This is a genomic window from Nonomuraea sp. NPDC049655, from assembly GCF_044465465.1.
In the GTDB taxonomy this organism is placed as follows: domain Bacteria; phylum Actinomycetota; class Actinomycetes; order Streptosporangiales; family Streptosporangiaceae; genus Nonomuraea.
Map to the genome: position 1 here is coordinate 1 of NZ_JBITLS010000009.1, position 56346 is coordinate 56346.

The 56346-nt window shown below is 73.7% G+C and carries 49 protein-coding genes (1 of these 49 only partly in view); 22 read left to right on the forward strand and 27 right to left on the reverse strand.

All coding sequences use genetic code 11. The annotated features are described in order from the left end of the window. Positions 1-222: 222 nt before the first annotated feature. A complete protein-coding gene (locus tag ACIBQ6_RS27650; RefSeq protein ID WP_397215380.1) occupies positions 223-1032 on the forward strand; it encodes an NAD(P)H-binding protein in 810 nt (269 codons plus the stop codon). Between the two features lie 28 nt (positions 1033-1060). Here ACIBQ6_RS27650 and ACIBQ6_RS27655 read toward each other — a convergent pair whose 3' ends face one another. Beyond that, on the reverse strand, positions 1061-1837 hold the full coding sequence (locus tag ACIBQ6_RS27655) for a MerR family transcriptional regulator (RefSeq protein WP_397215382.1): 777 nt from the start codon (positions 1835-1837) through the stop codon (positions 1061-1063). A 242-nt stretch (positions 1838-2079) separates the two neighbouring features. On the opposite strand from ACIBQ6_RS27655, the gene ACIBQ6_RS27660 reads away from it, so the two are divergent. Together ACIBQ6_RS27660 and ACIBQ6_RS27665 are read left to right on the forward strand one after the other, a co-directional pair. Beyond that, positions 2080-3312: a serine hydrolase domain-containing protein gene (locus ACIBQ6_RS27660; RefSeq protein ID WP_397215384.1), complete on the forward strand. Its 1233-nt coding sequence runs from the start codon at positions 2080-2082 to the stop codon at positions 3310-3312. 64 nt (positions 3313-3376) lie between these two features. Further along, complete coding sequence (locus ACIBQ6_RS27665) at positions 3377-3970, forward strand: TetR/AcrR family transcriptional regulator (RefSeq protein ID WP_358295082.1); 594 nt, start codon at positions 3377-3379, stop codon at positions 3968-3970. 30 nt (positions 3971-4000) lie between these two features. Here the strand turns inward: ACIBQ6_RS27665 and ACIBQ6_RS27670 are convergent, their stop codons facing one another. Continuing rightward, a complete protein-coding gene (locus tag ACIBQ6_RS27670; RefSeq protein WP_358295084.1) occupies positions 4001-4777 on the reverse strand; it encodes an alpha/beta hydrolase in 777 nt (258 codons plus the stop codon). 157 nt (positions 4778-4934) lie between these two features. Between ACIBQ6_RS27670 and ACIBQ6_RS27675 the strand changes: the two genes are divergently transcribed. The 3 genes from ACIBQ6_RS27675 (at position 4935) to ACIBQ6_RS27685 (ending at position 6646) form a co-directional block, all read left to right on the forward strand. Beyond that, complete coding sequence (locus ACIBQ6_RS27675; protein WP_397215387.1) at positions 4935-5927, forward strand: prephenate dehydrogenase/arogenate dehydrogenase family protein; 993 nt, start codon at positions 4935-4937, stop codon at positions 5925-5927. A gap of 159 nt (positions 5928-6086) precedes the next feature. Next, on the forward strand, positions 6087-6329 hold the full coding sequence (locus tag ACIBQ6_RS27680) for a phosphopantetheine-binding protein (RefSeq protein WP_397215389.1): 243 nt from the start codon (positions 6087-6089) through the stop codon (positions 6327-6329). A 53-nt stretch (positions 6330-6382) separates the two neighbouring features. Then, positions 6383-6646, forward strand: coding sequence for a phosphopantetheine-binding protein (locus ACIBQ6_RS27685; RefSeq protein WP_352354843.1), 264 nt, complete (start codon positions 6383-6385; stop codon positions 6644-6646). 61 nt (positions 6647-6707) lie between these two features. On the opposite strand, the gene ACIBQ6_RS27690 is transcribed toward ACIBQ6_RS27685, so the two are convergent. Next, positions 6708-7535 (reverse strand): S-methyl-5'-thioadenosine phosphorylase, encoded by an 828-nt coding sequence (locus ACIBQ6_RS27690; protein ID WP_397215391.1) that lies wholly within the window; start codon positions 7533-7535, stop codon positions 6708-6710. A 405-nt stretch (positions 7536-7940) separates the two neighbouring features. On the opposite strand from ACIBQ6_RS27690, the gene metK reads away from it, so the two are divergent. The 4 genes from metK to ACIBQ6_RS27710 all read left to right on the forward strand — a co-directional run bounded on the left by metK (position 7941) and on the right by ACIBQ6_RS27710 (position 11171). Further along, positions 7941-9128 (forward strand): methionine adenosyltransferase, encoded by a 1188-nt coding sequence (metK, locus tag ACIBQ6_RS27695; RefSeq protein WP_358295093.1) that lies wholly within the window; start codon positions 7941-7943, stop codon positions 9126-9128. A gap of 152 nt (positions 9129-9280) precedes the next feature. Then, positions 9281-9928 carry an isochorismatase family protein gene (locus tag ACIBQ6_RS27700; RefSeq protein WP_397215393.1) on the forward strand — a complete coding sequence of 216 codons (648 nt, stop codon included), beginning with the start codon at positions 9281-9283 and terminating at the stop codon, positions 9926-9928. Positions 9929-10074: 146 nt separating this feature from the next. Continuing rightward, positions 10075-10632, forward strand: a complete 558-nt coding sequence (locus ACIBQ6_RS27705; protein ID WP_397215395.1) for a hypothetical protein — start codon at positions 10075-10077, stop codon at positions 10630-10632. Next, on the forward strand, positions 10629-11171 hold the full coding sequence (locus tag ACIBQ6_RS27710) for a hypothetical protein (RefSeq protein ID WP_397215397.1): 543 nt from the start codon (positions 10629-10631) through the stop codon (positions 11169-11171). Before ACIBQ6_RS27705 ends, ACIBQ6_RS27710 begins: the two co-directional genes overlap by 4 nt. Here the strand turns inward: ACIBQ6_RS27710 and ACIBQ6_RS27715 are convergent. From ACIBQ6_RS27715 to ACIBQ6_RS27725, 3 genes are read right to left on the reverse strand one after another with little or no spacing between them, the layout of a single operon-like run. Continuing rightward, positions 11115-11840 carry an alpha/beta hydrolase gene (locus ACIBQ6_RS27715; RefSeq protein WP_358295100.1) on the reverse strand — a complete coding sequence of 242 codons (726 nt, stop codon included), beginning with the start codon at positions 11838-11840 and terminating at the stop codon, positions 11115-11117. The genes ACIBQ6_RS27710 and ACIBQ6_RS27715 overlap by 57 nt on opposite strands. A 17-nt stretch (positions 11841-11857) precedes the next feature. Next, positions 11858-12628, reverse strand: coding sequence for a 4'-phosphopantetheinyl transferase family protein (locus ACIBQ6_RS27720; protein ID WP_397215399.1), 771 nt, complete (start codon positions 12626-12628; stop codon positions 11858-11860). Continuing rightward, a complete protein-coding gene (locus ACIBQ6_RS27725; RefSeq protein WP_357982071.1) occupies positions 12625-12960 on the reverse strand; it encodes a hypothetical protein in 336 nt (111 codons plus the stop codon). The genes ACIBQ6_RS27720 and ACIBQ6_RS27725 overlap by 4 nt, the downstream gene beginning before the upstream one ends. 374 nt (positions 12961-13334) lie before the next feature. Between ACIBQ6_RS27725 and ACIBQ6_RS27730 the strand changes: the two genes are divergently transcribed. Next, on the forward strand, positions 13335-14777 hold the full coding sequence (locus ACIBQ6_RS27730; RefSeq protein WP_397215401.1) for an MFS transporter: 1443 nt from the start codon (positions 13335-13337) through the stop codon (positions 14775-14777). A 9-nt stretch (positions 14778-14786) separates the two neighbouring features. Here the strand turns inward: ACIBQ6_RS27730 and ACIBQ6_RS27735 are convergent, their stop codons facing one another. Continuing rightward, positions 14787-16373: an acyl-CoA carboxylase subunit beta gene (locus ACIBQ6_RS27735; protein WP_397215403.1), complete on the reverse strand. Its 1587-nt coding sequence runs from the start codon at positions 16371-16373 to the stop codon at positions 14787-14789. A gap of 274 nt (positions 16374-16647) precedes the next feature. Here ACIBQ6_RS27735 and ACIBQ6_RS27740 point away from each other — a divergent pair, with 274 nt between their 5' ends. After that, the gene (locus tag ACIBQ6_RS27740) at positions 16648-16818 is read left to right on the forward strand and encodes a hypothetical protein (RefSeq protein ID WP_397215405.1); all 171 of its coding nucleotides are present in this window, start codon (positions 16648-16650) and stop codon (positions 16816-16818) included. 145 nt (positions 16819-16963) lie between these two features. Here ACIBQ6_RS27740 and ACIBQ6_RS27745 read toward each other — a convergent pair whose 3' ends face one another. Together ACIBQ6_RS27745 and ACIBQ6_RS27750 are read right to left on the reverse strand one after the other, a co-directional pair. Next, positions 16964-17950, reverse strand: a complete 987-nt coding sequence (locus ACIBQ6_RS27745; RefSeq protein WP_358295110.1) for a helix-turn-helix transcriptional regulator — start codon at positions 17948-17950, stop codon at positions 16964-16966. A gap of 96 nt (positions 17951-18046) precedes the next feature. Next, a complete protein-coding gene (locus ACIBQ6_RS27750; RefSeq protein ID WP_397215407.1) occupies positions 18047-19123 on the reverse strand; it encodes a hypothetical protein in 1077 nt (358 codons plus the stop codon). Positions 19124-19354: 231 nt separating this feature from the next. Here ACIBQ6_RS27750 and ACIBQ6_RS27755 point away from each other — a divergent pair, with 231 nt between their 5' ends. Then, a complete protein-coding gene (locus tag ACIBQ6_RS27755) occupies positions 19355-20857 on the forward strand; it encodes a benzoate-CoA ligase family protein (RefSeq protein WP_358295114.1) in 1503 nt (500 codons plus the stop codon). A gap of 120 nt (positions 20858-20977) precedes the next feature. On the opposite strand, the gene ACIBQ6_RS27760 is transcribed toward ACIBQ6_RS27755, so the two are convergent. Genes ACIBQ6_RS27760 through ACIBQ6_RS27780 form a run of 5 tightly spaced genes read right to left on the reverse strand, consistent with a single transcriptional unit; the run spans position 20978 to position 25639 of the window. Continuing rightward, positions 20978-21781: a TIGR03084 family metal-binding protein gene (locus tag ACIBQ6_RS27760; protein ID WP_397215409.1), complete on the reverse strand. Its 804-nt coding sequence runs from the start codon at positions 21779-21781 to the stop codon at positions 20978-20980. Between the two features lie 13 nt (positions 21782-21794). Then, positions 21795-22868 (reverse strand): carboxymuconolactone decarboxylase family protein, encoded by a 1074-nt coding sequence (locus ACIBQ6_RS27765; RefSeq protein ID WP_397215411.1) that lies wholly within the window; start codon positions 22866-22868, stop codon positions 21795-21797. A 10-nt stretch (positions 22869-22878) separates the two neighbouring features. Further along, positions 22879-24531 (reverse strand): GMC family oxidoreductase N-terminal domain-containing protein, encoded by a 1653-nt coding sequence (locus ACIBQ6_RS27770; protein WP_397215413.1) that lies wholly within the window; start codon positions 24529-24531, stop codon positions 22879-22881. Then, entirely contained in the window at positions 24528-25088 is a 561-nt protein-coding gene (locus ACIBQ6_RS27775) for a DUF5987 family protein (protein WP_364338548.1), read from the reverse strand. The genes ACIBQ6_RS27770 and ACIBQ6_RS27775 overlap by 4 nt, the downstream gene beginning before the upstream one ends. Positions 25089-25102: 14 nt before the next feature. Next, positions 25103-25639, reverse strand: a complete 537-nt coding sequence (locus tag ACIBQ6_RS27780) for a sigma-70 family RNA polymerase sigma factor (RefSeq protein ID WP_358295124.1) — start codon at positions 25637-25639, stop codon at positions 25103-25105. A 210-nt stretch (positions 25640-25849) separates the two neighbouring features. Here ACIBQ6_RS27780 and ACIBQ6_RS27785 point away from each other — a divergent pair, with 210 nt between their 5' ends. Next, positions 25850-26701 carry a metallophosphoesterase family protein gene (locus tag ACIBQ6_RS27785; RefSeq protein WP_397215416.1) on the forward strand — a complete coding sequence of 284 codons (852 nt, stop codon included), beginning with the start codon at positions 25850-25852 and terminating at the stop codon, positions 26699-26701. A gap of 216 nt (positions 26702-26917) precedes the next feature. Then, on the forward strand, positions 26918-27673 hold the full coding sequence (locus ACIBQ6_RS27790) for an AraC family transcriptional regulator (RefSeq protein ID WP_352366315.1): 756 nt from the start codon (positions 26918-26920) through the stop codon (positions 27671-27673). A 69-nt stretch (positions 27674-27742) separates the two neighbouring features. Here ACIBQ6_RS27790 and ACIBQ6_RS27795 read toward each other — a convergent pair whose 3' ends face one another. From ACIBQ6_RS27795 to ACIBQ6_RS27850, 12 genes are all read right to left on the reverse strand, one after another. Then, on the reverse strand, positions 27743-29113 hold the full coding sequence (locus tag ACIBQ6_RS27795; protein ID WP_358295132.1) for a cytochrome P450: 1371 nt from the start codon (positions 29111-29113) through the stop codon (positions 27743-27745). Beyond that, the gene (locus ACIBQ6_RS27800; protein ID WP_352329447.1) at positions 29110-29649 is read right to left on the reverse strand and encodes a flavin reductase family protein; all 540 of its coding nucleotides are present in this window, start codon (positions 29647-29649) and stop codon (positions 29110-29112) included. Before ACIBQ6_RS27800 ends, ACIBQ6_RS27795 begins: the two co-directional genes overlap by 4 nt. Positions 29650-29671: 22 nt before the next feature. Beyond that, the gene (locus ACIBQ6_RS27805; RefSeq protein ID WP_352329445.1) at positions 29672-30100 is read right to left on the reverse strand and encodes an acyl-CoA thioesterase; all 429 of its coding nucleotides are present in this window, start codon (positions 30098-30100) and stop codon (positions 29672-29674) included. 3 nt (positions 30101-30103) lie between these two features. Beyond that, positions 30104-35854: a type I polyketide synthase gene (locus tag ACIBQ6_RS27810; protein WP_397215419.1), complete on the reverse strand. Its 5751-nt coding sequence runs from the start codon at positions 35852-35854 to the stop codon at positions 30104-30106. Continuing rightward, complete coding sequence (locus ACIBQ6_RS27815) at positions 35851-36822, reverse strand: enediyne biosynthesis protein (protein WP_358295137.1); 972 nt, start codon at positions 36820-36822, stop codon at positions 35851-35853. Before ACIBQ6_RS27815 ends, ACIBQ6_RS27810 begins: the two co-directional genes overlap by 4 nt. 4 nt (positions 36823-36826) lie before the next feature. Further along, entirely contained in the window at positions 36827-38773 is a 1947-nt protein-coding gene (locus ACIBQ6_RS27820) for a CRTAC1 family protein (protein ID WP_358295139.1), read from the reverse strand. Then, a complete protein-coding gene (locus ACIBQ6_RS27825; protein ID WP_358295142.1) occupies positions 38770-39747 on the reverse strand; it encodes a DUF1702 family protein in 978 nt (325 codons plus the stop codon). Before ACIBQ6_RS27825 ends, ACIBQ6_RS27820 begins: the two co-directional genes overlap by 4 nt. Before the next feature lie 143 nt (positions 39748-39890). Beyond that, positions 39891-40883: a DUF1702 family protein gene (locus ACIBQ6_RS27830; protein WP_358295145.1), complete on the reverse strand. Its 993-nt coding sequence runs from the start codon at positions 40881-40883 to the stop codon at positions 39891-39893. A gap of 35 nt (positions 40884-40918) precedes the next feature. Then, positions 40919-41101 (reverse strand): acyl-CoA carboxylase epsilon subunit, encoded by a 183-nt coding sequence (locus ACIBQ6_RS27835; protein ID WP_358295148.1) that lies wholly within the window; start codon positions 41099-41101, stop codon positions 40919-40921. A gap of 158 nt (positions 41102-41259) precedes the next feature. Then, the gene (locus tag ACIBQ6_RS27840; protein WP_358295151.1) at positions 41260-44031 is read right to left on the reverse strand and encodes an AAA family ATPase; all 2772 of its coding nucleotides are present in this window, start codon (positions 44029-44031) and stop codon (positions 41260-41262) included. Positions 44032-44088: 57 nt separating this feature from the next. Continuing rightward, the gene (locus ACIBQ6_RS27845) at positions 44089-45837 is read right to left on the reverse strand and encodes a 2-isopropylmalate synthase (RefSeq protein WP_397215423.1); all 1749 of its coding nucleotides are present in this window, start codon (positions 45835-45837) and stop codon (positions 44089-44091) included. A gap of 18 nt (positions 45838-45855) precedes the next feature. Continuing rightward, the gene (locus tag ACIBQ6_RS27850; RefSeq protein WP_357982008.1) at positions 45856-46182 is read right to left on the reverse strand and encodes a hydroxyisourate hydrolase; all 327 of its coding nucleotides are present in this window, start codon (positions 46180-46182) and stop codon (positions 45856-45858) included. 369 nt (positions 46183-46551) lie between these two features. Here ACIBQ6_RS27850 and ACIBQ6_RS27855 point away from each other — a divergent pair, with 369 nt between their 5' ends. The 4 genes from ACIBQ6_RS27855 (at position 46552) to ACIBQ6_RS27870 (ending at position 52732) form a co-directional block, all read left to right on the forward strand. Then, a complete protein-coding gene (locus ACIBQ6_RS27855; RefSeq protein WP_358295157.1) occupies positions 46552-46746 on the forward strand; it encodes a hypothetical protein in 195 nt (64 codons plus the stop codon). Between the two features lie 216 nt (positions 46747-46962). Further along, positions 46963-50028, forward strand: coding sequence for a BTAD domain-containing putative transcriptional regulator (locus ACIBQ6_RS27860; RefSeq protein ID WP_397215425.1), 3066 nt, complete (start codon positions 46963-46965; stop codon positions 50026-50028). Positions 50029-50101: 73 nt separating this feature from the next. Next, a complete protein-coding gene (locus tag ACIBQ6_RS27865) occupies positions 50102-51160 on the forward strand; it encodes a glucose-1-phosphate thymidylyltransferase (protein WP_364335443.1) in 1059 nt (352 codons plus the stop codon). A gap of 96 nt (positions 51161-51256) precedes the next feature. Further along, positions 51257-52732, forward strand: coding sequence for an MFS transporter (locus tag ACIBQ6_RS27870; RefSeq protein WP_397215895.1), 1476 nt, complete (start codon positions 51257-51259; stop codon positions 52730-52732). A gap of 82 nt (positions 52733-52814) precedes the next feature. On the opposite strand, the gene ACIBQ6_RS27875 is transcribed toward ACIBQ6_RS27870, so the two are convergent. Further along, positions 52815-54023 (reverse strand): acyl-CoA dehydrogenase family protein, encoded by a 1209-nt coding sequence (locus ACIBQ6_RS27875; RefSeq protein ID WP_397215427.1) that lies wholly within the window; start codon positions 54021-54023, stop codon positions 52815-52817. Between the two features lie 174 nt (positions 54024-54197). Between ACIBQ6_RS27875 and ACIBQ6_RS27880 the strand changes: the two genes are divergently transcribed. The 3 genes in view from ACIBQ6_RS27880 to ACIBQ6_RS27890 are tightly spaced (at most 11 nt apart) and all read left to right on the forward strand, a layout consistent with a single transcriptional unit that may run on beyond the window. Beyond that, positions 54198-55373, forward strand: a complete 1176-nt coding sequence (locus ACIBQ6_RS27880; protein ID WP_358295171.1) for an acyl-CoA dehydrogenase family protein — start codon at positions 54198-54200, stop codon at positions 55371-55373. 11 nt (positions 55374-55384) lie between these two features. Next, positions 55385-55786: an SgcJ/EcaC family oxidoreductase gene (locus ACIBQ6_RS27885; RefSeq protein ID WP_358295174.1), complete on the forward strand. Its 402-nt coding sequence runs from the start codon at positions 55385-55387 to the stop codon at positions 55784-55786. Between the two features lies 1 nt (position 55787). Further along, positions 55788-56346, forward strand: partial view of an FAD-dependent oxidoreductase gene (locus tag ACIBQ6_RS27890; protein ID WP_397215897.1) — the beginning only. The gene runs 821 nt beyond the window's last position; 559 of the gene's 1380 nt are visible here — the first part of the coding sequence; the start codon lies at positions 55788-55790; its stop codon lies beyond the right edge, outside the window.

Here is a 56346-nt window from a genome sequence, read left to right on the forward strand (position 1 = left end):
CACCTGGCCCGCATGGAACTGCGCACCGCCCTCGACGTCTGGCTCCAGCGCATCCCCGCCTTCACCCTCGCCGACCCCGACGCCGTCACCTGGGCCGCCAGTCAGGTCCGGGGCCCTCGGACCCTCCCGCTCCGCATCGGCTGACCGTGCCCGCCTAAGTGGACGACCAGCATCCGCTTGGTGTAGAACGGGAAGCCGGCATGCCGTTCAGGGGGTTGCGTGATGATCGTGGTGACGGGCGCGACAGGCACGATCGGGCGTGCGCTGATCGAGGAATTGGGCGGCGCGGCGCGGGCCGTGGTGCGGCGCGCGGAACAGGGTGACGAACTGAGGGCGGAGCTGGGCTGCGACTACGTGGTCGGCGACCTGGAGCGGCCGGAGAGCATCCCGGTCGAGCCGGGTGACAGGCTCTTTCTCAACAGCGCGTTGTGGCCGGGCTTCGCGCGCGCCCACCGGGCGGTCATCGATCACGTGGCTGCCGTGGGGGTCGCCCAGGTGGTGACCGTGTCCGTACGTGGGGTCACGCCGGGCAGCCTGCTCGGGTTCGGCCTGCACGGGCAGGTGGACGAGCACCTCAAGGCCTCCGGAGTGCCGTGGTCGATCCTGGCGCCCGTCGGTTTCATGCAGAATCTCGCGGGCGACGTCGACGGGGAGGGGCGGATCGTCGGCTCGTACGGCAGGGGCAAGGTGGGGTACATCGACGCTCGTGACATCGGGGCGGTGGCTGCCGTGCTGCTGAGGCGTCCCGTCGGGGCCGACGCGGTCTACGAGCTGACCGGCCCGGTGGCGCCCACCCATGACGAGATCGCCGCCGAGCTGACCCGGGCGCTCGGCCGGGACGTGCGTTACGTGGACCTGCCCGTCGAGGAGGCCGCCGCGCACCTGGTGGGCCGCGGCATGCCCGCTCCCGCGGCCCACGACCTGGCCACCCTCATGTCGCAGCTCGGGGACGGGCGCTGGGCGACCACGACCACGACGGTGACCGACCTCCTGGGCCGCCGGCCGCGCTCGCTGCGGGAGTTCCTGGGGTAGCGAAGAGACACCGGCCTCTCCGGGGCCGTCACCGGCGGGGGAGGTCGATGCCGGACGCGCGCAGCTCCGCCTCGACCAGGGCGTTCAGCCGGGCGATGGACGGTTCCCGGTCCTCGCCGTGGTGGTTGACCAGCCCGTAGCGGGCGGCGGCGTCGGACCGGTTCCAGAACCCGGCCGGCGTCGCCCGCATCTCCGGGCCGGTCAGCAGCTTGGCGGCCAGGGCGGAGGCCAGCTCCTCGATGCGCGGGTCGTCCGGGTCCCAGGCCCTCGCCTCCAGGGCGCGTCTGATCAGCTCGACGTGCTCGGGGTCGTCCAGTGAGTGTTCGAGCCGGGTCAGGAGGCTGTCGAAGATCGCCGGCATCAGCGCCTTGGTCAGGACCATGGCCTCCCGCTGGGTGGACACGTAGCCGGGGTCGAAGCCGAGGGCGGCCAGCCGGTCCAGGACGGCGCAGGCCCGGTCGGGCAGCAGGACCCGGTCGCCGTGGGCCAGGCGGTGCAGCGTGTCGCGGCGCGCGGTCAGGTCCTCGATCCGTTCGGTCAGCCGGCGGCGGACGTCGTCCAGGGCGGCGGCGAACGGCTCGGGATCGGCGTCGAGCAGGTCGCCGATCTCGGCCAGCGGCACGCCGGCCGCGGCGAGGGTCCGGACCTGGACCAGCCGGACCAGGTCGGCCGACCGGTAACGCCGGTAGCCGGAACCGTCGCGTTCGGGTTCGGCGACCAGGCCGAGCCGATGGTAGTGCCGCACGGTCTTGACGGTGACGCCGGTGAAGGCCGCCGTCTGACCGATCGTGAGCCCGTCCGTCATCGGCTCGGCGCGGCGGCGGACGGCAGGCGGACGCGCGCCGGTCGCCGGTCGGCGAGCGGCGCGCCCGGGTACGGGTCGCGGGCATTCACAGGGCCGAGAGTAGCGCGCACGGCATGGCGGAGTTGACCTTGACCTTGGGTCAGGGTCCAGGCTCGTCGCACGGCCACCTCGAAGGAGCCGGTGGCCCGTCCGTCACCGCCTTCGAGCCTTGGCGGACGACGACCACCACCGAAAGAGGGATCATGACGGTCGAGAACGACAACGGCTTCTCCGGAGCAGGGCTGCGCCGGCTGCGCGAGGTGCTGGCCCGGCACGTGGAGTCCAAGCGGATCCCCGGGCTGGTCGCCCTGGTCAGCCGGGGCGAGGAGACGCACGTCGAGGCGATCGGGACGATGCGCCACGACGGCGGCGCGCCGATGAGCCGGGACACGATCTTCCGGATGGCGTCCACGTCCAAGCCGGTCACGATGGCGGCGGCGATGGTCCTGCTGGACGAGTGCCGGCTGCGGCTGGACGACCCGGTCGATCCGTGGTTGCCCGAACTGGCCGACCGGCGGGTGCTGCGGCGTCCCGACGGCCCGCTGGAGGACACCGTGCCGGCACTCCGGCCGATCACCGTACGGGACCTGCTGACCTCCACGTTCGGCCTCGGCATGGACTTCACGCTGCTGGACTCCCCGATCAGGGCCGCCACCTTCGAGCGGACCGACTACAGCGTGGCGTCCGGGCCGGCGCCGGACCCGGACGAGTGGATGCGCCGCCTCGGCGAGCTGCCCCTGTCGTACCAGCCGGGGGAGCGGTGGCAGTACGACCTCAGCAACGAGGTGGTCGGCGTGCTCGTCGCCAGGGTCGCCGGCCGCTCCCTGGAGGCGTTCCTGCGCGAACGCGTCCTGGACCCGCTGGGGATGAAGGACACCGCCTTCCACGTGCCCGCCGCGAAGATCGACCGGCTGCCGCCCCTGTACGGGCCCGACCCGGCGACCGGGGAGTTCCTGGTGTGGGACGAGGCGGAGGGCGGCAGAACCGCCCGGCCCCCGGCCTTCCAGGGCGCCGGCGGCGGGCTGGTCTCCACCGTGGACGACTACCACGCCTACTTCCGGATGCTGCTGAACCACGGCGTGCACGACGGCGAACGCATCCTGTCCAGGCCCGCGGTCGAGCTGATGACCACCAACCGCCTCACCCCGGCGCAACAGGCCGCCCGGGACGCCATGTACGGGAACATCGTCCATGTGTCCGCCGGCCAGGGGCTCCAGGGCGGCTGGGGCTTCGGGATGGCGGTGCGCACCCGCCGCGGCGACTACGCCTCCGTCGGCCAGTTCGGCTGGGACGGCGGGACCGGCACCACCGCCTACGCCGACCCGGCCAGACGGCTCACCGGGATCCTGCTCACCCAGGTCGGGATGTCCACCCCGGATTCGATGCGGCTCATCAACGACTTCTGGACCACGCTCTACCAGGCCCTCGACGACTGACCGGCGCGGGCGGGGGCTCCGGTCGATGGTCACGTCCCGGGTGGGCGGGCTGTTTAATGCTGCCATGGGCCGAATCGCCGGCGTCACCGCCGCCGAGACTCGTGAACGGTTGTTGCGCGCCGCCGCGGAGGCGTTCGCCGAACGCGGCTACGACGGCACCCGCGTCGCCGACATCGCCGCCGCCGCCGGGGTGAGCAACGGCGCGCTGTACGCGCACTTCGGCTCCAAGGCCGAGCTGCTGGTGGCGGCGCTGCGCGCGCACGGGCGGCGGGGGCTGGCCGACCTGTTCGCCGCCGACCCCGACCGGCCCGTCCCCGACCTGCTGCTGGAGATCGGACGCTGGCTGCCGCAGCGGCGCGACGCCCGCGGCTACCTCATCGTCGAGGCGCTCGTCGCGGCCCGCCGGGACGAGGAGGTCGCCCGGCCCATGCGCGACTACGTCGGCGAGCGCGCCGGGGCGATGGCCGCGCTGGCCCGCCTCGCCCAGGACCGGGGCGAGCTGGACCCGGCGCTGTCGCCCGCCGCGCTGGCCCACTTCTGCCTGCTGCTGTCCATGGGCAGCGCCCTGGTCACGCCCGACCTGCACGCCGTCGGCGACGAGGAATGGGCCGCCCTGCTCGCCCGGGTCGTCGGCGCGCTCACGCCCGAACCGTCCTGACCGTGCTGCTCGCCCGGGGCGTCGGCGGGCTCACGCCCGAACCGCGTTGCGGCCCGCCGCGGCCTCTATGGCGGCGGTGATCAGGGGCCAGGTGCTCGACAGGGGGTCGATCAGGCTGAAGTGGCCGGCGTCCGACGGCTCGATCAGCACCGCCGACGGCTCGGCCGCCGCCGTCCGGCGGCTCATCGACACCGGCAGCACGCGGTCCCTGACCCCGTGCACGAGCACCAGCGGGCCCCGGTCGTAGGGCAGCAGGCGCGCCGGGTCCACCTCGTCCAGCAGGTCGGCGCGGTCGTGGAGCAGGGCGCGGGCCGCGCCGCCGCCGAGCCCTGCCGTGAACGCCTCGCCCAGGTCGCCGACGGCGGCCAGCCCCACCACGCCGCGGACCGCCGGTTCGGCGTGCCAGCGGGAGCCGGGCGGCAGCCGGTGCCGCAGCGCCGACCAGAGCGCGAGGTGACCGCCCGCGGAATGGCCCACCAGCAGCACCCCGGACGGGCACTGCGCTCCTACGAGGTCGAGCGCGGCGGCCACGTCGTCGAACGTGCCCGGGTGGCCGCCGCCCTCCTGGCCCACCCTGCGGTACTCGGGCAGCCAGACCGTATGGCCGAGCGCGGCCAGGGCGACTGCCATGGGACGGGCGTGCCGCCGGTCGTACTCGGCCATCCAATAGCCGCCGTGCAGCAGGACGAGGGGCGGGCGGCCGGCGCCGTCGTAGACGTCGATCACCTGGTCGGGGTGGCGGTCGCCGTAGCGGAGCACGCGGTCGGGCGGGCGTACCGGTCGGGACAGCAGGTCTTGGTAGGACATGTCGTGATCGTAGGAGCGCGTCCACGGGGTTGACCTGGGGTTGCGCTGGCAGGAACGTGCCGTGGGGCGGCAGCAAGAAGACGGGCCGCGTACCGCCGCCGGGCGCCTCGCGCCGCGACCATGGGGCAGTGACGTCCGAGGGAAGCGAGGTTCGGCCATGTCCCCAATCCGCCGTGTCGTGGTGATCGGCTGTGGGTTGATCGGCACGTCCGTGGCGTGCGCGCTGCGGCGGGCGGGCGTTCGGGTCGAGCTGGCCGACCACGATCCGTGGGCGCTGGCGCAGGCCGCGCGGATGGGCGCGGGCACCGCGCTGCGGGCCGGGGCCGGCCCGGCCGACGTCGTCGTGATCGCCACGCCGCCCTCGTCGGTGGCCGCCGTCCTGCGGGAGGCGCAGGACCGCGGGCTGGGGAGGGTCTACACGGACGTGGCCAGCGCCAAGACGCGGATCCTCGCCGAGGTCGAGCGCGGCGGTTGCGACCTGTCCTGCTACGTGCCCGGCCATCCGATGGCCGGGCGCGAGGTGTCGGGGCCGGGGGCCGCGCGGGCGGGCCTGTTCGAGGGCAGGACGTGGGCGTTGTGCCCCCATCCGGCGCTGTCGCCGCGCGCGCTGCGCACGGTGGCGGCGCTGGCGACCGCGTGCGGGGCCGAGGTGCGGCTGCTCGCGCCGGACGTCCACGACCGGGCCGCCGCGGCGGTGTCGCACCTGCCGCTGGTCCTGTCGGCCGCGCTCGCCGCCCGGTTCGCGACCGGCGCCCAGGACGGGCCCGCCGAACCGCCCCCGGGCGGGGGGACGGGCGCGGAGACGGGCGCGAAGACGGGCACGGAGACGGACTACGAGGTGGACGCGGAGACGGGCTGGGAGGCGGATCGGGATGCGGGCGGGTTGTCGCTGGCCGCCGGGGCGTTGCGGGACGTGACGCGGGTGGCCGGCAGCCCCGCCGGCATGTGGCGGGACATCCTGGCGCACAACGCGACCCCGGTGGCCGACCTGCTGGACGAGCTGACCCGCGACCTGAGCCGCGTCGCCGCCGCCCTGCGCGCAGCCGACGACGGCCCGGTCGCCGAGGTGCTGGCCAGGGGGAACGAGGGGCACGCGCGCATCGTCCGGGCGCTGTCGCGCACGCGGGAGGCGGAACGGGCGGCGTCCTGACCCCGCCGCGCGACCAACGGGCCCGCACGGACGAACGGGCCCGCACGGACGAACGGGCCCGCACGGACGAACGGCCCCGAGTGCGCACGTGAGGACAAACACCCGCCGCCCCCGCGGCTTATGGTCCCCCCAAGGGAGCCTCACGGGAGGACGCGCGACGTGGACCCGGCGGACGTCGACAGGCACGTCACCGACATCTGGAACACCGTGCTCGGCGTCGGCCCGGACGAGGCCGGCGCCACCTTCGGCGAGCTCGGCGGCACGGCGCTCGCCGCGCTGCGGATGGCCGCCCGGATCGAGGACCGGCTCGGGGTGGCCGTCGAACCGGCCCTCCTGCTGTGCGACGGGACGCTCGACGCGCTGCTCGGCCAGGTCAGGGCCAGGGCATCCTCGGAGATGTAGCCGCCGCGGCGCCGTTGCGACAATCACCAGCAGACCTTGAGAAGGGACGGCCCATGACCGGCGGACTCAGCCTCGCCGAGCTTCGCGAGAAGGTCGGCGACATCTGGAACGAGGTGCTCGACGTGCCCGAGGGGCTGGAGGCGGCGACGTTCTCCGACCTGGAAGGGGAGTTCGCGGCCGCGGCGCGGCTGGTCGGGCGGATCAAGGAGGAGCTGGGCATCGCCATCGACGTCGGCGACGTCTTCGACGCGGACCCGAACCTGGAGGCGCTGGTCGAACGCGTCGCCCTGGACGCGCACGTGCCGATGGCGGTGTAGCCCCCGCGATCACACCCGGGTTCCCGCGGGAGCCCGGGTTTCCGCGTGCTCCAAGAAGGGGTCAGGCAGGGAGCGGGCCGAGGTGGTCGGCGTCGGCGGGGAGGGCGGCGTCCTCCAGGGCCCGCGCGCAGCCGCACGTACGGGTGCGCGGCAGCCGGGACACGGTCGCCAGCACCAGCGCCCGCAGCCGGTCCAGCCCCTCGTGGAAGATCGTGAACAGCTCGTCGCGCCGCGCGCCGGAGCCCACGCCGAGCCCGGCGTCCAGGTCCGTCACCAGCGCGACCGGCACGTAGCACAGGGCCAGCTCGCGGGCGAGCGCCGCCTCCGGGCAGGCCGTCATGTCGAGCAGCGACCACCCCTGCGCGGCGTACCACTGCGCCTCGGCCCGGCTGGACAGGCGCGGGCCCTCGACCACCACCGTCGTCCCGCCGTCCACGCAGTCCTGGCCGGTCGCCGCCGCGGCGCCGAGCACCGTCTCACGGCCCACCGGGCAGTACGGGTCGGCGAACGGCACGTGCACCGCCGCGTCGTCGAAGTACGTCCGGACGCGTCCGCAGGTCCGGTCCACGAGCTGGTCGGGCACCACCATCACGCCCGGCCCCAGCTCGGGCCGGAGCGAGCCGACCGCGCACGGCGCGATGATCTGGCGCACGCCCACCGAGTGCAGCGCCCACAGGTTGGCCCGGTAGTTGATCCGGTGCGGCGGCCGGCGGTGGTCGCGCCCGTGCCGGGGCAGGAAGGCGACCGTGCGGCCGCGCACCCGGGCCAGCGAGAGCGGCGCCGACGGCTCGCCGTACGGGGTGGTGAGCGCGAGCTCCCGGGCTCCGTCGGCGACCGAGGAGAACCCGCTCCCGCCGATGATCCCGATCTCCGCGCCGATTCCGTTCATGATCAGCCTTTCGTCGCCGGTGCGGCCGGGACCCGGCGTAGGTGATCCGCCCGGCGGGAAAAGCCGTCCGGGCATCAGGAGCATCGTGGCCTCCCGGCGCGTCCGGGGCATCTCCTGGATTGCCCGACCGGTCCCGACGCCGCACAGGGAAAGAACCCGCCACGCCCGGCCGTGGTTATTCTCGGAAGCGAACCTCCGTCGCGCAGGTCATCGGAGAAGAATGCTCGACGCGAAATCTTGGATGATCTGTGTCCGGGAAATTCGAGTTTTCCCGCCGCCGAGATGTGGAGCGATTCCATGCCCAAAGTGATTCGCGTGCCGAGGCCGAAGAAACCGCGTACCCCCGTGACCGCACTCGACCTGCGCACCCCCGCCGGGCGCCGGCTGCCCTACTAGGAGGCCCCGGTGTCACGTCGTTTGTTCACCTCAGAATCGGTCACCGAAGGCCACCCCGACAAGATCGCCGACCGGATCAGCGACGGCATCCTGGACGCCCTGCTGGCCAAGGACCCCGGCAGCCGGGTCGCGGTCGAGACGCTGATCACCACGGGCATGGTGCACGTCGCGGGCGAGGTCACCACGCAGACGTACGTGGACATCCCCGGCCTGGTCAGGGAGACGATCCTGCAGATCGGCTACGACGCCTCCCAGAAGGGCTTCGACGGCGCCTCCTGCGGCGTGTCGGTGTCGATCGGCACCCAGTCGCCCGACATCGCCCGCGGCGTGGACGACGCCTACGAGCACCGCGGCGCGGCCGCCGCCGACGAGCTGGACCGGCAGGGCGCCGGCGACCAGGGCCTGATGTTCGGCTACGCGTGCGAGGAGACGCCCGAGCTGATGCCGCTGCCGATCATGCTGGCCCACCGGCTGGCCCGGCGGCTGGCGGCGGTCCGCAGGTCCGGGACGGTGCCGTACCTGCGGCCGGACGGCAAGACACAGGTCACCGTCGAGTACGAGGGCGACCGGCCGGTCCGCCTGGACACCGTCGTGCTGTCCACCCAGCACGCCGCGCACGTCGACCTGGCCGACATGCTGACCCCCGACGTCACGCGCGAGGTCGTCGAGCCGGTGCTGGCCGAGGCGGGGATCGACACCACGGGCCACCGGCTGCTGGTCAACCCGACGGGCCGGTTCGAGGTCGGCGGCCCGATGGGCGACGCGGGCCTGACCGGACGCAAGATCATCATCGACACGTACGGCGGCATGGCCCGGCACGGCGGCGGCGCGTTCTCCGGCAAGGACCCCTCCAAGGTGGACCGGTCGGGCGCCTACGCCATGCGCTGGGTGGCCAAGAACGTGGTGGCCGCGGGGCTGGCCGGGCGGTGCGAGGTGCAGGTGGCGTACGCGATCGGCAAGGCGCGGCCGGTGGGCCTGTTCGTGGAGTGCTTCGGCACCGAACGGGTGCCCAGGGAGCGCGTCCACGACGCCGTGCGCGAGGTGTTCGACCTGCGCCCGGCCGCGATCATCCGGGACCTGGACCTGCTGCGTCCCATCTACGCGGGCACCTCCGCCTACGGGCATTTCGGCCGTGACGAGTTCACCTGGGAGCGGGTGAACCGGACGGAGGAACTGCGGGCGGCGGCCGGGCTCTGACCATGGGCCCGGTATTCACTCCGGAAAAAAGAAAATGGCTGGAACCGGCGGCGGGAAGTCAGCTTCCTGCCGCCGTTCCGCATTTCGAGGGACGCCGTGGCGGCACATCATGGAAACAGCCTCAAAAAGCTGCGAGAAATTCGGAGGTCGCCGTGCCGGTCGTTACAGAGATCGAGCCCTACCCGATGCCGGACGCCGCCGAGCTGCCGCCCGCCGCGGTCACCTGGACGCCCGACCCGCGCCGGGCCGTCCTGCTGCTGGTCGACCTGCAGCACGCCTGCCTCGACCTCTTCCCGCCCGGCGAGGCGCCGCTCACCGACCTGGTGCGCAACGTGACGGCGCTGCGCGAGCTGTGCGCGCGCCTCGGCGTGCCCGTCGCCTACGCGGCCCAGCCGGGCCTGCTGACCGGCGAGCAGCAGGGGCTGGCCAAGGACTTCTGGCGGCGCAGCGACCGGCTGGAGCCCGCCCGGCGCGGCTTCCCCGAGCCGATGGCGCCGGGGCCGGGCGACTGGGTCTTCACCCGGCGGCGCTACAGCGCCTTCCACGAGACCACCCTGCTGTGGTGGCTGCGCGAGTCGGGACGCGACCAGCTCCTCATCGCCGGCGTCTACGCCCACATCGGCGTCCTGACCACCGCGCTCGACGCCTTCACCCACGACATCCAGCCGTACGTGGTGGCCGACGCCGTCGCCGACCTCACCGCAGCCGACCACCGGCAGGCGCTCGGCTACGTCGCCGGCCGCTGCGGCGTCACCCTGACGACCAAGCAACTGCTCGCCGGACTGCCGCGCAATCTGTGAGTTGTCAGGCGCGGGATCACAACGGACACTGAACTCGCGATCTCCCGGAGCAGGCGCGACCGAAGGGGACCGAAGAGCATCCGCCGGCGACCTCGCCGTGCCGGGACGACGCGTGACCGACGATCCCGGAAGCCGAGGTTCCCCGCATGGCCACCCACACGGTGTCGACGTCCGGCGGCCTGTTGAGCGCGCTCAACACCCGCTACCACAAGCCCGCCCTCACCCTCTACCTCGTCATCGTGCTCGCCCACTGGGCCGAGCACGTCGCCCAGGCCATCCAGGTCTACGTGCTGGGCTGGCCGCTGAAGGAGGCGCGCGGCGTCCTCGGCATGCCCTTCCCCTGGCTGGTCAGCTCCGAGTGGATGCACTACGGCTACGCGCTGCTGATGCTCATCGGCCTGCTGATGCTGCGCTCCGGTTTCACCGGCAGGTCGCGTACGTGGTGGAACATCTCCCTGGGCATCCAGGTCTGGCACCACCTGGAGCACCTGCTGCTGCTCCTGCAGGCGCTCACCGGCAACAACCTGGCGGGCCGTCCGGTGCCGACGAGCATCATCCAGCTCCTCGTCCCGCGCATGGAGCTGCACCTGTTCTACAACGGGCTGGTCTTCGTGCCCATGGTGGTGGCCATGCTCCTGCACCGCAGCCCCCGTCCGGCCGAGCGGGCGGACATGCGCTGCGCCTGCGCGGTGTCGCCCGCGTGATGGCGCGCTCCGGGCGCCGCGGGGTCTCCCCGGCCTTCTCCTTCGCGCTCAGCCTGGTGGCGGGTTTCCTGCTGTTCCTGACCGTGCCGAACCTCGGCACGGTCGTCCGCGCCGCCCGCGCCGACGGCGTGCCCGGGATGTTCGTGCCGCGCACGCTGGCGTGCATCACGCATCCGGGGCACGAGTCCTGCGTCTGGACGGGCGACTTCCGCTCCGACGACGGCACCACCGGCCGGACGGGCGTCGAGATGTACGGCAGCGACCGCTACACCCACCGGTCCGGGCAGCCGGTCCGCGCGGTGGACATCGGCTCCGGCGGCCGCGTCTACGGGCCGGGCGGGTCGAACGAGTGGGTCTTCAGCGCCCTGCTCCTGGCCGTGGCGCTGGGCCTGCTGTGGTTCCTGCACGCCGGTTCGCTGCGGCGGCTGCTTCCCGCGTCCTCGCGGCCCGGGCCAGCACCGGGCCCGGAGGCCGCCGGCCGCTCAATGGCGGCCGGCGACGGCGTCGGACAGCAGAGCGCTGAGCGGGCCGGGCGCTGAGACCATCGGCCAGCAGCCGGTGTCCAGGGTGTGGAAGTCCCAGGACGGCGCCGCGCGCAGCGCGGACACGTCGGGCGACAGGCTGCCCTGGAAGTGGTCCAGGTCGCACACCACGTAGCTGGCCCGCTGCCGCTCCAGCGGCGTGCTGAGCACGGCGGCCTCGGCCACGGCCCGGCCTGGGTGGCCGACGAACCGGGCGGCCAGCCAGCGCGCCTGCGCCGCCGTGAGGCCCTGTCCCTCGGCCACCAGGGTGTGGTCGGGGGCGGGCCAGCGGCCCCCGCCCGACTCGATCAGGCGCAGCTCCTGCTCCCGCTGCCGGTCGGGGAAGGCGTGCAGCATCGAACGGCCGTCGTGCGGCAGGAACGCCTCGACGTAGACGGTGTGGGCGACGCGGCCCGGCGCCCGGTCGGCGACCTGACCGGCCACCAGCCCCGAGTAGCTGTGCCCGACGAGCACGACGTCGCGCAGCCCCTCGTTCTTCAGCAGGGTCAGCACCTCGTCCACGTGCGTCTGGAGGCCGACGCCGGCGACGTCGTCGCGCGGCCCGGACAGGCCGCGCAGGGTGACGGCGCGGGCGTCGTGCCCGAGCAGGCGCAGCCGCCGGACGACGGGCTCCCAGATCCACGCGCCCGACCAGGAGCCCGGCAGGAGGAGGAAGGTCCTTCGCATCTGGATCGTCCTCCTCGTCACGCGACGCCGGCCAGCGGCCCCGGCAGGGGGCCCCGTGCGAAGTCTGCCCGCGCGGCGGGCAGGTGGAACTCCACCGCCTCGACCGGGCGGCCGGTGATCACCGCGACCGCGGCGACGTAGCCGCGGCCCGGCGACAGGACGCGGAACCGCAGGCTCTCCGGCGGGATGTCCAGCGGCCAGCTCAGCAGGGCCGGGTCGTCGGCCGGCCCGCTGACCGCCACCTCCGTCGGAGGCACCCGCAGGCCGTGCCCGGTGGCCTTGAGCGCCGCCTCCTTGCGCACCCAGACCTTCGCGAACGCCTCGTACCTGTCCTCCCGGGGGAACGCCTCCAGGACGGCCAGCTCGGCCTCGGTGAGCGCGCAGCGGGCCAGGTCGTCCACCGGGTCGGCGGGCACGGCCTCCACGTCCACCCCGAGCGGCCCCTCGGTCGTCACGGCCACCGCGACCCGGTCCTCGGAGTGCGAGACCGACACGTGCAGCGGGAAGCCGGGCGCCCGGACCTGCGGCTTGCCGTGGTACCGGGTGCAGTCGGGGCACGACCGGTCCACCACGACGTCCTCGGGACGCACGCCGAGCTGCACGGCGCTCGCGGTGCGCAGCAGCCACGAGCCGGTCAGGAAGCGCCTGCGGTCGGGCTCGCGGCGGAACCGCGCGGCCCGTTCGAGCTCGGGCTCGCTGAGCACCGACAGCAGGGTCCCCTCCGGATGGTCGCGCGGGCCGGCCCACCAGACCTGGCACTCTCCTGGCGCCACCACAGATGCGATCACTGGTCTTCCTCCCTTGCGGCTGTGCTGCTGTGGGACAGGACGCGGCAGGCCACCAGCTCCCACCGGTCCACCTCGGGGTTGGCGAGGGTCTGCGTCACCTCGGCGCGCACCTGCGCGCTGGTCAGGGGCTCGTCCACGCGCATCCGGATGACGATGTCCCCGCCGGCCTGGGTGAGGTCCTTGTGCCAGTGGCCCGGCAGGAGCGCCATGATGCGGATCCCGTCGATCGGGGAGCCGAGGATCGGCATCCCGCGCACCTGGCGCATCGTCACCTGGATCAGCATGGCTTCCTCGTCGCCGTGCGGCGTGAAGGGGCGAACATGGGGTCTCATCTCCATCTCGTCTGCCGGAGGTCTGTCTCTCGTACCTCCACTGTGGGATCCGGGAAGGGCGCGATCCAGGGATGGGGACGTCAGGAAGCTGCAGGCCGCCGCCGCATGCTGTCACCGGGCCCGCCCGGCCCTGGTCCTAGGTCCAAGGTCCTGTTTCACGCTGACCGGACGGCCGATCCCGCGGGCCGCGGCGGACGGCATAGTCGTCCCGGAGACGACGCGGAACACCTGGGGAGGGGCGATGACCGGACCGGACGGCCCGAGCCCGGGCGCCGCCCACCCCAGTGCCCTCAGGGGGTGTGCCAACAAATGTCCGCCGGTTCCGGTGCAGCCATGAAAGGCCACCGGACCCCGTACGGACGAAAGGCACATCCATGTCCATCACCCGCTCCCCGGACCGCATCCGGCGGCCGGGATGGAGCCTCGCGCTGCTCGCGCTGGGGCATCTGATCATCAGTCTCGACTTCACCATCATCTACGTGGCCCTGCCGGACATCGCGTCCGACGTCGGCTTCACCGCGCACACCCTGCAATGGGTGGTCACCGCGTACGCCGTCCTGTACGGAGGCTTCCTGCTGTTCGGCGGACGCCTGTCCGACCTGGCCGGACGCCGGCGGATGTTCGTGCTCGGCATGGCGTTGTACGGCGTGGCCTCCGTGCTGGGCGGTCTGGCCACGGCGCCGGGGGTGCTGCTCGCCGCGCGCGCCGTCCAGGGCCTGGCCGGCGCGGTGCTGTTCCCCGCGGTGCTGGCCCTGGTCAACACCGCCTTCGCCGAGGGCAGGGAGCGCAACCGCGCGCTGACCGTCTGGGCCATGGCGGGCGCCGGCGGGCTCACGGCGGGCGCGCTGGCCGGCGGGGTGCTCACCCAGGCCCTGGGCTGGCAGGCCGTGTTCTACGTCAACGTGCCGCTGACCGCCGTGGGCGTCGCCGCCGCCTTCGCCCTGCTGCCCTCCGACGGCCGCGCCACCCGGGGCAGCGTGGACGTGCCCGGGACGCTGACCGGCACCGCCGGCATCACGCTGCTGATCTTCGCGGTCGCGCACGGCTCGGAGGCGGGCTGGGCGCGGGCCGAGGTGGTCGCGGCGGCGGTGCTCGCGGCGGTGCTGGTGGCGGTGTTCCTGCGCCTCCAGGCCCGTGGCCGGACGCCGCTGATGCCGCTGCGGCTGTTCCGCAACCGCGCCCTCAGCGGCGCGGTCGTGGTCATCCTCCTCTTCGGCCTGACGATGCAGGCCGTGCCGTACTTCCTGACCCTGTACCTCCAGGACGTCCTCGGCTTCAACGCCCTGGAGACCGGCCTGGCGTTCCTCGCCCCGACCCTGTCGATCACGGCCGGCAACTTCCTCAGCGAGCGGCTGGTCCACCGGCTCGGCACCCGCGGCACGCTGATCGCCGGCGTCCTCGTCAACGCCGTGGGCGCCGTGCTCCTGGCCCCCGGCATGCAGGGGGACGGGTCCCTCCTCACCGTCCTGCCGGGGGTCGTCGTCATCGGCCTGGGCATGGGCATCACGTACGAGGCCATGTGGATCGCGGTCGGCACCGGCGTCCCGGCCGACGAACAGGGCCTGGCCTCCGGGGTGGCCTCGACCGCGCTGCAGGTGGGCACCGCGGCGGGCCTGGCGGTCCTGGTGGCCGTCGCCAACCAGGGCATCGAAGGGCTGGCCGGGCAGGCCCTGCGCGACGCCTCCGCCCAGGGGATGCGCGCGGCGGTGCTCGTCCTGGGCGCCGTCATGCTGACGGGCGTCCTGGCCGCGCTCAGGCTCCCCGGACAGCGCGCCCGGACGGCCGCGGCCGTCCCCTGCGCCGACCAGGGGAACTGACGGGAAGCCCTACAGGGGAAGGTTGCCGTGTTTGCGCGGCGCCACGTGTTTGCGCTTGTCGCGCAGCATGGCCAGCCCGCGCGCCACCGCCGACCTCGTCTCCACCGGGTCTATGACGGCGTCGACCAGGCCGCGCTCGGCCGTGTACGCCGGATGGACCAGCTCGCGGGTGTACTGCTCCAGCAGCTCCGCCCGCCGGGCGGCGGGGTCGGCCGCGGCGGCCAGCTCCTTGCGGTGGATGATGTTGACCGCCCCCTCGGCGCCCATCACCGCGATCTCGTTGGTCGGCCAGGCCAATGACAGGTCGGTGCCGATCGACCGGGAGTCCATCACGATGTACGCCCCGCCGTAGGCCTTCCTGACGATGACCTGGACGCGCGGCACGGTCGCCTCGCAGTAGGCGTACAGCAGCTTGGCGCCGTGCCGGATGACGCCCGCGTGCTCCTGCTCCTTGCCGGGCAGGAAGCCGGGCACGTCCACGAGCGTGACCAGGGGGATGGAGAAGGCGTCGCAGAACCTGACGAACCTGGCCGCCTTCTCCGCGGCCGACACGTCCAGCACGCCGGCCAGCACGGTCGGCTGGTTGCCCACCACGCCGACCACCTGGCCGTCGATCCGGGCCAGCGCGCAGATCACGTTGGGCGCCCAGCTCTGGTGCAGTTCGAGGAAGTCGCCGTCGTCCACCACCTCGGCGATCACCAGCCGCATGTCGTACGGCTTGGCCGGCTCCACCGGCACGATCTCGGCCAGCCGGGGCCGGGCGTCGCCGGCCGCGGCCCGCGCGGGCAGCGCCGGCGGGCGGCTCATGTTGTTGCTCGGCAACATCGAGACCAGGTCGCGCACGGCGGCCAGGCAGCTCTCCTCGTCGTCGTGCACGAACGTGGCCAGCCCGGACCGGCTGGCGTGCACCTGCGCGCCGCCCAGCTCGGCGTGCGTGATGCGCTCGCCGGTGACCGCCTCGACCACGTCCGGGCCGGTCAGGTAGAGCTGGGCGGTGTCGCGCACCATGAACGTGAAGTCGGCCAGCGCCGTCGAGTACGCCGCCCCGCCCGCGCACGGGCCGAGCACGACGGCGATCTGCGGGATCACCCCCGACGCCTGCACGTTGCGCTGGAAGATGCCGCCGTAGCCGTTGAGCGACAGCACGCCCTCCTGGATCCGGGCCCCGCCGCTGTCGTTGAGCCCGATGAACGGCGACCCGCTGGACAGCGCCAGGTCCATCACCTTGTGGATCTTCTGGGCGTGCGCCTCGCCGAGCGAGCCGCCGAAGACGGTGAAGTCCTGCGCGTAGACGAAGACGCGGCGGCCGTCGATGGTTCCCGATCCGGCCACGACCCCGTCGGTGTGCGGCCGCTGGGCCTCCATGCCGAGCCCCTGGGCCCGGTGCCGCCGGAACATCTCGATCTCCAGGAACGAGCCCTCGTCCAGCAGCAGGTCGAGCCGTTCGCGCGCGGTGCGCTTGCCCAGCGCGTGCTGCCGCTCCACGGCCTGCGGGCGGCCGCGCGCGATGTCCTCGCGCGCGCCGGCGAGCTCCTCGCGCAGACGGTCCATGGCCGACGGCGGGGCTTCCTGGAGGACCTCGGGGGAGATGGTCATCGTTTCCTCCTCGGACTCTTCCGGTACGTCCAGTTAAGGAGCGATGGCCGTTTCCTGTCACCTCCTGCAGTGCTTGACCGCGCCAGACGTGGCAGGAAGCGGAAACGCCCTGCAGCTTGCTGCCTCGCCGAAGCCTGGTTCGCGCCCCCGCCGCGGCGCAAAGTTGGAAGTGCAAGGGAACAGCGACACGAACCGCCGAGAAAGAGGCAGTGAAATGACGAACAGCATTGTTGCCAAGAGGATTTCCCAGTGGATTATCGCGATTGTCTCCGGAATGCTCGTCTGGGCCGTCGGCGCCACCGCCGCGCAGGCCGCCGCCGCTGTCGCCGACACGGTGGTGCTGCAGGCGGACGGCAACACCTGGCCCGCGCCGGCCGGCACTGACGGCAACACCTGGCCGCTGCCCACCCCGCTGCCCTCCCCGCAGGGCAACACCTGGCCGTAAAAAGCCCCGACACCGGAAAGGAATTGACCGTGAATTTCCCCGAGGAGGTCCGCTCATAGGATAGAGGCCGAACACGAGAGAACCCCCGCGACCGGGTCGCGGGGGTTCGTCATGCCGTCCGGCGAGAAACAGCGGAAGAAACGCGTCAGATCCAGTTCTCCTCCTTGGCGCGCAGCGCGGCCTGGAAACGGTTGACCGCGCCGAGCCTGGCCATCAGGTCGGCGACGTAACGGCGGTAGGTGCGCACCGAGATGTCCAGCTCGCGGGCGGCGATCTCGTCCTTGTCGGCCGTGGCCATGACCGCCAGCACCCGCTGCTCCATCTTCGACAGCGTCGGCTCCTCGCCGGGCGGGTCGAGGTGGTCGGCCAGCGGCACGGCCGCCTTCCACAGGCCCTCGAAGTAGATGACGAGCTGCGAGATCAGGCCCGGCTCGCGGACCAGCAGCGCGCCCGTGGAGTGCGCCTTGGGATCGATCGGGACGACGGCCACGCTGCGGTCGTACATGAGCATGCGGTCCATCGGCTGGTCGGTGACGCGGATCTCGGCGCCCAGGTGCGCCAGCTCGCGCAGGTACGACACCATGCGCTGGTCCTCCAGCGCCTTGGGGTGGAAGATCTCGCGCAGGGCCAGGCCGCGCCGCAACGAGCGCGTGTCGAGCGGCAGCGCCGACTCGATCATCACCTCGTTGAACGGCCCGCCCGGGTGCAGGCAGAGCGTCTCCTTGTAGGAGAAGAAGGCCAGGTCGTCCAGGCGCTGGCGGACCCGCGCGCCGCTCTCCACCCGCTCGATGTCCAGCACCGCGTCGGAGCGGTCGCCCTCCCGCTTGTCCTCCAGGAAGCTGGAGATGGCGTCGCGGGCGCCGAACACCCGGCGGATCTCCGCGTTCAGCTCCTCCAGGCGCTGCTCGACCAGACGCTCGATGGCGATCCGCGGCTCGGTCGCGGTGACCCGGTGGCGGTCGTTCAGGTCGAGCATGGCGAGCCGGTCGAGCGTCTCCACCGCCGACTCCACCGTCTCGGGATCGAGGTCCAGGGCCTCGGGCACCGAGCCGACGCTCTCGCCCCGATGGCGCAGGAAATAGCGGTAGACCGCCTCCGCTTCGGGGGTGACTCCAATGACGGACAGATCCACGCCCCACCTCCCGGGGGTTCGGCGGCCGGAGCTTGCACTTCCATTATCGGAATCCGGACGGCCGGCGCTCCTCGCAGGTTGCGGTGTCCGCTGAGGTCAGGGCACGGGACAGGGCAGCACGGTGGCCCCGGACGCGGCCCGGTAGCACGCGGCCCCCGGGCACAACACCTTGACGACCTCGCCACCGGCCCGCACGGCGACCGGCTCGTGCCCGAACCGGCGCGCGGCGATCTCCGGCCAGCCGGACGGACGCAGCCCGCTCACCTCGTCCACCAGCCGCGGATCGGCGTCGACGGCCAGGCGCTCCAGATGGGCGGCGTAGTCGCCCTCCCGCTGCCACACCGCGAACCGGCGCAGGCAGTCGGGCAGCTCCAGCGTGCTCCACGGCTGCGCCCTGCCCGCCATCGCGCGCAGGAACGCCTCGCACACGGCCGACTTCACGGTACGGCCGGCCGCCGCGGCCAGCGTCGCGCCCTCGCCGCCGACGGTCACCAGGGCGACCCGGAGATCGGGCACCGACAACACGAACGCCGACATCCGCAGCCCCAGCCCCGAGGCCGCGGCCGTCACGCCGGGCGGCAGCAGGCGGTCCAGCGAGCCGGAGACCCGCAGCAGCGGCTCGCGCGGCTCGGCCCACCAGCGCGCCACCACGTCGTGGGCGACCACCTCGGCGATCGCCTCCGGCACGCCGCTGTCCACCACGCCGCTCGTGGCCGGCTCGACCAGGCATTCGTGCCCGCCCGTCCACACCACCTCGACGGGCAGCCGGTAGCGCCGCCCGCTGAGCAGGCCGGTGCCGGGCACGTGCCGCCGCAGGCTCGCGGGCGGGTCGGCGACGAAGTCCGACAGGCGCAGCTCCGTACCCGTCCACGCGGGCCGGGGGCCGTCGCCGGGCAGGCGGCGCAGGCGGCGCAGGGCGGCGAGCCGGGCCAGGGCCCGCGCCCGGCTCTGGGCCTCGTAGCCGGCGAACCCGGCGACGATGACGGCGAGCTCGTCCTGCGGGGATTCGGCGCAGGCCAGATGGACGGCGCCGCCGAGGCAGTCGGCCATCGGCGCGGCCGTCTCAGCGGCCCTCTCGGCGATCGCCTCAGGAGCCGTTTCACGGGCCATGTCACCGGGCGCCTCACCGGTCGTCTCCGTCACCGGCCACGAGCCCGCGGGCGTGGATGCCATCGCTTCTCCTCCGCAGCGCGACGGCCGTCGCGGCCGCCGCATCCCCAGTACACGCGCGGCCCGGCGGGCCCGTCAACGCCGCGGCGGCCATCCCGCAATCCGGGAGAAACCCGTCAGCAAGCTGCCACGACCGCCAGCTTGCTGACGCCTCCCGACCCCCTGCGGACGGCCCGCGCCCGGCACCGTGGAAGGCGGAACCAGCCCGCGAGCAGAGCAGCGAGAAGGCATGTCATGGACTCTTTCAACATCGCCGCACGATTCCTCGACCGCGCCGACGGCGCCAGGACCGCGCTCGTCACCCGGCAGGGCCGCGTCGACTACGCGACGCTGCGCGCCCTGGCCGACCGCGCCGGCAACGCGCTGCGCGAGCTCGGCGTCCGCCGCGGCGACCGGGTGCTCATCGCCGCCGACGACAGCGTGGAGTCGGTCGCCACCTGGTACGGCGCCCAGAAGATCGGCGCGGTCACCGCCGAGGTCTACACGTTCCTGCGGCCCAAGGACTACCGCTACTTCGCCGGCTACGCCCGTCCGCGCCTGGTGGTGGCGGGGCCGTCGGCGCTGGAGAGCCTGCGCGCGGCGGGGCTGACCGGCCTGCTCGTCACCGGCGTGCCGCGCCACCTGCTGCGCCCCGGCGAGCACCACTTCGACACCCTGGTCGGCGCGCAGGAGGCGCGGCTGGACCCGGCGCCGGTCGCCGCCGGGGACGTGGCGCTGTGGAAGTTCACCACCGGCAGCACCGGCGCGCCGCGCGCCTGCGTGCTGCCCGCCAGGAGCCCGCACGTCAGCTTCGACTCCTACGCCCGCGGCGTGCTGGACCTGCGCCCGGACGACGTGGTGCTGCCCGTGCCCAAACTGTTCTTCGGCTACGCCCGCGACCTGACCGCCCTGTTCCCCTTCGGCGTCGGCGCGGCCGGCGTGATCTTCCCCGAGCGCAGCCGGGTCGAGACGATCTTCGAGCTGATCGCCGAGCACCGGCCCACGGTCCTGGTGAACGTGCCCACGATGATGAGCGCCATGCTCGCCCACCCCGACGCCGGCCGGCAGGACCTGAGCTGCCTGCGGCTGTGCACGTCGGCGGGCGAGGCGCTGCCGCCGGAGCTGCACCGCCGCTGGAGCGACACCTTCGGCGTGGAGGTGGTGGACGGGCTCGGCTCCTCCGAGGCGTACCACATCTTCCTGTCCAACCGCCCGGGACGGGTCCGGCCCGGCACGCTCGGCCAGGTGGTCCCCGGCTACCGCGCCCGCGTCGTGGACCCCGAGGGGCAGGAGGTCCCCGACGGCGAGACCGGACGGCTGGAGGTCACCGGCGACGCCGTCGCGCTGGAGTACTGGCAGGACCCGGAGCGGACCGCGAGCACGTTCGTGGGCGGGCGGACCGTGCGCTCGGGCGACCTGGTCACCAGGGACGCCGACGGCTACTTCCGCTACCGGGGACGGGCCGACGACCTGCTGAAGGTGGGCGGGTCCTGGGTGGCGCCGGCCGAGATCGAGAACTGCCTGCGCGAGCACCCGGCGGTGGTCGAGTGCGCGGTGGTCGGGTACCGGCTGCGCGGGCTGACCCGGCCGCACGCGTACGTGGTGACCTCGGCGGCGGTCGAGGCGGCCGAGCTGAAGGCGTTCGTCCGGGCCCGGCTGGCGGCCCAGAAGTTCCCCCGGCGGATCACGTTCGTGGAGCGCCTGCCGCAGACGGCCTCGGGCAAGGTGGACCGCCGCGCGCTGGAGGTCGGGACGTGAGAAGCGGGCGCGCCCGGGACTGGGGGAGTTCCGGACGGGCGCGCCCGCGGTTCGGGAAGGCTTCTCAGACGCCGCTTCTCAGACGCCGCTTCTCAGGCGCCGCCTGTCGGACGCCGGTGCTCAGACGCCGGCGCGGGCGAACTGGCCGGGACGCCGGCCGGCGCCCGCCGGCCCGCGGTAGGCCTGCGCGATGTCCAGCCAGCGGTCGGCCTCGGCGCCGGTCGCCGTGACCGCCACGTCGGCGCGGTGCCGCCGCCTGGTCACCAGCAGACAGAAGTCCTCGGCCGGTCCGCTGATCCGCTGGGTCGCGTCCTCGGGGCCGTAGGCCCACACCTCGCCGGAGGGGCCGGTGATCTCGAAGCGGAACTCCTCGGCCGGCGGGGTCAGCCCGCGCGACAGGTAGCCGAAGTCCCGGGTGAGCACCGCGAAGACGACCAGGTGCCGCAGCCGGTCGGTGCGCTCCAGCCGCACGCCCAGCGCGTCGGCGACGTCCTGCCCGTGGGCGAAGGTCTCCATGATGCCCGCGCACGCCAGCACGATCGGCGGCAGCGGGTTGACCAGCCACGGCACGACCTCGCCCGCGGGCACGGCGGCCAGACCGGCGTGCACCTCCGACCGTCCGGCCCGCCACTTGGCCAGCAGCGTGTCCGGCGAGTCGTTCTCGAACGCCTTGAGCGCGGCGTTCACCGCGCCGTCGAAGTTCTTCTCCGCGCCGGCCGTCATGGCCGCGAACGCCTCCGCGTCGGTGGCGGCGGCGGTGGCCAGGCGGAAGATGAAGGCCAGGTGGGCGATCTGGTCGGCGATCGTCCAGCCCGGCGCGGGGGTGGGCAGCTTCCACTGCTGGGCGTCCAGGCCCGACACCAGCGCGTCGAGCTGGTCGCCGTCGGCCGCCAGGTCGTCGAGCACTACCTCTAGCTCGGTCACGTCCTCGTTCCTTTCAGTCGGCTGTCGATGCGGTCGGAAGCGGGGTGGCGGGCAGCCCGGACCAGACGCCGGTCCGGCGGGCGGCGGTCATGGCCGCCCAGGAGGCCGCCTCGACGAGCGCGGCGTCGGTGAGCGCGGCGTCGGCGAGCGCGGCCGAGCCGGTCGTCGCGGCCCGGAACTCGCCGACCGTGCGCGCGTCCACCTGGTGGGAGGCCAGCGCGGTCAGCAGCGCCAGCCGGGCGGCCGGACGCTGCGCGGGCGGCAGCGCGGCGGCGGCCTGACCGGCCCAGCCGCTGCCGGGGCCGGGCGGGACGCCGTCCCAGCCGGACACCCGCTCGGCGACCAGCTCGCGGACCGGGACGGGCAGCCGCCGCGCGCCGCCCTCCTCGATCGCCGCCGCGGCCCTCGCGAACGCCTCCCCGAGCCACGGGACGCCGCCCGCCCAGGCCAGGTCGTCCGGCAGCGGCGCGCCGGGCAGCAGGCCCAGCGAGCCGCCGGGGGTCGCGGGCCGCCGCGCGGCGGGCCGCATGAGCGCGCCGAACACCCGCAGCGCGGGCCCGCGCGCCGCGCCCGGCAGCTCCGGCGGCAGCGGCGAGTCGCCGAGGAACACGTTGACCATGCGGTTGAGGTACTGGAAGGTCACCGCGACCGCCACGAGCTCCACGGCCGCCGCCCCCGTCACCGGCGGTCCGCCGGCCCCGGGGGCGGCGCTCGCCCTGGCCCAGGCGGCCAGCGGCCGCAGCCCGGGATCGGCGGGGGTCAGCGCGCGCAGGGTCGCGCCGTGCACGTCCACGCAGTACGGGCAGGCGTTGCCGGCCGAGACCTCCCTCGCCACCAGCTCCCCGGCCACCCGCCCGGCCGCCCCGGCGGCCAGCAGCGACTCGCGCAGGACCAGCCAGCACGCGGCCAGGGCGCGCGGCGCGGGGGAGTGCAGGGCCACCGGCGGCGCGAGCATGCCGAAGTCCCGCTCGACCTGCTCGTACACCCGGGCCACCAGGCCGCGGGCGGCGCCCGGCCGCACCGGGCGGACGTGCCGCACCTGGGCGAGCGCGCCGGGCGCCGTCATCCGGCTGAGCAGCCGTCCCATCGCCGGCGCCCTAACCGCGCAGCGCGGCGGCGGCCAGCGACGCGGTGGCCCGGCGGCCGGCGGTGGAGCCGTCCGGGGCGGGCGCGCCGTAGGAGACCTGCACGCCCCGCTCCCGCGCGGCCCTGACGATCCCCGGCACGGCCCGCTCGGCCAGCGCGGAGATGGTCATCGCCGGGTTGACGGTCAGCGCGCCCGGCACGGCCGAGCCGTCCGTGACGAAGATCCCCGGGTGCCCGCGCAGCTCGTGCCCGTCGTCCAGCGCCGAGGTGTACGGGTCGTCGCCGATCCGGCACGAGGCCAGCGGATGCACCGTGTACGCGCCGACCAGGTCGTTCGTCCACGGCGTCACCGTGGCCAGCCCGTCGCGCTCCAGGATCTCCTTGCACTCGGCGTCGGCCATCGCCCAGGCGGCCGAGGTGTTCGCGGTCGGCTTGTACGACAGCCGGCCGACGCCCAGCATCTGCTGGGACACCCGGTCGGCGTTGCCGCGAACGGGCGGCGGCCCGAAGACGCCCTCGTTGTCGTCCTCGATCATCTGGAAGATGATCAGCCAGGACCGCCAGCGTTCCAGCATCTCCTTCTTGCGCAGCCCGAACCACGCCGGGTCGGGGCCGCCGGCCAGCGCGAGGATGGTGCCCAGGCCGGGCGGGAAGTAGAGCTGCTCCAGCGAGTAGCGGGTGTACTCGGGCAGCGAGCCGTCCAGCCGGTCCCAGTTGGCCACCGTCGGGCCCTTGCCGATCTGGTTGGCCGCGTACGCCAGGCCGTCGCCGCGCTCCAGGCCCAGCACCTCGCGCACGCGCTCCTCGTTCAGCACGGCGGTGTTGAGCCGCTCGCCGTTGCCGGAGAAGTAGCGGCCCACGGCGTGCGGCATCGCGCCGAGCGCGGCCTCGCTGCGCTGCAGGATGACCGGCGTGGCGGCGGCGCCGGCGGCCAGTACCACCACCTTGGCCTCGATCGTCCCCTCGCCCTCGGTCAGGCGGTAGTCCTCGCCATGGACGATCTTGTAGTGCACCCGGTAGGAGCCGTCGGGCGTGCGCTCGATGCTCTGCACCTCGTGCAGCGGCCGGATCCGCGCGCCGTGAGCGAGCGCCGCCGGCAGGTAGTTGACCAGCAGCGACTGCTTGGCGTCGAACCGGCAGCCGGCCATCATCCAGTTGCAGTTGACGCAGGCCCCGGTGTCCACGGCCGCGGGCACGGGGTTGGCGGTGCGGCCCGCGTGCCGGCAGGCCGCCGCCCACAGGCCGCCGGAGTAGGAGACGTCCTCCCAGCCCTGCTGGGTGATGGAGATCGACTCGGCGACCCGGTCGTACCAGGGGTCGAGGGTGTCGCGGCTGATCGCGGCCGGCCACATGCGGCGCTTGATGCTGCCGCGGCGCTCGAAGACGAAGCGCGGCGCGCGCGGCATGGCCGCGAAGTAGACCACGCTGCCGCCGCCCACGCAGTTGCCGCCCAGCACGCTCATGCCGTCGCCGACGGTGAAGTCGAAGATGCGGGTGTAGGACGAGCCCAGCTTGAAGTCGTGCTCGTAGTCTGCCGACTCCAGCCACGGGCCACGCTCCAGCATGACCACGTCGGCGCCGCCGGCGGCCAGGTGGTAGGCGGGGATCGCGCCGCCGAAGCCGCTGCCGATCACCAGCACGTCGGTGCGTTCGACGCCGTTCATGCGGGGCTCCCTGAAGCTGTCGTGTCCGGGTGGAGGTCGGCGAGGGGACGGCCGTAGGAGTAGGCGGGGAATCGCCACAGCCCGTCCGCGTCCGGCGGGGCGATGCCCATGGCGGTCAGGCCGGGATGCCCGGCCCTGATGGCGTCGGCGGTGTGCAGGTGGGCGGCGGAGTCGTAGGCCATGTAGCAGAACAGCACCAGCAGCACCCACAGCGCCTTCTCCGGGTGGCCGGGCGCGGTCAGCGTGCGCACCAGCGCGCCGCGCTCCTCGAACGGCAGGGCCACGAACGCCGGCACGCCCTCCGCCAGCACGATGCCGTGCTGGTCGGCGTGGGCGCGGGCGTGCTCGTTCAGCGAGCGGGCGTAGTCGTCCAGGCCCTCGGTGACGCCGGTGGCGTCCCATTCCAGCAGCTCGACGGCGCCGGCCGCGACCGCGCCGCCCGTCGGGCTCATGCCCGCCACCGCCCGGTCGTCCGGACCGCGCTTGGGGCCGGGCACGATGGTGTCCGCGAGCGCCTCCAGCGTCTCCACCCTCGTCTCGTAGAGCAGTGGACCCATGGGTACTCCCTCGTTCAGGTCGGCTTTCGGTCGGTACGGTCGGCGGCGTCGGCGGGGTCGGTGCGCGCCAGCGCGGCCCGCAGGGTGCTCAGCGCCCTGACGGTCTGGCTGCGGACCGTGGAGGACTCGTTGCCCATGACCCGGGCCGTGTCCTCGGCGCTGCGCCCCTCCCAGAACCGGAAGAAGATCGTCGCCCGCTGCCGCGGCCCGAGCCTGGCCAGCGCGCCCATCAGCACGATGCGCTCGCCCACCAGGTCGTAGGGGTCCAGCGCCGCGGCCGCGTCGGGCGGCGCGCCGCTGAGCACCTCCCGCGACCAGCGCAGCGACCTGCGGTCGCTGATGAGCAGCCGCCGCATGATCTGCCGTGCGTACGCCTCGGCGCGGTCGCGCCGGTCGAGGCCGTCCCAGTGCCGGTGCAGCGCCAGCAGGGTGCGCTGGACGAGGTCGTCGGCCTCGTGCCAGTCGTCGGAGAGCCGGAAGGCCACCCGGCGCAGCATGGGCCTGGCCTCCCGCGCGAAATCAGCGAATTCCTGCCCCCGTACATCGGCCATCACCCTCACCCCCGGAACACGGCCGTGCAATTTCCGCTTTCTTCGGCATGCTCAGAATTGAATGCGCGGTGCGCCGCAACAACCCCTAACGGACGCCCCCGCGCCCTTATCCACAAAGGCGCCGCCGCCACCCCCTATTCGCCCCTGTGGGACCCCTGTTTTTCGCGCCGTACGCTGCCCGGCCCGTTCTCGCGCGCATACGCTCGCGGCGTGAGCGCCTCCGGTGCGGCATTACTGGCGATCAGCGACCTCCATGTCGGATTTCCCGAGAACTGGGCGGCCGTCGAGGAGCTGCGCCCGCGCACCGAGGACGACTGGCTGCTGGTGGCGGGGGACGTCGCCGAGCGGCTGGACGCCTTCGAGCGCACGCTCGGCCTGCTCGCCGAGCGCTTCGCCAAGGTGGTGTGGGCCCCGGGCAACCACGAGCTGTGGACCACGCCCGGCGACCCCGGCCTGCGCGGCGAGGAGCGCTACCGGCGCCTGGTGCAGATCTGCCGGCGTCTCGGCGTGCTCACGCCCGAGGACCCGTACGCGGTCTGGACGGGGGAGGGCGGCCCGGCGGCCGTCGTCCCGCTGTTCCTGCTGTACGACTACAGCTTCCGCCCGCCCGGGACCACCCGGGAGCGGGCGCTCGGCCTGGCCCGCGAACAGGGGGTGGTGTGCAGGGACGAGTTCCTGCTGCATCCCGAGCCCTATCCCAGCAGGCAGGCGTGGTGCCGGGCCCGGGTGCGCGAGAGCGAGCTGCGGCTGGACGCGCTCGACCCGGCCCTGCCCACGGTCCTGGTCAACCACTTCCCGCTGCTGCGCGCCCCCACCCGCGTGCTGCGGCACCAGGCGCTGGCGCAGTGGTGCGGCACCGAGCAGACGGCCGACTGGCACCTGCGCTTCCGCGCCGCCGCGGTCGTCTACGGCCACCTGCACATCCCGGGCACGAGCTGGCACGACGGGGTGCGCTTCGAGGAGGTCTCGCTCGGCTACCCGCACGAGCGGCGGCCGCACCACCGCGACGGCCGGGTGCTCAGGCAGCTGCTGCCGGCCCCCCGCCGCGAATGGGCCCTATAAATCGCATTCTCAGAGAAATTGCCGAGATTTCCGAAGATTTCCGAAAAAGGGCGATTTGTTATGCAGCGTACTGCGCGCCCGAGAGCGTGTACCAGGTGGCAACCGAAAGGCAATGCATCCGGAGCGCCGAGGAATCGTCGCGCCCCCCGGGAATTCTCCGGCCGGAGAATCGACGGGGGACGCGCGCCCGAGGGCTTCCGGGTTCCGGGAGACCATATGGACGACGTCATCGAACGAGCGGTCCTGCGGGTCATCGAGAGCATGCAGGAGAACCACGGCGAGCAGCTCACCATTGACGACATGGCGCGGACCGCGATGTTCAGCAAGTTCCACTTCTCGCGCGTCTTCCAGCGCGTGACCGGGCTGTCCCCTGGACGGTTCCTGTCCGCGGTGCGGCTGCGCGAGGCCAAACGCCTGCTCGTGTCCACCTCGCTCAGCATCACGCACATCAGCCACCAGGTCGGCTACTCCAGCGTGGGCACCTTCAGCTCGCGCTTCACCCACAGCGTGGGCCTGTCGCCGAGCAGGTACCGGCAGTTCCTGAGCGTCACGGCGGCGGACCTGGCCGGCGGCGAGCGCGCGTTCGGCGGCCCGGCGGCGACCCTGCACGGCGTCGTGACCTCGCCGCTGGCCGACCGGCCGGTGTTCGCCGGCGTGTTCCCCGGCCAGATCCTGGAGGGCAGACCGGCGAGCTTCACCCTGATCGACCGGCCCGGCCCGTACGTGCTGGAGAACGTGCCCAAGGGCAGCTGGTACCTGATCGCCCAGTCCGTGGCCGAGTCCCGCGAGGACGCCGTGCACCACCCGCCCCAGGGTGACGCCGCGACGTGCATCGCGCGGATCGGGCCGATCGAGGTGGGCGGCGGCGGCAGCGAGCGCGCCGACCTGCGGCTGCGTCCCATGAACGCGCTCGACCCGCCCGTCCTGCTCGCCCTGCGCGACCTGCTGGCCTGGACCGACACCCACACCTGACAGGAAGGGGCGGCACGTGCGGAAGGGCCCGCGGACGACGTCCGCGGGCCCTTGCGTGACCTGCGGTCTCTAGGCCGGGCTCACCGTCATCGGCAAGCCGCCGCGCACCCGCAGCGACAACATGGCCTCCGGGACCGCCCGCCGGCCGGGCAGCCCGGTCAGCCGCAGCTCCCGGGTGACCATCGCCAGCACGAACGTGGCCTCCATCATCCCCAGGTGGTTGCCCACGCAGAAGCGCGGGCCCGCGCCGAAGGGGATGTAGGCGTACCGCGGCCGGTCGGCGGGCGCGCCCGGCTCGAACCGCTCGGGACGGAACGCGTCCGGCTCCCGCCAGTACGCCGGATGCCGGTGCAGCGTGTACGGGCTGACGAGCACGTCCGCCCCCGCCGGGACCCGGTACCCGCCCACCTCGTCGTCCTCCCGCGCCACCCGGGTCAGCGCCCACACCGGCGGGTACAGCCGCATGACCTCCTCCAGCACCGCCGCCGTGTAGGTCAGCCTGCGCAGGTCCTCGTACACCGGCGGCCGGTCGCCCAGCACCGAGACGGCCTCTGCCCGCACCCGCTCGCGCACCTCCGGATGCCGGTCCAGCAGGTGGAAGGCCCACGACAGGGTGCTGGCGGTGGTCTCGTGCCCGGCCAGCAGCACCGTGACCAGCTCCTCGCGCAGGCGCTGCCGGGCGGCCCGCGGGTCCTTCCGCAGCCCGGTGGACTCGATCAGCAGGGACAGCAGGTCGCCGCCGCCGGTCGGGTTCGCCAGCCGCTCGGCCACCAGCAGGTCCACGACCCGGTACAACTCCCGCCGGGACCGGCGGAACCGCAGGTGCAGCGGCAGCGGCAGCCACAACGGCACCATGGCCAGCGTCACCATCTCGAACATGGCCTGGTCCTGGACGCCCTCGAAGGCGTGCCCGACCGAGCCGTGCGCGCCGAGGTCGGCGTCGAGCAGGGTGCGGCCGAGCACCCCGAGCGCCAGGCCGGTCATCTCCCCGGCCACGTCCACGGGCCCGCCGCCCACCCGGGCCCGCAGCCGTTCGACCAGGCGGCCGGCCTCCTCGGCCAGCACGGTGTCCTGCTGGGCCAGCCGCTTGTTCTGGAACAGCGGCTGGATGGTCCTGCGCTGTTGCCGCCACCGCTCGCCGTCGCTGGTCAGCAGCCCGTCGCCGATCACCCGCCGGGCCTCGGCCAGGCCGATGCCCTTGCGGTAGTTGCCGCTGTTGTCGGCCAGGACGTGCTTGGCGTGGTCGGGATGGTTGAACAGGTAGATGCTCTTCGGGCCGATCGTCATGCGCACCGCGTCGCCGTACCGGGCGGTCGCCTTCGACAGCAGCGCGAGCCGGTCGCCGACCAGCCGCCGGTACAGGACGGGCGCCGCCCAGGGCGGCGGGCCGGGCGGCACGCGGCCGCCCAGCGCCACCGGGCGGGTGCCCAGTGTGGTCACGCCGACACCCCCTGCAGAGCGGGGGAGGTCTCGCCGAAACGGCCCCGGTAGACCAGCAGGCCGTCGCAGTCGTCCCGCCGGCTCAGGGACAGCACCTCGCCGACGAAGATCGTGTGATCGCCGCCGTCGTAGGCGCGCCAGACCCGGCACTCGAAGCGGGCCGCCGCGCCCGCGATGAGCGGCACCCCGGTGACCTCGCCCGGCGTCACCTCGACGTCGGCGAACTGGGCCAGGCCGAGCGGCCGGTAGCGGTCGGCGAAGTGCCGCGCCTCGGCCTCCTGGTGCCCGGCCAGCACCGACACGCCGAACGACGTGGCCGCGGTGATGCACTGGTGCATCACCGCGCCCTTGCCGACGCACACCAGCAGCAGCGGCGGGTCGAGCGAGACCGAGGTGAAGGAGTTGGCCGTCATGGCGTGCGGGACCTCGCCGCCGGTGGTGATCACGGTGACGCCGGTGGCGAACGCCCCGAACGCGTCGCGCAGCGCCTTGGCGTCCGCGACCTGCGGCGCCGGGGCCGATGAGTGGAGTTGCACGGTGACCTCCTGGGTCCGGGTTCTAGGCCAGGTACGGTTCGAGCGCCCTGACCAGGGGCTCGGGGACCCTCGCCGGCGCGGTCTTGGTGTTCGGCCCCCGCATGCAGGCCACCCGCTGCCTGCCGCGGGCGACGAGGACCTCGGGCGCGCCCGGGGTGACCCGGACGTAGTCGAAGCCGAACTCGATCTGCGTCTGCGCCAGCTCGATCAGGCGCATCCGGATGGACAGCTGGTCGAAGGCCGTGATCTCCGCGAAGAACTCGCAGTCGACCTTGAGGGTGAACAGCTTGAGGTCGTCCTGCAGGTCGGCGAGCACGTCCCGGGCCCGTTCCATGAGGAACATCTCCCGGCAGCGTCCCTGCCAGCGCAGGTAGTTGACGTAGTAGACGTTGCCGACGAGGTTGGTCTCCTCGAAGCCGACCGTGTGCAGGTACTCGTAGTAGGTGCCCATGGGCTAGGACCGCCCTTCGGTGAGGATCGCGACGACGACGGGGTCGGGCAGGCCGTGCACCCGGGTGGCGAGCGTGGCCACGGCCGCGCCGCCGCCGGTCAGGACCACCCATCCGTCGGCCGCGGCCCGGGTGACCGCGAGCGGCGCGTCCGTGCCCGCCGCCGTGCCCGCCGCCGTGCCCGCCGCCGTGCCCGCCGCCGTGCCCGCCGCCGTGCCCGCCGCCGTTCCGGCGGTGTGCAGGCAGGCGAGTGCGGCGCGGGCGCGGGCGCGGGCGGTGTCCGCGTCCTCCCCGGAGGCCGCGGCGATCTCGCCGGCGAGCGCGTCCCGCCCGTCATCCTGGTCGCCCGGGTCGCCGGGCCCGGCGGGGGTGACGGGCTCGACGGCGCAGGACAGCGGCCCTGGGGCGGCCACGCACACCGTCAGTCCCGGCACGTGCGCCGACACCGTCCGCACACCCTCCGCCGTGCCGAGCCGGGCCACGGCCAGGTCGCCGGTGCCCTCGCCCGGCTCCACGACGACCGCGACCCGCGCGCCCGTCAGGTCCTCCAGCGTGCGCTCCAGGTACGGGCCGAGCAGCGGCGCCGCCCACGGACCGGCCCCGCCCTTCTTCCGCACGGCCTGCAACCGCAGCCCCTCCCAGCGTTCGACGACCTCGCCGTCCTTCGTCCGGACCGCGACGTCGTAGACGTAGGCGTCGCCGTCCCTGGACCGCTCGGAGGCGCAGTAGCGCACCTCGTCCGCGCCGGACAGTGCGGCCCCGGCCGGGTGCACGCGTTCGATGCCGGTCGGCAGCAGGGTGGCGTCGGGCACGCACACCTGGTTGCCGTGCATCAGCGCGTCCCGCATGCCGGGGTCGCCCAGGAGCAGGTCCGGCGGGAGGAACCCGGCGAACCAGTCGCACTCCTGCGCCACCTGGAGGTCGGCGTCCACCTCGCGGGCCGCGGCCCGGTGGTAGCGGCGCAGCCGCTGGAAACGCCTGCCCTGGAAGAGCACCTCGCCGTAGAGCTGGGTGTCGGGGTCCAGCGCGACCGGCGGCAGCTCGTCGCCGGACTGCTCGGGCGGACCGGCGGGCGGGGCGCCGGCGTCCAGGCGCAGCACGGCCGTGAAGTGGTCGACGTCGAAGCCGGTCTCCTGGCTGCGGATGGCGACCGCGACCGTGTCGTGCCCGGTGACCGTCGCCGCCACCCGGAGCGTGGTGCTCCCGTCGGGCGGCACGATGATCGGCCGGACGAACTCCGCCTGCTCCACGACGGGCGCCCCGGGACGGCCGGTGGCCGCGTACGCCACCTGCGCCATGGCCTCCAGCCCGAACACCGCCGGGAACAGCAGGTTGCCGTCCAGCAGGTGATCGGCCAGGTACAGGTCGGTCCCGGCGTTCACCTCGACCTCGCTGACCAGCTCCACGCCGTGGTAGCGGACCAGCGGCGCGCCGACGAAGCGGAGCAGCGGCAGCTCCGGCTCCTCCCGGCGCACGGTGTGGATGCCCTCGGTGCGCCCGCTGATCACCACGACGCCGGGCGCGTCGGGGTCGCTCACCAGGCGGCGCATGATCTCCACGCCCCGGTCCACCGGGATCGGCGTGATGCCCTGCTCGACCAGCCGGTCCACGACCGACAGCCGCTCGCCCATGCCGACCTCGGACCAGACCGACCACTCCATGCAGATCGCCCGGCAGCCGGGGTGCCGCTCGCCCGCCTCGCGGGTCAGGTCGGCCAGCCACTCGTTGGCGGTGGCGTAGTGGCCCTCGCCGTGCAGGCCCGCCCGGCCGATGATGCTGCCGAACGTCACCAGCAGCCGCAGCCGTCCGGGCTCGACCGCCTCCAGCACGTTGCGCAGGCCGTCCACCTTGGGGGCGAACGTGCGGCGGAAGGCGTCCATGTCCAGCCCGGCGATGCCCTCGGGCTCGTTGCGCCCGGCGCCGTGCAGGACGGCGGTCACCGGCCCGAGCGCCTGCTCGGCCGCGGCCACGGCCGCCCGCACCTGGGCGGCGTCGGTGACGTCGGCCCTGGCGTAGTGGACGGTGAGCCCGGTCGCGGCCATGCGCCGCAGGTTCGCGGCCAGCTCCTCGTCCTGGGCGGGGTCGGAGCGGCCGAGCACGGCCACCTTCGCCCCACCCGCCATGGCCATGGCGCACTCGGCCGTGATGCCCTTGCCGCCGCCGGTCACCAGGAGCACGTCGGAGCCGGTCAGCGGCTCCTCCGCCCGCTCCTGCCGGTACGGCAGCGCCCGCAGCGTCGGCACCCGCCGCACGCCGGCGGCGTCGTAGTGCACCTCGCAGAAGGCCGTGGTGGCCGCCGCCTCCGCCGCTACCCAGGCGGCGGCCTGCGGCGCGTCCTGCGGCAGGTGCACGATCGTGGTGGGCAGGCCGCTCTCCAGGTGGAACGTCTTGGCCAGCCCCGCCGCGCCCCGGCCGTGCTGGACCAGGACGAACCGGGTGCCCGGCCCGCCGGCCAGCGCCGCCTTGGCGCCGAGCAGCGCCTGCTCCAGGTCGTCGGCCGCGCACCGCGCGGGTAGGCACACCAGGACACCGGAACCGATCTTCTCCCCTTCGAGTGCCTCGCGCAGCGGCCCCGCCAGGGGCGCGCCGGCGGGCGCGAACACCTGCCACGACCCCGCGCGCTCCTCGGCCGTCCGCCGGGGCCGCGGCTGCTCGTCCAGGTCCACGGCGAACGGGCGCACCCACGGCGCCGCGCCCGCCACGCCCCGGGCCGACTGCGCGCGCGGCTGCGCGGCCAGCCGGTCCAGGGCCTCGCCCAGCTCCTGGAGCGTCGCGGTGGCGACGTTGGCCGGCGCCATGCCCGCGGGCACGCCCAGGTGCTGGGTGGCCTGGTCGATGATGTGCATGACGGTGACCGAGCTGAGGTGCAGCTCGTCCAGCGGCTTGCTGTCCTCGGTCACCATCTCCAGCGGCAGCTCGGCGCGTTCGGCGGCCAGCCGCCGCAGCAGCTCGACCGTGGACTCGCCGGGCTTCGCCGCCGTCCCGCCGTTCGCGCCGCCGTCCGGCTCGGCCGCCCGCTCCGCCGGCTGCGGGGCGGCCGCCTTGACGCGCACCTGCGGCGCCTGCTCGGCCGGGCTGGTGAAGAACGAGAACGCCGCGCCGATCTCCAGCGGCTTGACCAGCCGCCCGTGGAACAGCTCCTCGCAGGCGACGGGCACGCCCGCCACGTGCGCGGCGCCGGCCACGCCGAGCAGCCCGGCCAGCGACTCGCTGTCGGTGTCCAGCGCGACGGCCGGCACGTCGGTCAGCTCGGCCGCCAGCCTGCTGAGCACCCGGCCGGGGCCCACCTCGACCAGCAGGTCCGCGTCCGCGGCCACGGCGGCCAGCGCCTGGGCGAACAGCACGGGCGCGGTGATCTGCCGGTGCAGCAGCGCCGGGACGTCGGTCCCGGCGGCCAGGTCGTCCCCGGTGACGGTGGAGACGACCCGCCGGGCGACCGGCCCGAACCGCTCCTCCGCCAGGTAGCCGGCCAATGCCTCGGCCGCCGGGGCGACCAGCGGCGAGTGGAAGGCGTGCGAGACGTTCAGCCTGGTCCAGGTGAGCCCGGCGCGCTCGGCCCGGCGGCCGGCCTCCTCCACCGCCGCCACCGGCCCGGCGACGACGGTCTGGAGCGGCCCGTTGTACCCGGCGATCACCACCGGCAGGTCGCCCACCAGCGCCGGCACGGTCTCCGGCGCGGCCCGCACGCCGGCCATCGTGCCCGGCTCGCTGCGCTCCCGCATCGCCCGGCCGCGCTTGGTCGCCACGCGCAGCAGCGCGTCCTCGTCCATCGCGCCCGCCCAGTGCAGGGCCGACAGCTCGCCCAGGCTGTGCCCGACGGCCGCGTCCGCCTCGATGCCGAGCAGCGACAGCGCGCGCAGGCCCGCCATCGAGCCGGTGACGATGCGCGGCTGGGCGACCTCGGTGGCCGCCATGTCGCCGTCGGTGGGCAGCGCCGCCGTGGCGTACACCTCGGCGACGTCGGCGAAGCGCCTGGCCAGCGCGCCGCCGTCGGTCCCGCGGCCCGAGCCCTGCCCGGGGAAGAGGAAGCCGATCCGCGGCCGGGCCGAGGCTCGGCCGAGGAACGCCTTGCCGTCGGGGGTGGACAGCGCGTTCTCGCCGGACTCCAGCGCCGTCAGCACGCGGGTGAGCTGCCGTACGGCGTCGTCGGGCGAGGAGACCACGACGGCCGCCCGGAACGGCAGGCCGCGCAGCCGCCCGCGCAGCGTGGCGGCCAGGTCGGCCAGCTGGCCGTAGGACACCTTGGGCACGAAGTCGAGCAGCTCCGACACCAGGCCGCGCAGCTCGTCCCAGGTGCCGCCGTCCAGCAGGAACAGCTCCGCGTCCTGGGACGCGGCGGCCAGCGCCTTGACCCGGCTGGACACCCGCCGCCGCGGGCCGGTGTTCTCCAGCACCACGTGCGTGTTGATGCCGCCGAAGCCCATGGCGGTCACCGCCGCGCGCAGCGGCGCGCCCTGCGGCCACGGCTCGGCCGTGCGCAGCACCCGCAGCGTGGCGCCCTCGTCGGTGAGCACCTGGTGCGGGTCGACGCATCCGATGGTCGGCGGCAGCACCTGCTCGTGCACGGCCATGGCCGCCTTGATCAGGCCCGCCACGCCCGCCGCCGCCTTGGTGTGGCCGATCATGCCCTTGATCGAGCCGACCGCGGCCGGCCGCGCGGCCGTGGCCCTGGCCCGCGACAGGGCGGTGAGCTCGGTCGCGTCGCCGAGCGCCGTGCCCGTCCCGTGGCCCTCGAACAGCTCGACGCTCTCGGGGCCGAACCCGGCCTTGTCGTACGCGCGGCGCATCGCGAGCAGGTAGCCGCTCACCTCCGGACGGGTGATCCCGCCCTTGCCGTCGGAGGAGACGCCCCAGCCGGCGATCGTGGCGTAGATCCGCCGCCCGGCGGCCAGCGCGTCCTCCTCGCGCATCAGCACGACGATGCCGCAGCCCTCGCCGGGCCAGAAGCCGTTGGAGTGCCGGTCGTAGAGGCGGAAGTCGCTCTTGGCCAGCGCGCCGGTCTTGGCGAACCCGATCACCTCGAACGGGTCGATGGACAGGTCCACGCCGCCCGCCAGGGCCACGTCCACGTCGCGGTCGGCCAGCGCCTTGCCGGCCGTCACCACCGACAGCAGGGACGAGGAGCAGGCGCCGTCCACGGTGTAGCCGCCGCCGTTGAGGTCGAAGTGGTTGCAGATGCGCCCGGCGATCGTGTTGGACAGCCCGCCGGCCAGCGTGTCCTCGTCCACCGGCGGGAAGGGGCTCTTGTAGGCCACCTCGTAGTCGGCCAGGAACGCGGCCAGGCGCTCGTCGTCCCAGCCCTGCTCCTTCAGGGCCGCGGCCAGGGTGCGCCGCACGTACGGCCAGCGCAGCCGCAGCACGTTCGCGCGGGTGAACTCGCCGGTGAGCGTGTTGCCCACGACGACCCCGGTGCGCTCGCGCGGCAGCCCCTCGCCGCCGGCGAACCCGGCGTCGGCCAGGGCCCGGCCGGCCATGTCCAGGGCCAGCCAGTGGGCCAGGTCGGTCGACCGGTACGTGCTGCCGGCGATCTTGTGTGCCACCCGGTCGAAGGCGTAGCCCTCGATGACCGCGGCGGTCTTGGCGTAGAAGCGGTCCGGCGCTGCGGGATCGGGGTCCCAGTAGTCCTCCAGCCGCATGCGCTCGTCCGGGAGCCGGCGGAAGGCCCGGCGGCCGGCCACCGCGTTCTCCCACAGCTCCCGGGGAGAGGCGGCGTCCGGGTACCGGCAGGCCATGCCGACGATCGCGATCCTCGTCATGCCTTCGCGACCTCTTCCCGCGCGTGCTGCAGCGCCTGGGCGGCGGCTGCGCTGACCCTGGCGGCGTCGAGCTCGCGCGCCTTGTTCACGATGTGCAGGGCCCACAGGAAGCCGCCGCGGATCAGGCAGACCGCCGCCGTGGCGAAGAAGATCCCGTACGGGATGTTCATCCCCATGAGCAGGCCGTACACCACGGCCACGCCGCCGCCGAAGGCGACCTGGGACAGCGGTCTGGACGGGCTCGTGCCCGGGTCGGTGATCATGTAGTTGGTGAACAGGATGAACGCCACCCCGGTCATCATCGACAGCCCGCCGAGGATGGAGATGTCGTCGATGATCAGCCCGCGCACCACGGCCTGGAGGGCGAAGACGCCCACCCATCCGCCGATCAGCCACATGCGGCCGGTCAGCTTCCCGTTGATCATGGTCCCGCCGATGATGATGATCCCCGGGATGATCCAGTCGATCGGGTTGTCGACGTTCTCCGTGAAGTGGTACGGCGGCGCGATGCTGGCCCACGGCAGCAGCAGCAGGATGATCGCGATGCCGAAGTTGGACGGGTTCATGAAGTGCCGCATCCGCCCGCGCACCGGCGCCTTGAGCACCCACTTGGCGCCCACCGCGACGGTCACGCCGAACATCATGACCAGCACCTGGTCGTTGACGTAGATCAGCATGTTGAGCGCGATGGAGGTGATGTGCGCGGGATAGAGGAACTCCATCAGCCCGCGCGGCCCGTTGCCGAGGAAGCGCGGCGCGCGGCCCTCCTGGCGGGCGCCGATCACCTCAAGGATGATCTCCACGGTGTAGCCGGTGGCCAGCGCCACGAACGGCCACGACCACGGCTGCTCGAAGCCCAGCACGGTGTAGCCGAGGATGTTGAAGATGGTGATCGAGATCGCGAACCGGCGCAGCGCCGTGATCACTTTGGGATCGTGACGTGGCGGGGTGATCGTCTTGTCGGCCATGCCGTCACTTCTCCTTCGCTTGCGAGCCGAGCTGGAGGGTGTGCCAGCCGGGGGTGAGCGTGAGCTCCTGCTGGTGCCGCTGTCCGGCGCGGTCGCGCCAGCTCAGCTTGACCCGCACGGGGCCGGTGACGTTCGCGCCGAGGCCGATGTGCACCGCGTGCGCGCGCTTGCCGGAGTGGCCGCTGCCGCCGTCCACGCGGCCCATGAAGGAGCGGCCGTCGGGCGTGGTGGCGGTCACCGTCGCGCCGATCACCGGCGATCCGGCGGCGGGCAGCGGGCCGGCCGCGGAGGGGGTGTCGTGCAGCAGGCGCAGCCCGAGGAACGAGCCGGCCGACCGGCTGGTGTTGAGGTAGAAGGCGGGGGCCTCCCACTGGCGGGCCACCGCGAAGTCGATCAGGCCGTCGCCGTTGACGTCCCCGGTCGCGATGCCGCGCGTCGGCACGGGCACGGCCAGGCCGAGCTGCTCCGACAGGTTGGCGTAGCGGCCGTCGGGGCCCTTGGCGAAGAAGGCCAGCGTCTGCGCGCCGGCGATGTCGCCGCCCTCGGTGACGTTCGGCCACGACTTGGGGTTGCTGGTCACGCCGTCGTTGGCGGCGGCCAGCTCCTGCAGCGGCGGCCAGCGGTTGACGTCGCCCTTGACGAACCCGGTCGCCTGGACGATCTCGTTCTCGCCGTCGTTGTCGAAGTCCTCGATCTTCGGGTCCCAGCCCCAGCCGGACCAGGCGGTGCGCAGCTCGGCGCTGAGGTCCTTCCACGGCGCCCGGCCCTGCCGCAGCTTCTCGCGCAGCTCGGCCTGGGTCTTGACGGTGGACAGGAACGTGAAGTTGCTCTCCTGGATGCCGTACGGGGTGGTGATGTTGCTGACGAAGAAGTCCAGGACGCCGTCGTGGTTGAGGTCGCCGGCGTCCGAGCCCATGCCCTTGAAGGAGTCCTCGCCGAGCACCTTCGACTTCGGCACGCCGATCTCGTGCGTCCCGACGGTGGGGGAGAACGTGATCGTGCCGGGGGAGGAGGTGTTGTAGAGCAGGTGGTCGGGCCCGAAGTCGTTGTTCAGCAGCAGCTCGGGCAGGCCGTCGCCGTCCAGGTCGGCGCTGGTCGCGCCGAGCTCCCAGCCGGTGGAGACGTCCGGCGGCAGCACGCCGTCCAGGCGGGTGAAGCCGCCGTTGCCGGTGCCCCGGAAGAAGTAGTCCCGGCCGCCGTTGACGGCCTTGGACAGCGAGTGGTTCATCTGCACGCCGCCGTCCACGCGGCTGTCGAGGACCGGGCTGCCGTCGGGGAAGTAGTTGCCGACGAAGATGTCCTGCCTGCCGTCACCGTCGAAGTCGGCGACGGTCGCGACGTTGCTGTTCCACACCTCGCCGGTGTACTTCGCGCCGCCCGCGTTGGGCACCAGCTCGGCCGCGTCGAAGGCGGCGGCCTCGAACCGGGCCGCGGTCGGCCGCTGCAGGTGCAGCGTGGGCGTGCGGCCCCACCAGTAGACCAGCAGGTCCGTGCGGCCGTCGTCGTTGTAGTCGGCGGGCACCGCGCCCATGGGCGCCATCGCGTCGGTGACCGGCAGCGAGCCGAGCGACAGCGCGAACGGCCGGTACCGCTCGCCGCCGCCCTCGACCGGCGCCGGGGTGACGACCACCTGGTCGGTACGCGGGTCCACGATCACCAGGTCGTCGTCCCTGCCGTTGCCGTCGAGGTCGTTCAGCGCGATCGCGGCCCCCACCGAGGAGATCCAGGCGTCGATGTGCTTGTAGGCCTGGTTCACCTTGCGGACGGTCTTGGCCGGGCCGCCGCCCGGCATGGCGATCGCCAGGGACTTGAAGCCGTACGCGCCGGCCATCTCGGCCTTGGTCGCGTCGGAGGCGAAGGTCGGGTGGCCGATCGCGAAGACGGCGATCATCAGCGCGAGTGCGGCGACTCCGGCCGCCTGCTTGCGCAACCACGCGGCTACCGAGCTCACGAGGGAACACCTCCATGGAAGACGAACGTCTCGGCGATACGCCGGCGCCACGCCTCATAGGCGGGCGGCGAGTCCTGTGCTGTCGCGGTGGGGCGGGTCACGCGGCTCACCTCGGCCGCCTGCTCCGCCGTGGTGCCGCAGAGAACGCCCACGGCCGACTCGGTGTGCGGGAAGAGCAGCCCGGCGCGGATCCTGGCCTCGGCGGCGAACACGCTGCCCTGGGCCAGCGGCCCCCGGTGCGCTCCGGCGCGCTCGCGCAGCCACCGCAGCTCGGCGTCGTCGGCGCCGCCCGCGTAGGTGGCGGCCAGGCCGATGCCGGCGTAGAGGTCGGCGTGGCGGGACTCGGGGAACCGTTCGAGCAGCGTGACCGCCCGCTCGGCGCTGGTGCCGGCGACGAACCACAGGGCGCGGCCGATGCCCTGGTCGAGGGCGTGGGCCGCGTAGTCCTCCTGGCCGGCCGGCCAGGAGAAGCGGGGTTCGCGCACCTGCTGGTGCACGTACCGGTCGGTGTGGAAGTAGGCCTGGTGGAAGCCGTACCCGTCGTGGACCAGCCACAGCAGCAGCGGGTCCAGCAGCCGGGGCTTGGGCCACAGGAAGCGGGGGAGCCGGGCCATGGCCCAGCCGATCCCCACGTAGATCATGTAGTTGTGGTGGTGCCCGCGTCCCTGGAGGCAGGCGTTGACCCGGCGCAGGTCGCCGAAGGTCATGCAGTCCAGGATGGCGAAGCCCATGCCCGCGCCCTCGTAGGCGAAGCCGCGGAAGCGGGCGGGCACCTCTTCGAGCCGGTCCTCGGCCTCGGCGACGGTGCGTGACTCCACGGCGTGGGCGTAACCGGCGAGAAAGTATTCGCCGACCGTCTCCAGTAATTCGGTGGACGCCGCGTTCTTCACCCAGAAGCCGCGCGTTTCGACTTTCGTCTCGCCGACGTCCGGCACCAGAATTCTGCGTCTCAGTGACCGCAATGCGCTTGCCAATTGAGCCTCCGCCGCTTATAGCCCGAACAATCCAATTTCATTGACACATGCCGCCCGGTGGCCGGACAACTTCGGGTTTGCTCAGCTCGGAGGCTCATTTTTGGGCGTGCGAAAGCGAATGACGTGCTTATTCCGGGAAACGCTCAGCGGGCCGGGAGCTCGGCCTCGGCCGCGAAATGCGCGCGCACCCTGGCGCGCCACAGCTCGTAATCCGGCACGCGTTCCGACGTGCCCGCGGCGACTGCGCTCTCGTCGGCCAGCGCGACCGCGCCGGCCACGTCGAGCCCGGTCAGCACCGCGCCGGTGGCCGCCGAATGCTCCGGGACGAACCCCGAGTAGTGCCGGGCCTTGGTCGCGAACACCGAGCCCTGGGCCAGCTCACCCCGGTGCTCCCCGGCCTCCTCGCGCAGCACCGCCGCCGCGCCCGCCGCGCACCCCGCGAACGTGGCCGCCAGCCCGACCCCGCTCCACAGGTCCGCCTGCCGCCCCGCGGCGAACGCGCGCACCGCCGCGGCCACGTCGCCCGGCCTGCCGCCGTGGATGAACCACAACGCCCGGCCGACGCCCTGGTCCACGGCGCGCGGGAAGTAGGCCGCGTCGCCCTGCCAGGGGTAGGGGGCCGGCACCTGCTGCCCGTCGACGTACCGGCGGGTGTGGAAGTAGGCCAGGTCGAAGCCGTACCCGTCCACGGCCAGCCAGCTCATCACCGGGTGGTACGGGGTGCCGTCCAGGTCGGGCAGCACCTTCTTCCACAACACCCGCGGCAGCCGGGCCATGGCGAAGCCGATGCCGATGTAGGCCAGGAAGATGTGCGGCTGCCCCGGGCCCATGAGCAGGTCCCGGGTACGCCGCCCGCGCCCGCCGCCCATGGCGTCCAGCACGGTGAAGGCCATCGTCGCGCCCTCGTAGGCGAAGCCGCGCTGCTCGACGTCCACCAGGGACAGCCGGCGCTCGATCTCCCACTGGTCGCGGACGTCGATGCCCCACTCGAAGCCGCACACGACGGCCTGCGGGATCGCCTCCAGGCGGCCGGTGAGCGCCGAGGGGACGACGGGGAAGCCGCGTGCGCCGAAGGTCACGTCGGCCAGGGATGGCGCCAGCACGAGCCGGCGCAGCGAACCGAGCAGAGACGACATGGTGTGCTCCTCCTCCAGTACCGTGAAGACCCGGGTCAGCTCGCCCAGGCCGCCAGCCGCCAGTCGCCGCCGGGCAGCGGCCTGGGCACCAGGACGGACGGGTCCGACCACGCCGACGCCTCGCGCTCGGCCGCCTCGGCCAGGCGGCGGAAGACCGCCGCGACGACCGCTTCGAGTTCCTCGGGGGTCGCCTGCCCCCGCACCACGGTGAGTTCCATGCCTTCGACGCTCGCCCGCGGGCCCGCGCGGCCGCAACTTCCTGCATGCCCGGTGCCCACCGGGAGCACAGGTGAGCACGGGTGAACCCGGTCCGGCGGCGGAAGGCTCGCCGGACCGGGTCGGCCCGGGTCAGGATCGGGCGGTCAGGATCAGGCGGTCAGGATTGGGCGGTGTCGTCGAACTCCACCACGAGCGGGAGGTCGGCCCGGCGGCGGATGTTCAGCTTGCGGTAGGTGCGGGTCAGGTGCTGCTCGACGGTGCTGATCGTGATGTAGAGCTTGGCCGCGATCTCGCGGTTGCTGTAACCGGCCGCCGCCAGCGCGGCGACCCGGCGCTCGCCGACGCTCAGCACGCCGATCAGGTCGCCCGGCAGGGGGGACGGCGCGCCGTCCGCGTCCGCCGCCCGGCTGAGCGCGCCGATCATCGGCTCGGCCCCGCACTCCAGGGCCGCCGCCTGCGCCCGTCCGGCCACCGTGCGGGCCCGCCGGAACTCGCCCAGCGCCTCGTACGCCTCCACCAGGTCGAACAGCGCCCTGGCCAGCTCGTACCGGTCGCCGGCGAGCTGGAGGTACTCCACCGCCTGGCGCAGCAGCGCCGGACGGCGGGCCGGCTCGGAGACGGCCGCCTTGAGCCGCATCCCGATGCCGCGTCCCCGGTAGGCGCCGGGACCGCAGCCGTCCAGGTGGGCCTTGATCAGCTCCCTGGCCTCCTCGGTCTGGCCCATCCGCAGGCACGCCTCGGCCGCGTCGGCCTGCCAGGGGATCAGCGCCGGGTTGTTCAGGCCCCAGGCCGTCACCAGCTCGCCGCAGCGCAGGAAGTCGTGCAGCGCGGCCACGAACGACTCGCCGGCCAGGTTGTAGCGGCCGCGGGCGTACAGGTAGTGCAGGCCGTAGCGGGTCTGGAACATGGCCTCGGCGACCGGCCGGTCCAGCGGGTCGCGCACGGCCTCGTGCCGGCCCATCGCGGTCAACGCGATGACCAGGCTGGCCAGCGGGCCGCCGATGGCCACGCCCCAGCTGCTCATCGGGATCGTGTCCAGCGCGATGCGGGCGTGCCGCTCGGCGGCGGGCATGTCGCCCTGGCGGATCGCGATCTCGGCCCGGATGGCCGCCAGCCGGGCCCGGCGGCTCGGCGCCTGCCTTGCCGCCGCCTCGTCGCCGAACAGGTCGCACAGCGGCGCCGCGCGCTCGCAGCGCCCGGCGTAGGTGAGGGCGAGGAGCGAGTTCTCCACGACGTCCAGGGACATCTCGTCCAGCCGCTCGCCCTCCAGGATGCGTTCGACGGCGTCGAGGTTGTGCTCGCGCGGGCCGTGGGTGAGCACCTCGGCCAGGGCGAGCGTGGACTCCAGCCGCCGGTTGACGGCGACCGACACCATCCCGGCCAGGATGTGCTCGCGCGGCGGGTTGGCCACGTACGCGGCCAGCGGCGGGCAGGTCACCCGCAGCCAGAGCTGCGCCACGACCAGCTCGGCCAGCGTCGCGTGGTCGGACGCCGACGCCTCCTGGTTGAGCTGCTCCAGCACGTCGCGGGCGTCCTCGAAACGGCCGTGCCACAGCAGCGCGCGGGCCAGCACGACGGCGTCGCTGCCGTGCAGGCTGCCCTTCTGCAGCGCCTCGGTGAGCTGGTCCAGGTGCCCGGCGGGGGTGGCCGGGTTGATCCGCCACTCCGCGCGGACCAGCATGGTCATCAGCTTGGAGCGCTGGAGCTCGTCGGTGCACTCGCGCCAGGCCAGCTTCAGGTAGGCCACCGCCGACTCCACCTCGCCCTTGCGCAGCGCGGCCAGCGCGGCCTCCTCCAGCGTCGGCACCACCCACGGCGCCTCGACCCTGGCGGCCTGCAGCAGGCGGTCGGCGACCACGCCGGGCCGCACGCCGCGCGTGTAGGCCAGCTCGGCGGCGCGGCGGTACAGCTCCTTGCGCTCGGACAGGTCCATGCCGGCCAGCACTGCCGAGCGCACCGCCTCGTGCCGGTAGCCGCCGCCGCGCAGCAGGCCGGTCGCGCCGATCGTGAGCAGCTCCCTGCCGACGTCCACGGCGGGCAGTTCGAGCATCTCGGCCAGCCCGTCGGCCTCGCCGAGGATGGCCAGGCCCTGCGCCACCCGGACGGTACGCGGATGGCTGCGCCGCAGGCACGTCTCGACCGCCCGGACGAACCGGTCGCCGACGACCAGCTCCCGCGGCGGCTCCTCCACGGCCCGCAGGTGCTGGCGGTAGTCGGCGGCCAGCTCGCCGGCCAGCAGCGGGTTGCCGCCGCTGATCGTGTGCCACTCGTCGGCGAACCGCTCGGTCGCGCTGAGCCCCACCTGGCCCGCCACCAGCGCGGCCACGCCCCTGCGGGAGAGCGGGGCGAGCTGCAGGCGCAGGCAGTGCGGCAGCCGCAGCAGGTCGGTCTCCAGCGGCCCGTCCGTGCCCTGCCGGTCGTTGAGCGCGAACACCGCCACGATCCGCGCGTTGCGCACCCGCCGCGCCAGGTAGGCCAGGCAGAGCAGGGAGGTGCGGTCGGCGTGGTGCACGTCGTCCACGACGACCACCAGCGGGCAGCGTTCCGACAGGTCGAGCAGCACCGTGACGAGGGCGTGCACGACCTGCGGGTCGAGCAGCCGCTCGGCGTCGGCGTGCGCCGCGGTCGCGGTCCGCACGCCCTCCGCCAGCAGTTTCTCCGAGCGCTCGCGCTCCTCCTCGACCAAGGGGGCGTCCTGGATGAGCTGGCGGAGCAGGCCCAGTTGCAGGTCCTGCTCCATGCGCGATCCTGTCGCCGTCACCGCGAGCGCGCCCAGCTCTATGGCCTGTTCGGACAACGCGCGCAGCAGCGCGCTCTTGCCCGTCCCGGCGGGCCCGCTGACCAGCGCGACCCGTCCACGGCCGAGGATGGCGTTGGCGACGAGCGACTCCAGGCAGGACATCTCCTCCTGCCGTTCGATGAGAGTCATGGCCGTCTCCCCACATGTCGTGTTGCGCTCACGCTAGGCCGGGGTGGTATTCGATCTCTATCGTCCCGCCATCAGCCGCCGGTTCCTGGCCGCGCGCCGGCGTCCGGGCTCGGGAAGGGGCAGGTCGGGGGCGGGGGAGGCGGGTGCGGCGGCCGGCGGGTCCGCGCGGCGGGCGCGGGCCACGGCCGTGCCCACGGCGGCCAGGGCCGCGGCGACCGCGTCGGGCGCGGCGCCGGCGCCCCACGCCGTGCCGCCGTCCAGGCCGCACCGGGCGTAGACGGTCACCTCGCCGCCGGCGGCGCCGGCCGCGCCGTCGAGGTGGTGCACGGCCCGGACCCGGACGCCGGCGGCCTCCAGCGCCGCGCGCAGCGCCGCCGCCACGTCGGACCGGGCCCGCCCGTAGGCGCCGCCGTCGACGTGCAGCGTGGCCACCGTCCCGGCGAGATCGCCGGGCAGGTCGCCGGGGTCGCAGGGGGGCAGGTACTCCTGCTCGAACAGCCGCCTGATCCGCTCCGGCTCGACCTCGCCCTGCCCGGCCTCCGCCATCGCCTGGACGGCCCGGCCCAGCTCGATCTGCAGCCCGCGCGGCAGCGTGATCCCGTACCGGGCGTTCAGCAGGTACGCCGGGCCCGCCTTGCCCGACTGGCTGGTGACCCGGACCACCGCCTCGTACGTGCGCCCCACGTCCCGCGGGTCCACCGGCAGGTACGGCACCTCCCACGGCAGCTCCGCCGGGTCGTTCCCGGTACGGGCCGCCTCCCGGTCCATGGCGTCGAACGCCTTCTTGATCGCGTCCTGGTGCCCGCCGGAGAAGGCGGTGAACACCAGGTCGCCCCCGTACGGGTGGCGCGGCGGCACCGCGAGCCCGGTGCACTCCTCGACGACGCGCCGCACCCGGTCGAGCTCGGAGAAGTCGACGCCGGGGTCGACGCCCTGGGTGGCCAGGTTCAGGCCCAGCGTCACCAGGCAGACGTTGCCCGCCCGCTCCCCGTTGCCGAACAGGCAGCCCTCGACGCGCTGGGCGCCGGCCAGCATCGCCAGCTCGGCCGCCGCGACCCCGGTGCCGCGGTCGTTGTGCGTGTGCACCGACAGGCAGACGTGCTCGCGGTGCGGCAGGTTGCGGTGCAGCCACTCGATCTGGTCGGCGAACACGTTGGGCGTCGAGCGCTCGACCGTCGTCGGGAAGTTCAGGATGATCGGCCGGTCGGGGCCCGGCTGCCAGACGTCCATGACGGCCGCGCAGACCTCCAGCGCGAAGTCCGGCTCGGTGTCGTGGAAATGCTCAGGCGAGTACTGAAACCGAACATCACCCTCTTCGAGTAATTTATCGGCATATTTCATGACCAATCGGGTTCCCTGGACCGCCAGGTCCTTGCACTCGTCCCGGTTCATCCCGAACACCAGCCGCCGCGCCAGCGGCGAGGTCGCGTTGTAGAGGTGGATCGTCGCCCCGGGCGCCCCGCTCACGCTCTCCACCGTGCGCTCGATCAGCTCGTCGCGCGCCTGGGTCAGCACGGTCACGCACACGTCGTCCGGGATGCGGTCGCGCTCGACCAGGAGCCGGACGAAGTCGTAGTCGTCCTGGCTCGCCGCCGGGAAGCCGACCTCGATCTCCTTGTAGCCCATGCCCACCAGCAGGTCGAACAGCACCAGCTTGCGGCCGGGGTCCATGGGCCTGGGCAGCGCCTGGTTGCCGTCCCGCAGGTCGGTGGACAACCAGCGCGGCGGCGCGGTGAGCACGGCGTCCGGCCAGGCGCGGTCGCCGAGCGGCATCCGGGGGAAGGGTCGATAGCGGCTGATCTTCATGTCCGGCCTCACTGTCCCTCAGCTGAGCGATCCGAAATAGACGGTCGAGAAATGCGGCGAGATCAGCACGACGATGTGGTTCACGGCGGTCTCGTCCACCATGCGGAAGGTGACGACGATCTCCGGATACGCCGGCCGCAGCCCGAGCCCGACGAAGTACGGGTCGGTGGCGAACACGATGCGGTACAGGCCGCGGTCGAGCGGGCGGTCGGCCCACTCGCTGACCGATCCGTCCTGGTCCGTACGGGTCTCGGCTTCGAGCACCCATTGCCCGTCGGCGTCATGGTCCAGGCGTACGTGCAGGTCGGCCGCACCCCGGCCGTAGACCGCGTCCTGGGCTTGCACCGCTATTCCCATCGAACCTCTCCGAGTGGTCCGCGCGGGCCGTCCGCGCACATGGCCACCCGGACGACGACAGGTCGCGCCGCCCGGGCTCGCGCCCAAGGCTCGCGCCGCCGCCTATCCGCCGGACCTCCGGCCGCTATCGCCGCGCTATCGCCGTCCGATCGCCGCCGATCGCGAAAAGAGGCGGCCGCCTTATTTCGCGCTATCGCCGCTATCGCCGGCGGGTGCGGGGGCGGGTGTGCACAGCGTCCAACGTGCACTGATGCCCGGCGAAAAGAAGATGGATAAAGCGCGAATTGCGCACCGTGTGAGCGTCATTTCCGAAGCCGCGGGACGAAGACCGCGGTAATCACCCGGAGGTAGATCGAAATGACCGCGACCACCACCCTCACCGCCCGCGTCCGCCTCACCCTCGCGCTGCTGCTCGCCGCGCTGGCCGGCTTCGCCGCCATCGCCGCCGCGCCGGCCCCCGCGCACGCCGTTCCGTCCGCCGGCCAGCACGACACCGTCAACGGCACCATGGACTGGCCGTGGGGCCTGATCGAGGGCGCCTTTCAGCGCTGACGGTGACAGGCAACACGGATCACCCTGAAACGCTCCAAAACTGGCCACATACCCAAGGGCGTTGTACCATCCACCCAAACCATGGCAGAAACTTTTGAGGGGTAAGCACCAGTTACGCCGCTCATCATGGCAATCACGCCCGGATTCCGGTCGCTTCGGGAAAGATCTTTGACCGAGGGCGATGATTTGTTTGAGGGGATGCGGGTGGAGTTTCGCGTGTTGGGTGCGCTCGAGGTAACTGCGAGCGACAGACAGCTCGATCTCGGCGGGGCGCGGCAGCAGATCGTCCTCGCCGTCCTGATCCTGAACGCCAATCACTCGGTCACGCTGGACCGCCTCGTCGAGGCGATCTACGACGAGGACCCCCCGGCCACGTCGCGCGCACAGGTGCAGATCTGCATCTCCGCGCTCAGGCGCCTGTTCAGCGCCCACGGCCACCCCGAGATGATCGTCACCACCCGGCAGGGCTACATGTTGCGCGCCCCCGCCGACGCGATCGACGCACGCCGTTTCGAGAGCCTTGTGAGCCGGGCCCGCAAGGCTCGTGACGGACGTTCCTTCCCCGAGGCCATCCAGCACTACCGCGAGGCGCTGGCGTTGTGGCGCGGCCCGGCTTTCGACGGCATCGACAGCAGGGCCGTGCAGGCGCTGGCCAGCGGGGTCGCCGAGCAGCGCGTCACCGCCAACGAGGACTGCGTGCAGCTCGAACTGGACCTCGGCCGCCACCACGAGCTCGTCGGCGAGCTGGCCGCGCTGGTCCAGGAACACCCGCTCAGGGAGGGACTGGCCGCCCAGCTCATGGTCGCCCTCTACCGCTCAGGGCGGCAGGCCGAGGCGCTCCAGGTCTACCGCGACGCCCGGCGGGTCATCGTCGAGGAGCTGGGCATCGAGCCCAACGAGCGGCTCCAGCAGCTCGAATCGGCCATCCTCACCTCCGACGAGAGCCTGGAGGCGGGGCCGCCGCCCGCGGCGGCCCCGCCCGAGCCGCCCGCCCGTCCGCCCGCGGTGCCCGGCATGCTGCCCTCCGACATCGCCGACTTCATCGGGCGGCAGGCCCAGCTCGACGTCATCAGGCAGCGGGTGACCGTCCCCCTGGCCGGGGACGGCCGCTTCGCCGTGCCCGTCATCGCGGTCGCCGGGCGGGCCGGGATCGGCAAGACCACGATCGCCGTGCACGCCGCGCACAGCGTCGCCGCGCACTTCCCCGACGGCCAGCTCTTCGCCGACCTGCACGGCGGCGTCTCCCGCCCGGTCCACCCGATGCAGGTGCTCGACCGGTTCCTGCGGGCCTGCGGCGTGCAGGGGACGGCGCTGCCCGACACCCTCGGCGAGCGGGCCGAGCTGTACCGCATGCTGCTGGCCGACCGCAGGATGCTGATCGTGCTCGACGACGCCGCCGCCGAGAGCCAGGTGCTGCCGCTGTTACCCGGCAGCCCGACCTCGGCCGTCATCACCACCAGCCGGACCCGGCTCGGCGGGCTGGCCGGCGCCACCCACGTGGACGTCGACCTCTTCGACGCCGCCCAGTCCGTCGAGCTGCTGTCCCGCATCGCCGGGGCCGAGCGCGTACGGGCCGAGCCGGAGTCGGCCGCCGCCCTGGCCGAGCTGTGCTGCTTCCTGCCCCTCGCGCTGCGCATCGCCGGCGCCCGCCTGGCCTCGCGCCCCCACTGGGCCGTGGAGCAGCTCGTGGACCGGCTCGGCGACGAGGCCCGCCGGCTCGACGAGCTCAAGCACGGCGACATGGGCATCAGGGCCAGCCTGTCGCTCACCTACGACGCGCTCACCGAGCACGCCCGCCGCCTGTTCCGCCGGCTGGCGATCCTGCACTCGCACATCTTCTCCGCCTGGACCGGCGCCGCCCTGCTCGACCGGCCGCTGGCCGACGCCCAGGACCTCTTCGACGACCTGGTCGACGCCCAGCTCATCGAGGTCGCCGGGGTCGGCAGGAACGTCAACGTCCAGTACCGCTTCCACGACCTCATCCGCGTCTACGCCCACGAACGCCTGGCCGCCGAGGAGCCGCCCGCCGAGCGCAGCGCGGCGCTGGCCCGCGTGCTCGACGCGCTGCACCGCCTCACCGAGACCGCCAGGACCCGCGAGTACGGCCCGCCCGCCGGCCCCCACCTGCGGCCCGGCCCCGACTCGCCGCTCCCGGCCGAGCTGGTCGAGCGGCTGGTCGCCGACCCGATCGGCTGGTTCGAACGCGAGCGCCACGTGCTGCTGGCCGGCATCCGCCAGGCCGCCCAGGCCGGGTTCGTGGAGCTGTGCTGGCGCACCGCGATGAACGCCGAGCCCTTCTTCGAGCTGCACGTCTACCTCGACGACTGGCGCGAGATCCAGGAGATCGCCCTGGAGGCCGCCCGCCGGGCGGGGGACGAGCGCGGCCAGGCCGAGATGTTGTGCGTGCGCGGCACGCTGGCCCAGACCGAGCAGCACTTCGGCGAGGCCAGACGCGACTTCGAGGCCGCCCTGACGCTGTTCGAGAAGACCGGCAACGTCGTCCAGATCGCCCGCTCCCGGCGCAACCTGGCGTTCCTGGAGCGCATGAACGGCCAGCTGGACGCCGCCGCGACGCACCTGGAGCAGGCGCTGGCCATCTTCACCGACATCGGCGACCAGATCTCGGCCGCGCACACGCTGGACAACCTGGCCGCCATCCGGTCGGAGTGCGGCGACATCGACGACGCCAAGATCATGCTGGCCGAGGCGCTGGTCCGCGGGAAGAGCGGCGGCAGCCGGCGCATCATCTCCCAGATCCTGCACCGGATGGGCCGGGTGCACCTGCAGGCCGAGGAGTTCGCGCTGGCGGCCGGCGCGTTCGAGGAGGCGCTCACGCTGGTGGAGGAGATCGGCGACACCGTCGGCGAGTCCTTCGCCCTGCACGGCCTCGGCATCGCTCACCTGCGCAGGGGACGCCTGCGCGAGGCGGGCGACCTGCTGCGCCGGGCGCTGGCCGTGGCCGAGACCGCCCGCCACCGCCTGGCCGAGGCGCACGCCCTGGCCGGGCTGGGCGAGCTGGCCGTCACCGCGAACGAGCCCGGCGACGCGATCGGCCGCCTGCGCAAGGCGGTCACGCTGTTCCGCCAGATGCGCGCGCCGCTGTTCGAGGCGCAGACGCTCACGATGCTGAGCGAGGTGCTGGTCGCCCTCGGCGACGCCAGCGCGGCCGAGCGGGCGATGTCGCGGGTGCACGAACTGGCCGACACCGTCGACGAACGGGCCGGTCAGCGGCTGCGCGACGGCCTGTCCTCGGGGGCCGGGCTGGTGGAGGGCATCGGGTAACCGGGCTTTCCTCACCGTCATCCCGCACTGTCAGAGATGCCCGCGGGGTCCCGCCGTTGGGATCCTGGCGAGCATGAAGGCTCTGGTGCTGTCCGGCGGGTCTGGCACCCGCATGCGTCCCTTGAGCCACTCCATGCCGAAGCAGCTCATCCCGATCGCCAACAAACCGGTCCTGGAGCACGTGCTGGAGAGCCTGCGCGCGCTCGGCGTGACCGAGATCGGCCTCGTGGTCGGCGACAGGGAGGCGCAGATCGCCGAGGTCGTCGGCGACGGCTCGCGGTTCGGGACGCGCGTCACCTACATCCGCCAGCTCCGCCCGCTGGGGCTGGCCCACTGCGTCAAGCTGGCGCGACCCTTCCTCGGCGGCGACGACTTCGTCATGTACCTCGGCGACTGCGTCCTGGCCGACGGCATCGGCCCGATCGCCGAGGAGTTCCACGCGTTGCGCCCGGCCGCCCAGATCGTGGTGCACCGGGTGGCCGACCCGCGGCCGTTCGGCGTCGTCGAGACCGACGAGACCGGCGCGGTGCTGCGGGTGGTGGAGAAGCCGGAACGGCCGCGCAGCGACCTGGTCATGACCGGCGTCTACTTCTTCACCCCGGCCGTCCACGAGGCGGTGGACCGCATCGCCCCCGGACGCCGGGGCGAGCTGGAGATCACCGACGCCGTCCAGTGGCTGCTGACGTCCGGCCAGGAGGTCAGGGCGAGCCTCTACCGCGGCTACTGGAGCGACGCCGGCCGCGTCGAGGACGTCCTGGAGTGCAACCGGCGGCTGCTGGCCCGGCTCTCCCGCGACATCGCCGGCCACGTGGACGCCGCCAGCCTGGTACGCGGCGACGTCGTGCTCGGCCCCGGCGCGCGGGTGGTCGCCTCCGTCGTCGAGGGACCGGCGATCATCGGCCCGGACACCCTGATCGTGGACAGCCACATCGGGCCCGGCACCTCCATCGGACGCGACTGCGTGGTGCGCTCCACCCGCCTGTCCGACTCCATCGTGCTCGACGGCGCCTCCATCGTGGCCGCCAGCGGCCTGCGCGGCTCGCTCATCGGGCGCTACACCACCGTCGCTCCCGGCCGCAGCGACCACCGTCTCGTGGTCGGCGACCACACGCGGATCGAGCTGACCACATGAACCCAGGGAACAAGGAGTGAGGACGTGACCGACGACGGCGCCCCGCGCGCGGGGCGGAAAGAGTGGCTCGGGCTGGTGGCGCTGTTCCTGCCCACGATGCTCGTGGCCCTGGACATCAGCGTGCTGTTCCTGGCCTTGCCGCACCTCAGCGCCGACCTGGGCGCGGACGCCACCCAGCAACTGTGGATCACCGACATCTACGGCTTCATGACCGCCGGGTTCCTGGTCACCATGGGCTCGCTCGGCGACCGGATCGGCCGCCGGCGGCTGCTGCTGGCCGGAGGCGCGGCCTTCGGCCTGCTGTCGCTGCTGGCCGCCTTCTCCACCAGCCCCGAGATGCTGATCGTGGCCCGCGCGCTGCTCGGCGTCGCCGGGGCCACGCTGCTGCCCTCGACGCTGTCGCTGATCGGCGTCATGTTCCGCGACCCCCGCCAGTTCGGCCTGGCCATGGCCGCCTGGGGCACGGCCTTCATGCTGGGCATCGCGCTCGGCCCGGTGGTCGGCGGCGCGCTGCTGGAGCGCTTCTGGTGGGGGTCGGTCTTCCTGATGGGCGTGCCGGTCATGCTCCTGCTGCTGGCCGCGGCCCCGCTGCTGCCGGAGTTCCGCGATCCGGCCGGCGGCCGGATCGACCTGGTCAGCGTCGTGCTGTCGCTGGCGGCGATCCTGCCGCTGATCTACGGGCTCAAGGCGGTCGCCCGCGACGGCTGGGGCGCCGGTCCGGCCGTCGCGGTCGCCGCCGGGCTGCTCGTGGGGGCGGTGTTCGTGCACCGGCAGCGCGCGCTGGCCCACCCGCTGCTGGACGTGCGGCTGTTCCGCCACCGCGCGTTCACCGCCGCGGTGCTGATCGGGCTGCTGTGCGGGGCGCTGCAGACCGGGACCGGGATGGAGGTCGCGCTGTTCCTGCAGACGGTCGAGGGCATGTCGCCGCTGGAGGCGGGGCTGTGGCTGCTCGGCCCGGCCGTCGCGCTCATCGTCTCGATCAACCTCACCCCGCGGCTGGCCAGCCGGGTGCGGCCGGCGTACCTGCTGGGCGGCGGCATGGTGATCGCGGTCGTCGGGCAGCTCCTGCTCACCCAGGTCGTCGTGGGCGCGGTGACCGCGCTGATCGTCTTCCTGGGCGTGTGCTACTTCGGCGTCGGGCCGGTCGGCGGCATGATCAACCAGGTGGCGATGAGCACCAGCCCGCCGGAGCAGGCCGGTTCGGCCGCCTCGCTGGTGGCCACCGGCGGCGAGTTCGGCGTCGCGCTCGGCGTGGCGACCCTGGGCAGCCTCGGCACCGCGGTCTACCGGGGCACGTTCGCCCCGCCCGCCGGCACCCCGGCGCTCGCCCAGGACGGCATCACCGGCGCGGTCACCGTGGCCGGCCAGCTGCCCGCCGACCAGGGCGCGGCGCTGCTCGGCGCGGCCCGCGAGGCGTTCACCGCCGGGCTGCACGCGGTCGCCTGGGCGAGCGCGGCCCTGTGCGCCGTGCTGGCCGTGCTCGCACTGGTCCGGCTGCGCGGCGTGGCGCCCTTCGCCGGCGTGCACGACGGCCACCACCAGCCGGACCAGGAGCCCGCCCTGGTGGACTGAGCGCACGAGACCGAGCACACAAGACAGAGCACACGGGAAAGGCGGGCCCGGGGGACCGGGCCCGCCTTCGCCGTCCGGAGGGTCAGTCCAGGCCGAACCGGGCGCGGGACAGCTCCCGGTTGGCCAGGGCCGCCAGGTAGATCGCGAACCCGGCGTGGCTGTGCGTGGTGGACATGTCCCGCCAGATCCGCTCCATGCGCTGGCCGTCCCTGACCGCGCTGGAACCGGCCGTCGGGAACAGGCAGCCCTCCACGGCCCGCCAGGCCAGCCGGGCGACCTCGCGGCTGACGGTGGCCAGGCGCACGTCCCGCTCCCTGGTGAACGCCTCCGGGCCCGCCGCGCAGGTCCGGCTCCACTGCTGGACGGCGTTCGTCATGGCCGCCTCGGCGGTGGCGAGCATGCCGGCGGCCTCGCCGTACCAGAACTGGTAGTCGGGGTCCTCGGCGCGGGTGGTGAACGGCGGGAAGATGGTCGTCCTGGTCCGCATCAGCTCCTCGTAGGCGTCCAGGGCGCCCTGGGCCATGCCGAGCACGACGGCCGCGCTGCCGAGCAGCATGACGCTGAGCGGGCCGCCGCCGTACTCGGGGTTGCCGTGCAGGTCCCGGCCGGGGGTGCCGCCGGTGACGACGGCCTGGCTGAGGTGGATCGGCAGCGTGAGGTGGCCGGGGACGCGGCCGCCCTCCATGGCGATGCTGTGCGAGCCGCTGCCCTTCAGGCCGAGCTGGCCGCCCCAGTCGTCCAGCCGGCGCCACTGGTCGCGCGGCGCGACGAACAACATCGGCCGCCCGTCCACGACGACGTGGCCCATGAAGTGGGTGGCGTACGGGGCTCCCGAGCAGTAGCTCCAGGTGCCGTCGAGGAGCCACCCGCCCTCGCCGTCCGGACGGGCGGAGCCGCCGGGCGCGACGGTGGCCGGGCAGACGAAGTCCCCGCAGGCGAACAGCTCGCTCTGGGCCCGCTCGCCGAACAGCGTGGCCACCGCCAGCGTGTGCGCCGAGCCGAAGGAGTACATCCAGCCGGTGGACGGGCAGCCCCGCGCGAGCGTCATCGACACCCGCATGAAGGTCTCCACGCCGAACTCGTAGCCGCCGAAGCGGCGGGGGACCAGGATGCGGTAAAAGCCCGCCCTGGCGAACGCCTCGTGGGTGTCGGGGGCGTAGTAGGTGCGCCGCTCCGTCTCGGCCTGGCGCTCGACCAGGGCGGGCACCATGGCCTCGGCCCTGGCGACGATCTCTTCGGGGGTGAGCCCGGGCTCGGGCGGAGCCATGGGGGCGTGGGTGACGGCTGTCATGCTGCGCGAACCCTTCGTTTCGGGTTTTCCCTCAAGGCTCGCCCGGCGCCGGTGACCTTCGCATCTCCGTGCGTGCCCGGCAATCCCGCACGCCGGAAGATGCGCCCGTCAACCGGCGAATGGGACGTTCAGGGAGCAGTGTCTCGACTGACGTCCCGGGAGGACATGGTGTTGATGACAGGTGCTCCGGCGCGGGAAGACCTCGTCCGCCGCGCGACGGAGGCAGGCCCTGTCCTGCGCAGGAACGCGGCCTGGGCGGAGGAGAACCGCAGGCTGCACGAGGAGACGATCGAGGCGCTGGCCGAGGCCGGCGTCTTCAGGCTGCGGACGCCGCGCCGCTACGGCGGTTTCGAGGCGGACACGCGCACCCTGGTCGAGGTCGCCGCCGAGCTGGGCCGCGCCGACGGCGCCGCGGCGTGGACGGCCTCGGTCTACTGGATCCCGACCTGGATGGCCGCCCACTTCCCCGAGGCCGTCCAGGACGAGGTGTTCGCCACCCCCGACGTGCGCATCTGCGGCACGCTCAGCCCCACGGCGATGGCCGTGCGCGCCGAGGGCGGCATCGTGGTCAACGGCAAGTGGGGCTTCGTCAGCGGCGCCCACCACAGCCACTGGCAGGAGATCGTGGCCGTCGTCGTCGGCCCGGACAGCGAGCCCGAGCCGGTCATGGCGCTGGTGCCGATGAGCGACCTGACCGTCATCGACGACTGGCACACCTCCGGCCTGCGCGGCACCGGCAGCGTCAGCACCGTGGCCCAGGACCTGTTCGTCCCGGCCGCCCGGGTCATGCCGCTGGGCGCGATCCTCCAGGGACAGCACGCCGACGGCGCCAACGCCGGCTCCCCGATCTACCGCTCGCCGCTGCTGCCGGTGGCCGCCGCCTCCTCGGTCGGGACCGTGCTCGGCCTGGCCAAGGCCGCCCGCGAGGTCTTCTTCGAACGGCTGCCCGACCGCAAGATCACCTATACCGGGTACGCCAGCCAGAGCGCCGCCCCGCTCACCCACCTCCAGGTCGCCGAGGCCACCTTCAAGATCGACCAGGCCGAGTTCCACGCCCACCGCCTGTCCGCCACCGTGGACGCCAAGGACGCCGACTCCGCCCAGTGGACGATCGAGGAGCGCGTACGCGCCCGCGCCGACATGGGCGCCGTCTGCCGCCTGGCCAAGGAGGCCGTCGACATCCTGGCCACCGCCAGCGGAGGCTCCTCCATCTACAGCGACGTGCCCATCCAGCGCATCGCCCGCGACGTGCACGCCGTCAACCAGCACGCCCTCATGCACCCCAACACCAACGCCGAGCTGTACGGGCGGATTCTGTGCGGCCTCGAACCCGACACCCTCTACATCTGAAGGAGATCGCCATGACCACTGTGTCCGCCCCCGACCAGACCCTCGCCGTCGCCGCCCTGCCGCAGCAGATCATCGCCGCCTGGGCCGCCCACGACGCCGAGGCGTTCGCCGCCGTCTTCACCGAGGACGGCTCCATGATCCTGCCCGGCGTGTACCGCAAGGGCCAGGCCGAGATCCGCGCCTTCATGACCCACGCCTTCGCCGGGCCGTACCAGGGCACCCAGGTCACCGGGCAGCCCATCGACCTGCGTTTCCTGGCGGAGGACGTCTGCCTGCTGACCACCGAGGGCGGCGTGCTGGCGGCCGGCGAGAGCGAGGTCGCCCCCGAGCGCGCGGTCCGCGCCTCCTGGCTGGCCGTCCGCCGCGACGGGCAGTGGAAGCTGGCCGCCTACCAGAACAGCCCGCGTGACTGAGATGGCCGCTCACGTCGCACAGCGCGCGGTGGTGCTCGGCGGAGGCATGGCGGGGCTGCTGGCCGCGCGCGTGCTCGCCGAGCACTGCGCCGAGGTCCTGCTGGTGGACCGGGACACGCTGACCGGCGCGGCGGGCCCGCGCCGGGGCGTGCCGCACGGCTGCCACGCCCACGCCCTGCTGGCCCGCGGCCAGCAGATCCTGGACGAGCTGTTCCCCGGCCTCACCCAGCAGATGATCGACGACGGGGTGCCCGCCGGAGACCTGGCCACCAGCCTGCGCTGGTACTTCAACGGCCGCCGGCTGCGCCCGGCCCCCACCGGCCTGATCAGCGTCTCGGCCACCAGGCCCGTCCTGGAGGAGCAGGTCAGGAACCGCGTCTCGGCCCTGCCCAACGTGCGCTTCCTGGAGCGCACCGACATCCTCGGGCCGACCGCGACCCCGGCCCGCGACCGGATCACCGGCGTCCGCGTCCGCGGGACGGACGGCGTCGAGGAGCACCTGGCCTGCGACCTGCTGGTGGACGCGACGGGCCGCGGCTCGCGCACCCCCGCCTGGCTCC

Excerpts from the sequence above, each read along its gene's own strand:
- ACIBQ6_RS27690 (WP_397215391.1), bottom strand. The coding sequence starts at position 7,535 with ATGAACGGAATCGGCGCGGAGATCGGGATCATCGGCGGGAGCGGGTTC.
- ACIBQ6_RS27730 (WP_397215401.1), top strand. The coding sequence starts at position 13,335 with ATGTCCATCACCCGCTCCCCGGACCGCATCCGGCGGCCGGGATGGAGC.
- ACIBQ6_RS27790 (WP_352366315.1), top strand. The coding sequence starts at position 26,918 with ATGGACGACGTCATCGAACGAGCGGTCCTGCGGGTCATCGAGAGCATG.
- ACIBQ6_RS27675 (WP_397215387.1), top strand. The coding sequence starts at position 4,935 with ATGTCCCCAATCCGCCGTGTCGTGGTGATCGGCTGTGGGTTGATCGGC.
- ACIBQ6_RS27805 (WP_352329445.1), bottom strand. The coding sequence starts at position 30,100 with ATGGGCACCTACTACGAGTACCTGCACACGGTCGGCTTCGAGGAGACC.
- ACIBQ6_RS27735 (WP_397215403.1), bottom strand. The coding sequence starts at position 16,373 with ATGACCATCTCCCCCGAGGTCCTCCAGGAAGCCCCGCCGTCGGCCATG.
- ACIBQ6_RS27780 (WP_358295124.1), bottom strand. The coding sequence starts at position 25,639 with ATGGCCGATGTACGGGGGCAGGAATTCGCTGATTTCGCGCGGGAGGCC.
- ACIBQ6_RS27815 (WP_358295137.1), bottom strand. The coding sequence starts at position 36,822 with ATGGCCGACAAGACGATCACCCCGCCACGTCACGATCCCAAAGTGATC.
- ACIBQ6_RS27770 (WP_397215413.1), bottom strand. The coding sequence starts at position 24,531 with ATGAACGGCGTCGAACGCACCGACGTGCTGGTGATCGGCAGCGGCTTC.
- ACIBQ6_RS27835 (WP_358295148.1), bottom strand. The coding sequence starts at position 41,101 with ATGGAACTCACCGTGGTGCGGGGGCAGGCGACCCCCGAGGAACTCGAA.
- ACIBQ6_RS27725 (WP_357982071.1), bottom strand. The coding sequence starts at position 12,960 with ATGAGACCCCATGTTCGCCCCTTCACGCCGCACGGCGACGAGGAAGCC.
- ACIBQ6_RS27650 (WP_397215380.1), top strand. The coding sequence starts at position 223 with ATGATCGTGGTGACGGGCGCGACAGGCACGATCGGGCGTGCGCTGATC.
- ACIBQ6_RS27845 (WP_397215423.1), bottom strand. The coding sequence starts at position 45,837 with ATGAAGATCAGCCGCTATCGACCCTTCCCCCGGATGCCGCTCGGCGAC.
- ACIBQ6_RS27865 (WP_364335443.1), top strand. The coding sequence starts at position 50,102 with ATGAAGGCTCTGGTGCTGTCCGGCGGGTCTGGCACCCGCATGCGTCCC.
- ACIBQ6_RS27705 (WP_397215395.1), top strand. The coding sequence starts at position 10,075 with ATGGCCACCCACACGGTGTCGACGTCCGGCGGCCTGTTGAGCGCGCTC.
- ACIBQ6_RS27765 (WP_397215411.1), bottom strand. The coding sequence starts at position 22,868 with ATGGGACGGCTGCTCAGCCGGATGACGGCGCCCGGCGCGCTCGCCCAG.
- ACIBQ6_RS27715 (WP_358295100.1), bottom strand. The coding sequence starts at position 11,840 with ATGCGAAGGACCTTCCTCCTCCTGCCGGGCTCCTGGTCGGGCGCGTGG.
- ACIBQ6_RS27880 (WP_358295171.1), top strand. The coding sequence starts at position 54,198 with ATGACAGGTGCTCCGGCGCGGGAAGACCTCGTCCGCCGCGCGACGGAG.
- ACIBQ6_RS27830 (WP_358295145.1), bottom strand. The coding sequence starts at position 40,883 with ATGTCGTCTCTGCTCGGTTCGCTGCGCCGGCTCGTGCTGGCGCCATCC.
- ACIBQ6_RS27665 (WP_358295082.1), top strand. The coding sequence starts at position 3,377 with ATGGGCCGAATCGCCGGCGTCACCGCCGCCGAGACTCGTGAACGGTTG.
- ACIBQ6_RS27670 (WP_358295084.1), bottom strand. The coding sequence starts at position 4,777 with ATGTCCTACCAAGACCTGCTGTCCCGACCGGTACGCCCGCCCGACCGC.
- ACIBQ6_RS27660 (WP_397215384.1), top strand. The coding sequence starts at position 2,080 with ATGACGGTCGAGAACGACAACGGCTTCTCCGGAGCAGGGCTGCGCCGG.
- ACIBQ6_RS27810 (WP_397215419.1), bottom strand. The coding sequence starts at position 35,854 with ATGACGAGGATCGCGATCGTCGGCATGGCCTGCCGGTACCCGGACGCC.
- ACIBQ6_RS27885 (WP_358295174.1), top strand. The coding sequence starts at position 55,385 with ATGACCACTGTGTCCGCCCCCGACCAGACCCTCGCCGTCGCCGCCCTG.
- ACIBQ6_RS27750 (WP_397215407.1), bottom strand. The coding sequence starts at position 19,123 with ATGGCATCCACGCCCGCGGGCTCGTGGCCGGTGACGGAGACGACCGGT.
- ACIBQ6_RS27870 (WP_397215895.1), top strand. The coding sequence starts at position 51,257 with ATGCTCGTGGCCCTGGACATCAGCGTGCTGTTCCTGGCCTTGCCGCAC.
- ACIBQ6_RS27755 (WP_358295114.1), top strand. The coding sequence starts at position 19,355 with ATGGACTCTTTCAACATCGCCGCACGATTCCTCGACCGCGCCGACGGC.
- ACIBQ6_RS27685 (WP_352354843.1), top strand. The coding sequence starts at position 6,383 with ATGACCGGCGGACTCAGCCTCGCCGAGCTTCGCGAGAAGGTCGGCGAC.
- ACIBQ6_RS27655 (WP_397215382.1), bottom strand. The coding sequence starts at position 1,837 with ATGACGGACGGGCTCACGATCGGTCAGACGGCGGCCTTCACCGGCGTC.
- ACIBQ6_RS27875 (WP_397215427.1), bottom strand. The coding sequence starts at position 54,023 with ATGACAGCCGTCACCCACGCCCCCATGGCTCCGCCCGAGCCCGGGCTC.
- ACIBQ6_RS27855 (WP_358295157.1), top strand. The coding sequence starts at position 46,552 with ATGACCGCGACCACCACCCTCACCGCCCGCGTCCGCCTCACCCTCGCG.
- ACIBQ6_RS27740 (WP_397215405.1), top strand. The coding sequence starts at position 16,648 with ATGCTCGTCTGGGCCGTCGGCGCCACCGCCGCGCAGGCCGCCGCCGCT.
- ACIBQ6_RS27775 (WP_364338548.1), bottom strand. The coding sequence starts at position 25,088 with ATGGGTCCACTGCTCTACGAGACGAGGGTGGAGACGCTGGAGGCGCTC.
- ACIBQ6_RS27840 (WP_358295151.1), bottom strand. The coding sequence starts at position 44,031 with ATGACTCTCATCGAACGGCAGGAGGAGATGTCCTGCCTGGAGTCGCTC.